Source organism: Actinocrispum sp. NPDC049592 (assembly GCF_040675465.1).
GTDB lineage: Bacteria > Actinomycetota > Actinomycetes > Mycobacteriales > Pseudonocardiaceae > Kibdelosporangium.
Genome location: NZ_JBFAPA010000019.1, coordinates 173,015 through 229,336, shown reverse-complemented (window position 1 = coordinate 229,336; position 56,322 = coordinate 173,015). Strand labels below are relative to the sequence as shown.

52 protein-coding genes (2 of these 52 only partly in view) are annotated in these 56,322 nt (G+C 70.2%); 22 read left to right on the top strand and 30 right to left on the bottom strand.

Annotated features, from left to right (window positions below):
* Both AB0J95_RS38780 and AB0J95_RS38775 read left to right on the top strand, forming a co-directional pair.
* A protein-coding gene (locus AB0J95_RS38780) for a BTAD domain-containing putative transcriptional regulator (RefSeq protein WP_364769674.1) crosses the window boundary here: on the top strand, positions 1-1,119 show its end. It extends 2,238 nt beyond the left edge of the window; only the last 1,119 of its 3,357 coding nucleotides appear in the window; its start codon lies off the left edge, out of view; the stop codon is at positions 1,117-1,119.
* Positions 1,120-1,186: 67 nt separating this feature from the next.
* Entirely contained in the window at positions 1,187-2,971 is a 1,785-nt protein-coding gene (locus AB0J95_RS38775; protein ID WP_364769672.1) for a BTAD domain-containing putative transcriptional regulator, read from the top strand.
* Here AB0J95_RS38775 and AB0J95_RS38770 read toward each other — a convergent pair.
* The 6 genes from AB0J95_RS38770 to AB0J95_RS38745 are packed head-to-tail and all read right to left on the bottom strand — an operon-like array spanning position 2,940 to position 9,186.
* Positions 2,940-3,521 (bottom strand): GAF domain-containing protein, encoded by a 582-nt coding sequence (locus tag AB0J95_RS38770; protein ID WP_364769670.1) that lies wholly within the window; start codon positions 3,519-3,521, stop codon positions 2,940-2,942. The two genes, AB0J95_RS38775 and AB0J95_RS38770, sit on opposite strands and share 32 nt — an antisense overlap.
* Positions 3,518-4,336, bottom strand: coding sequence for a S8 family serine peptidase (locus AB0J95_RS38765; protein WP_364769668.1), 819 nt, complete (start codon positions 4,334-4,336; stop codon positions 3,518-3,520). The genes AB0J95_RS38770 and AB0J95_RS38765 overlap by 4 nt, the downstream gene beginning before the upstream one ends.
* Complete coding sequence (locus AB0J95_RS38760) at positions 4,333-7,209, bottom strand: adenylate/guanylate cyclase domain-containing protein (protein WP_364769666.1); 2,877 nt, start codon at positions 7,207-7,209, stop codon at positions 4,333-4,335. Before AB0J95_RS38760 ends, AB0J95_RS38765 begins: the two co-directional genes overlap by 4 nt.
* A gap of 12 nt (positions 7,210-7,221) precedes the next feature.
* Positions 7,222-7,425, bottom strand: a complete 204-nt coding sequence (locus AB0J95_RS38755; protein ID WP_364769664.1) for an aroma-sacti cluster domain-containing protein — start codon at positions 7,423-7,425, stop codon at positions 7,222-7,224.
* Entirely contained in the window at positions 7,409-8,068 is a 660-nt protein-coding gene (locus tag AB0J95_RS38750; RefSeq protein WP_364769662.1) for an iron-containing redox enzyme family protein, read from the bottom strand. Before AB0J95_RS38750 ends, AB0J95_RS38755 begins: the two co-directional genes overlap by 17 nt.
* Positions 8,065-9,186 (bottom strand): radical SAM protein, encoded by a 1,122-nt coding sequence (locus AB0J95_RS38745; protein WP_364769660.1) that lies wholly within the window; start codon positions 9,184-9,186, stop codon positions 8,065-8,067. The genes AB0J95_RS38750 and AB0J95_RS38745 overlap by 4 nt, the downstream gene beginning before the upstream one ends.
* 236 nt (positions 9,187-9,422) lie before the next feature.
* On the opposite strand from AB0J95_RS38745, the gene AB0J95_RS38740 reads away from it, so the two are divergent.
* The 7 genes from AB0J95_RS38740 (at position 9,423) to AB0J95_RS38710 (ending at position 18,572) form a co-directional block, all read left to right on the top strand.
* Positions 9,423-9,608: a hypothetical protein gene (locus AB0J95_RS38740; RefSeq protein ID WP_364769658.1), complete on the top strand. Its 186-nt coding sequence runs from the start codon at positions 9,423-9,425 to the stop codon at positions 9,606-9,608.
* Positions 9,609-9,697: 89 nt separating this feature from the next.
* Positions 9,698-12,412: a class III lanthionine synthetase LanKC gene (gene lanKC / locus AB0J95_RS38735; RefSeq protein ID WP_364769656.1), complete on the top strand. Its 2,715-nt coding sequence runs from the start codon at positions 9,698-9,700 to the stop codon at positions 12,410-12,412.
* On the top strand, positions 12,409-13,614 hold the full coding sequence (locus AB0J95_RS38730; protein WP_364769654.1) for an MFS transporter: 1,206 nt from the start codon (positions 12,409-12,411) through the stop codon (positions 13,612-13,614). Before lanKC ends, AB0J95_RS38730 begins: the two co-directional genes overlap by 4 nt.
* The gene (locus AB0J95_RS38725) at positions 13,614-14,594 is read left to right on the top strand and encodes an MsnO8 family LLM class oxidoreductase (RefSeq protein ID WP_364769652.1); all 981 of its coding nucleotides are present in this window, start codon (positions 13,614-13,616) and stop codon (positions 14,592-14,594) included. The genes AB0J95_RS38730 and AB0J95_RS38725 overlap by 1 nt, the downstream gene beginning before the upstream one ends.
* 246 nt (positions 14,595-14,840) lie before the next feature.
* Entirely contained in the window at positions 14,841-16,118 is a 1,278-nt protein-coding gene (locus AB0J95_RS38720) for a hypothetical protein (protein WP_364769650.1), read from the top strand.
* Between the two features lie 46 nt (positions 16,119-16,164).
* Positions 16,165-17,367, top strand: coding sequence for a MoxR family ATPase (locus AB0J95_RS38715; protein WP_364769648.1), 1,203 nt, complete (start codon positions 16,165-16,167; stop codon positions 17,365-17,367).
* Complete coding sequence (locus tag AB0J95_RS38710) at positions 17,364-18,572, top strand: VWA-like domain-containing protein (RefSeq protein ID WP_364769646.1); 1,209 nt, start codon at positions 17,364-17,366, stop codon at positions 18,570-18,572. Before AB0J95_RS38715 ends, AB0J95_RS38710 begins: the two co-directional genes overlap by 4 nt.
* 2 nt (positions 18,573-18,574) lie before the next feature.
* Here the strand turns inward: AB0J95_RS38710 and AB0J95_RS38705 are convergent, their stop codons facing one another.
* From AB0J95_RS38705 to AB0J95_RS38695, 3 genes are all read right to left on the bottom strand, one after another.
* The gene (locus AB0J95_RS38705) at positions 18,575-19,393 is read right to left on the bottom strand and encodes an SAM-dependent methyltransferase (protein WP_364769644.1); all 819 of its coding nucleotides are present in this window, start codon (positions 19,391-19,393) and stop codon (positions 18,575-18,577) included.
* A 32-nt stretch (positions 19,394-19,425) separates the two neighbouring features.
* Complete coding sequence (locus AB0J95_RS38700; protein WP_364769642.1) at positions 19,426-20,052, bottom strand: hypothetical protein; 627 nt, start codon at positions 20,050-20,052, stop codon at positions 19,426-19,428.
* A 118-nt stretch (positions 20,053-20,170) separates the two neighbouring features.
* A complete protein-coding gene (locus AB0J95_RS38695) occupies positions 20,171-20,911 on the bottom strand; it encodes an SDR family oxidoreductase (RefSeq protein WP_364769640.1) in 741 nt (246 codons plus the stop codon).
* A 241-nt stretch (positions 20,912-21,152) separates the two neighbouring features.
* Here AB0J95_RS38695 and AB0J95_RS38690 point away from each other — a divergent pair, with 241 nt between their 5' ends.
* Positions 21,153-21,341, top strand: coding sequence for a hypothetical protein (locus AB0J95_RS38690; RefSeq protein ID WP_364769638.1), 189 nt, complete (start codon positions 21,153-21,155; stop codon positions 21,339-21,341).
* Positions 21,338-21,781: a YidB family protein gene (locus tag AB0J95_RS38685; protein ID WP_364769636.1), complete on the top strand. Its 444-nt coding sequence runs from the start codon at positions 21,338-21,340 to the stop codon at positions 21,779-21,781. Before AB0J95_RS38690 ends, AB0J95_RS38685 begins: the two co-directional genes overlap by 4 nt.
* Positions 21,782-21,872: 91 nt before the next feature.
* On the opposite strand, the gene AB0J95_RS38680 is transcribed toward AB0J95_RS38685, so the two are convergent.
* Both AB0J95_RS38680 and AB0J95_RS38675 read right to left on the bottom strand, forming a co-directional pair.
* Positions 21,873-22,685 carry a hypothetical protein gene (locus tag AB0J95_RS38680; RefSeq protein WP_364769634.1) on the bottom strand — a complete coding sequence of 271 codons (813 nt, stop codon included), beginning with the start codon at positions 22,683-22,685 and terminating at the stop codon, positions 21,873-21,875.
* A gap of 105 nt (positions 22,686-22,790) precedes the next feature.
* Positions 22,791-23,591, bottom strand: coding sequence for a sigma-70 family RNA polymerase sigma factor (locus AB0J95_RS38675; protein WP_364769632.1), 801 nt, complete (start codon positions 23,589-23,591; stop codon positions 22,791-22,793).
* Between the two features lie 219 nt (positions 23,592-23,810).
* Between AB0J95_RS38675 and AB0J95_RS38670 the strand changes: the two genes are divergently transcribed.
* From AB0J95_RS38670 to AB0J95_RS38660, 3 genes are all read left to right on the top strand, one after another.
* Complete coding sequence (locus AB0J95_RS38670) at positions 23,811-26,630, top strand: AAA family ATPase (RefSeq protein WP_364769630.1); 2,820 nt, start codon at positions 23,811-23,813, stop codon at positions 26,628-26,630.
* 82 nt (positions 26,631-26,712) lie between these two features.
* Complete coding sequence (locus AB0J95_RS38665; RefSeq protein WP_364769628.1) at positions 26,713-27,603, top strand: universal stress protein; 891 nt, start codon at positions 26,713-26,715, stop codon at positions 27,601-27,603.
* An 80-nt stretch (positions 27,604-27,683) separates the two neighbouring features.
* Positions 27,684-28,193 (top strand): YceI family protein, encoded by a 510-nt coding sequence (locus tag AB0J95_RS38660; RefSeq protein WP_364769626.1) that lies wholly within the window; start codon positions 27,684-27,686, stop codon positions 28,191-28,193.
* Between the two features lie 48 nt (positions 28,194-28,241).
* Here AB0J95_RS38660 and AB0J95_RS38655 read toward each other — a convergent pair whose 3' ends face one another.
* The 3 genes from AB0J95_RS38655 to AB0J95_RS38645 all read right to left on the bottom strand — a co-directional run bounded on the left by AB0J95_RS38655 (position 28,242) and on the right by AB0J95_RS38645 (position 32,843).
* Positions 28,242-28,931: an SDR family NAD(P)-dependent oxidoreductase gene (locus AB0J95_RS38655; RefSeq protein WP_364769624.1), complete on the bottom strand. Its 690-nt coding sequence runs from the start codon at positions 28,929-28,931 to the stop codon at positions 28,242-28,244.
* 113 nt (positions 28,932-29,044) lie between these two features.
* Positions 29,045-31,768: an AAA family ATPase gene (locus AB0J95_RS38650; RefSeq protein ID WP_364769622.1), complete on the bottom strand. Its 2,724-nt coding sequence runs from the start codon at positions 31,766-31,768 to the stop codon at positions 29,045-29,047.
* A gap of 202 nt (positions 31,769-31,970) precedes the next feature.
* Complete coding sequence (locus AB0J95_RS38645) at positions 31,971-32,843, bottom strand: alpha/beta hydrolase (RefSeq protein WP_364769620.1); 873 nt, start codon at positions 32,841-32,843, stop codon at positions 31,971-31,973.
* 175 nt (positions 32,844-33,018) lie between these two features.
* Here AB0J95_RS38645 and AB0J95_RS38640 point away from each other — a divergent pair, with 175 nt between their 5' ends.
* The 6 genes from AB0J95_RS38640 (at position 33,019) to AB0J95_RS38615 (ending at position 40,738) form a co-directional block, all read left to right on the top strand.
* A complete protein-coding gene (locus AB0J95_RS38640; RefSeq protein WP_364769618.1) occupies positions 33,019-34,476 on the top strand; it encodes a protein kinase in 1,458 nt (485 codons plus the stop codon).
* A 144-nt stretch (positions 34,477-34,620) separates the two neighbouring features.
* Positions 34,621-37,740 carry an efflux RND transporter permease subunit gene (locus tag AB0J95_RS38635; RefSeq protein ID WP_364769616.1) on the top strand — a complete coding sequence of 1,040 codons (3,120 nt, stop codon included), beginning with the start codon at positions 34,621-34,623 and terminating at the stop codon, positions 37,738-37,740.
* 63 nt (positions 37,741-37,803) lie between these two features.
* Positions 37,804-38,400 carry a helix-turn-helix domain-containing protein gene (locus AB0J95_RS38630; protein WP_364769614.1) on the top strand — a complete coding sequence of 199 codons (597 nt, stop codon included), beginning with the start codon at positions 37,804-37,806 and terminating at the stop codon, positions 38,398-38,400.
* 1 nt (position 38,401) lies between these two features.
* On the top strand, positions 38,402-39,148 hold the full coding sequence (locus AB0J95_RS38625; RefSeq protein WP_364769612.1) for an SRPBCC domain-containing protein: 747 nt from the start codon (positions 38,402-38,404) through the stop codon (positions 39,146-39,148).
* A gap of 30 nt (positions 39,149-39,178) precedes the next feature.
* A complete protein-coding gene (locus AB0J95_RS38620) occupies positions 39,179-39,763 on the top strand; it encodes a DinB family protein (protein WP_364769610.1) in 585 nt (194 codons plus the stop codon).
* A 204-nt stretch (positions 39,764-39,967) separates the two neighbouring features.
* Positions 39,968-40,738, top strand: a complete 771-nt coding sequence (locus AB0J95_RS38615; protein ID WP_364769608.1) for a PIG-L deacetylase family protein — start codon at positions 39,968-39,970, stop codon at positions 40,736-40,738.
* Between the two features lie 7 nt (positions 40,739-40,745).
* Here the strand turns inward: AB0J95_RS38615 and AB0J95_RS38610 are convergent, their stop codons facing one another.
* Positions 40,746-41,198, bottom strand: a complete 453-nt coding sequence (locus AB0J95_RS38610) for a hypothetical protein (RefSeq protein ID WP_364769606.1) — start codon at positions 41,196-41,198, stop codon at positions 40,746-40,748.
* 64 nt (positions 41,199-41,262) lie between these two features.
* Here AB0J95_RS38610 and AB0J95_RS38605 point away from each other — a divergent pair, with 64 nt between their 5' ends.
* A complete protein-coding gene (locus tag AB0J95_RS38605) occupies positions 41,263-42,258 on the top strand; it encodes an aldose 1-epimerase family protein (RefSeq protein ID WP_364769604.1) in 996 nt (331 codons plus the stop codon).
* Here AB0J95_RS38605 and AB0J95_RS38600 read toward each other — a convergent pair.
* The 13 genes from AB0J95_RS38600 to AB0J95_RS38540 all read right to left on the bottom strand — a co-directional run bounded on the left by AB0J95_RS38600 (position 42,247) and on the right by AB0J95_RS38540 (position 54,170).
* On the bottom strand, positions 42,247-43,617 hold the full coding sequence (locus tag AB0J95_RS38600; RefSeq protein ID WP_364769602.1) for a glucose/sorbosone family PQQ-dependent dehydrogenase: 1,371 nt from the start codon (positions 43,615-43,617) through the stop codon (positions 42,247-42,249). The two genes, AB0J95_RS38605 and AB0J95_RS38600, sit on opposite strands and share 12 nt — an antisense overlap.
* A gap of 78 nt (positions 43,618-43,695) precedes the next feature.
* A complete protein-coding gene (locus tag AB0J95_RS38595) occupies positions 43,696-44,337 on the bottom strand; it encodes a UbiX family flavin prenyltransferase (protein ID WP_364769600.1) in 642 nt (213 codons plus the stop codon).
* Entirely contained in the window at positions 44,334-45,707 is a 1,374-nt protein-coding gene (locus AB0J95_RS38590) for a UbiD family decarboxylase (RefSeq protein ID WP_364769598.1), read from the bottom strand. The genes AB0J95_RS38595 and AB0J95_RS38590 overlap by 4 nt, the downstream gene beginning before the upstream one ends.
* Positions 45,704-46,387: a hypothetical protein gene (locus AB0J95_RS38585; protein ID WP_364769596.1), complete on the bottom strand. Its 684-nt coding sequence runs from the start codon at positions 46,385-46,387 to the stop codon at positions 45,704-45,706. The genes AB0J95_RS38590 and AB0J95_RS38585 overlap by 4 nt, the downstream gene beginning before the upstream one ends.
* The gene (locus AB0J95_RS38580; protein ID WP_364769595.1) at positions 46,384-47,058 is read right to left on the bottom strand and encodes a hypothetical protein; all 675 of its coding nucleotides are present in this window, start codon (positions 47,056-47,058) and stop codon (positions 46,384-46,386) included. The genes AB0J95_RS38585 and AB0J95_RS38580 overlap by 4 nt, the downstream gene beginning before the upstream one ends.
* Positions 47,051-48,415 carry a TrpB-like pyridoxal phosphate-dependent enzyme gene (locus AB0J95_RS38575; RefSeq protein WP_364769594.1) on the bottom strand — a complete coding sequence of 455 codons (1,365 nt, stop codon included), beginning with the start codon at positions 48,413-48,415 and terminating at the stop codon, positions 47,051-47,053. The genes AB0J95_RS38580 and AB0J95_RS38575 overlap by 8 nt, the downstream gene beginning before the upstream one ends.
* On the bottom strand, positions 48,412-49,098 hold the full coding sequence (locus tag AB0J95_RS38570) for a transglutaminase-like domain-containing protein (RefSeq protein ID WP_364769592.1): 687 nt from the start codon (positions 49,096-49,098) through the stop codon (positions 48,412-48,414). Before AB0J95_RS38570 ends, AB0J95_RS38575 begins: the two co-directional genes overlap by 4 nt.
* Positions 49,095-50,237, bottom strand: a complete 1,143-nt coding sequence (locus AB0J95_RS38565) for an acyl-CoA dehydrogenase family protein (RefSeq protein ID WP_364769590.1) — start codon at positions 50,235-50,237, stop codon at positions 49,095-49,097. Before AB0J95_RS38565 ends, AB0J95_RS38570 begins: the two co-directional genes overlap by 4 nt.
* Before the next feature lie 13 nt (positions 50,238-50,250).
* On the bottom strand, positions 50,251-50,625 hold the full coding sequence (locus AB0J95_RS38560; protein WP_364769588.1) for an ectoine synthase: 375 nt from the start codon (positions 50,623-50,625) through the stop codon (positions 50,251-50,253).
* A complete protein-coding gene (trpA, locus tag AB0J95_RS38555) occupies positions 50,622-51,452 on the bottom strand; it encodes a tryptophan synthase subunit alpha (protein ID WP_364769586.1) in 831 nt (276 codons plus the stop codon). The genes AB0J95_RS38560 and trpA overlap by 4 nt, the downstream gene beginning before the upstream one ends.
* Positions 51,445-52,476 carry a hypothetical protein gene (locus AB0J95_RS38550; protein ID WP_364769584.1) on the bottom strand — a complete coding sequence of 344 codons (1,032 nt, stop codon included), beginning with the start codon at positions 52,474-52,476 and terminating at the stop codon, positions 51,445-51,447. The genes trpA and AB0J95_RS38550 overlap by 8 nt, the downstream gene beginning before the upstream one ends.
* A gap of 1 nt (position 52,477) precedes the next feature.
* Positions 52,478-52,738, bottom strand: coding sequence for a phosphopantetheine-binding protein (locus AB0J95_RS38545; RefSeq protein ID WP_364769582.1), 261 nt, complete (start codon positions 52,736-52,738; stop codon positions 52,478-52,480).
* A gap of 1 nt (position 52,739) precedes the next feature.
* Entirely contained in the window at positions 52,740-54,170 is a 1,431-nt protein-coding gene (locus AB0J95_RS38540) for an AMP-binding protein (protein ID WP_364769580.1), read from the bottom strand.
* Between the two features lie 324 nt (positions 54,171-54,494).
* On the opposite strand from AB0J95_RS38540, the gene AB0J95_RS38535 reads away from it, so the two are divergent.
* Positions 54,495-54,719: a LuxR C-terminal-related transcriptional regulator gene (locus AB0J95_RS38535; RefSeq protein ID WP_364769578.1), complete on the top strand. Its 225-nt coding sequence runs from the start codon at positions 54,495-54,497 to the stop codon at positions 54,717-54,719.
* 7 nt (positions 54,720-54,726) lie between these two features.
* On the opposite strand, the gene AB0J95_RS38530 is transcribed toward AB0J95_RS38535, so the two are convergent.
* A complete protein-coding gene (locus tag AB0J95_RS38530; protein ID WP_364769576.1) occupies positions 54,727-55,329 on the bottom strand; it encodes a response regulator transcription factor in 603 nt (200 codons plus the stop codon).
* Between the two features lie 78 nt (positions 55,330-55,407).
* On the bottom strand, positions 55,408-56,322 hold the 3' portion of the coding sequence (locus tag AB0J95_RS38525) for an AAA family ATPase (protein ID WP_364769574.1). 2,004 nt of this gene lie beyond the right edge of the window; only the last 915 of its 2,919 coding nucleotides appear in the window; the start codon falls outside the window, past its right edge; it ends in the stop codon at positions 55,408-55,410.

The following is a 56,322-nucleotide window of genomic DNA, read 5'->3' as shown; positions in this document are numbered from 1 at the left end:
TACAGCACCGAGGCGTTCTGGTCGATGCGCGAGTACCGGGCCGTCGAACACCCTGTGCTGGAAGCGTTGCACGAGGCGGTCCGGTTGCTGCCGCCGGAGGACTCGCCGCTGCGTTGTCTTTCCCTCGCGGCCATCGCGACCGAGCAGTACTTCGAGACCGGGCCGGACACCGGCGAACCGGACCAGCCGTCGGCCGAGGCGATCGCGATGGCGCGCCGGCTCGGCGATCCCGGCCTGCTGATGCGCGCGCTGCACCTGCGCCACCAAGCCATCCGGCACGCGGACACCCTGACCGAACGCCAGCAGATCGTGTCCGAGCAGGTCGCGCTGGCGCCCAGCGTCGGCCTGGACTGGACCCCGCGCGTGCTGTTGCGCCGGGCACTGACGTCGCTCGAGGCCGGTGACATGCCCGCCGCCCAGGCCGACGTCGACGCGTGTGCCGAGGCCAACCGGCGGATCCAGCTGCCCGAGGTCGACGTGCACCTGCGGTGGTGGACGGCGATGCGCGCCGGGCTGGCCGGGGACACGGAAGCCGCGGTCCGCCTGTCCCGGCAGGCCTACGAGCTGCACCGGCAGACGGTGTGGGGTTCGGCGGCCGCGCTGACCAGCCAGATCGTGTCGTGGCTGATCGACGAGGGCAAGTACGGTGAGGCACAGCAGATGTTGCGCGACCACAACGAACCGGGCAGCCCGTTCGGTCCCGAGCATCTCGGCCTTTTGCTTGCCCTGCAAGGTGATCTGGCCGCTGCCCGGGCCATCTGCCGACCCGCCGCGAAGGTGCCGGAACCACCGATGGACTGGTTGTGGCTGGTGCAAATGGTCCTGCGCACGTACGCCTGGGCGCTGTGCGGTGACGTGGCGTCCTGCCAGTACGCGTTGGACCGGCTGCTGCGGTACACCGGCCGCAGCGTCACCAGCGGCTCGGCGATCCTCTGCTGGGGCTCCATCGACCACTTCCTCGGCGAGGCCGCCTTTACCGCGGGCCGGACCGGGCTGGCGATCACGTTGCTGCGCAAGGCGGTCCGGCACAACAGCGAGATGGGCTGCGTGACCTGGCGGGACCGTTCGGCGGCCCGGCTCGCGGAGGTGGCAGCCCCGGTCGGGGATTACCCGACCTGATCCAATTCGGGTCCAATCACTTCACAACGCGCTGCGGCGATACTCGGCCGGACGAAGGGACGGCGAAGTGCATGGCTTACCCAGCGCGGTCGAAAGCCGCACGTTCGGCGAGTTCACGGTCCTGCTCGACGGAGTGCCCGCCGATGTCGGCGGGCCCAAGCAGCGGTTGCTGCTGGCCCACTTGCTGTGCCGGGCGAACTCGGTGGTCCCGGTCAAGGAGCTGATCGACGCGTTGTGGGCGGGCCGCCCCCCGCGTACGGCGTTGAAGAGTCTGCAGGTCTACGTGTCGAAGCTGCGCCGGGTGTTCGGCGCGCGGCTGGACTACGCGGGCCGCGGCTACCGGTTGTGCGCCGGGCCGGACGAGTGCGACCTGCTCCGGTTCGAGTTCCTGGCCCGGCAGGGTCGTCACCGGTTGCGCGACGGCGACCCGGAGGCGGCCGCCGTGGTGTACGGGCAGGCTGTCGCGCTGTGGCGCGAGCCGCTGGCCGAGTTCGGCGACGAGCCCGGCCTGGCCCCGGAGCTGGGCCGCTGGCAGCAGCTTTTCCTGGCCACGTTGGAGGACTGGGCCGAACTGGCGGTCGAGTCGGGCGACCACCAGACGGTGCTGGCCCGGCTGGCCCCGCACATCCGGCCGCACGTGCTCAGGGAACGGCTTGGGGCGGCCTGGATCCAGGCGCTCGCGGCGGCCGGGCGGGTGCCGGAGGCCTTGGCGCACTACGAGTTCGTCCGGCGGATGCTGGCCGACGAGCTGGGCGTCGACCCGGGGCCGGCGCTCGCCCGGGTGCACCGGCGATTGCTCACCGGCGTACCCCAGCCGTCGACCCGGCCGGACCGGAACGTCCCCGGCAACCAGCTTCCCCGCGACCTCCCCGACTTCATCGGCCGGACCACCGAGACCGCCCAGGTGCTGGCCAGCCTGACCATCCACAAAGGACACCGAATCATCGTGGCCCACGGCTGCGGCACGTCGGCATTCGCCATCCACGTCGGGCACCTGCTGTATGAGTCCTATTCGGACGGTCAGCTGCTGCTCGATCTGGCCGCGACGGACGGTACCGCCAAGCCCGATGCTCAGGTCTTCGCCGAACTGATGGACATGATCGGTCTGGACGGCACCGCGCAGGCGGCGGCCCGGTGGCGGTCGTGGATCACCCGGCGACGACTGCTGGTCATCCTGGACAACGCGACCCACGAGGACATCGTCCGGGCGCTGCTGCCCGGCGCCGGGTCGAGCGCGGTGATCGTCGCCGGGCGCAGCCGGTTGAGTGGACTGGAATCCGTGCAGCGCGTCCGGTTGGGGCCGCTGGGTGACGCCGAGAGCCGGGAGCTGCTCGGCCGGGTCATCGGGTCCAGCCGGATCCTCGCCGACCGTGACTCGGTCCGGCGGATCCTGGACAGCTGCGGCGGTTCACCGCTGGCTTTGCGGATCGCCGGAGCGAAACTGGCCGCACTGCGGCACATCACGCTGGCGGACTTCGCCGACCGGCTCGCCGATCCAAGGCGCGTGCTCGACGAGCTGGCGGTCGGCGAACTGACACTGCGCGAACGTCACGATGTGGCCTACCGGAGTCTGTCCGGCCTGCAACGCGCCGCCTACCGGCGTATCGCCGCCCTGCCACCGCCGCCGTTCGACCACGGCCAGCTCCTCGCCGCCATGACCGGTCTGTCTACATCGGACTACGTTGTGCTGGAATCGTTGCTGGAGTGCGGGCTGCTGTCCGCCCCGGAAGCGGAGGTCACCGCTTGCTACGCCAGCTACGACATGCCCGTGTTCACCTACTGGCACTGCCACGAAATGGCTGCCCAGGAGGACGGGAACGTCAGCCATTCCGGTTGCGCAGAAAGCCCTTGAACACGTCCACCAGCTGCGCGCCCAGCTCGCTCTCGTCCGCGCCGAACCGGGCGAGCAGGTCCTGCGGTCCTTGGCAGTGCGGGCATCCCTTGGCCACCCGCAGCGCGGTCGCCGCCTGGCCGGCGAACAGCGCCAGCAGGTCCAGGTCGCTGAGGCTGGACCGGGACTGCTCGGTCGGGTCGATCACCTCCAGCACGCCGAGGACCTGGCCGCCGGACAGCAGCGGCGCGGCCATCAGCGCCTGCGGCACGTAACGGGTGGACTCCGCGAACTCCCGCGCGAAGGTGCGGTTGTCGGTCAGGTCGTCGACGATCATCGCCTGCCCGGAGCTGAGCACCCAGCCCGCGATCCCTTGGCCGGCGGGCATCCTGGTGCCGATCAGGAAGTCCTCGCCCGCGCCGGAGACCGCCTCGAAGACCAGCTCACCGGCGGGTTCGTCGAACAGGAACACCGAGCTGGCCGCCGCGCCGAAGATCGCCTTGGCGACCTCGACGACCGACTGCAGCAGTGCGCGCGTGCCATTGGGCGCCGGCGAGATGTCCAACGTCATGTGAGACCTCGTTTCTCCGTGCGGACGTTCGCCGCGGCCAGATACAGCACGGTTTTCACCTGGAAGACGGTCAGCCCGGGGTGCTTGGCGAGGGTCAGCGCGCACAGGCCGCTGATCCGTGGCGTCGCGAAGCTGTTGCCGGTGGTCCGGACCGTGCCGCCGCCGGGCCACGCGACCACGACATCCCGGCCCTTCGCGAAGAACTCCACCGGCGGGGCCGGGTTGTACAGGTACAGCCCGGGATCGGCTTCCTGGTGGCTGCCAACGGAAAGCACCGAGCAGAACCGCCAGGGGTAGCTGACCACGGGCGTGTTGTGCGCCGATGCGACGATCACGGTTCCCCGGAAGTAGGCCTCGTCGGCGAGTTCGTGCAGCTCCTGCGCGAAACGGTTGTGCGTTGTCGAGAGGCTCATGTTGATCACGTCGAACCCTTGCTCGACCGCCCAGCGCAGACCGGCCAGCAGGAAACCGCCGCTGCCGGTGAACCGTTCGCCGAGCACCCGGACGCTGTGCAGCTCGCAGTCCGGGGCGACCTCGCGGATGATCCCGGCGCAGGCGGTGCCGTGACCGCAGGAGTCGCCCGGTTCGGTCTCCCGCACCTCGGGTCCGTTCGGGCCCTGGACGACTTCGTGGGAACTGGTGACCGGCCCGACCAGCGGGTGATCGCCCTCGATCCCGCTGTCCACAACGCACACCCGAACACCCGCGCCGGTCGAGTCGCCCCACGCCCACTCGGGCGACACCTCGTTGAGAGCGGTCGCGTCGACCTCGAGGTCGGCCGCCTCCTGGTCACGCAGACCCCAGCTGAGGTTCATCGGGCCGCCTTCCTGAGCTCGACGGCCGCGCGGGTGCCGACCACGTGTCCCTTGTCGCGGAACACTTCGGCCGCACGATCCGCGGCCTGGGCGGCGGCCGTGCCGTCACCGGCGGCCAGGCTGACCGTGGCGAGATCCAGCTGCGCGGTGGCCCGGATGATCGGCGAGTCGGTGCTCTCCGCGAGCGCCACCGCTCGTCGCGCCAGGTTCGTGTCACCGTCGGTCCGAGCGAGAATCCCGAAGTGATCGGCGGCTTCTGCCGGTGGGGCGCCGCCGGCGAGCACGAGCAGGTCGGCGCCGGGGCGTTTTCCTTGGCGCAGCAGCACTCTCGCCAGCTCGCGGGACGCGGTCGCGATCAGCCCGGGATCGCCGGTCGCCCGGCACAACTCGACCGCGCGGCCCAGCAGCCGTTCCGCCGACGCGAGCCGCCCGGCCAGCGCCTCCACTCCACCGCTGAACAACGGCCCGACGACTTCGGCTTCGGCGTATCCCAGCTCAGCCGCAAACCGGCCCGCGACGGCGAGGCACTCCTGCGCGGCTTCGTCCAAGCCCTGCAGTGCCAACAAATTCGCGAGCGGATAGGTGAGGGTCACGATCACGACGTCGTGATCGCCGCCGTGGACAGCGAGCAGTTCACGGCAGCACCGGACGGCTTCCTCGGCCGGAGTCGGACCGTGCCACAAGGACATGCCGATCGCGCCGAGGGTCATCGCGTGCTCTGGGGCGGCTTTGGCAGCCATGGCGTGCTTGAGTGCCTGCGCCAGCAGCTGTTCCGCGGCTCTGTGAGAGCCGAGGATCTGCTGTTGCTGTGCCAGCCGGATGTGCGCACGAGCCAGTCCCAGCTCGTCGGCGTTCGCCTCGAACACCGGCAGCACTTCCCGGGCCGCGCGGGCGGCGTGCATCCACCGTGGCCCGGCGGGCTGATCGTCCAGCGCGGCCAGCTGAAGCCTCGCGTGGGCGTGGGTGAGGTCGTCACCCTGCTCGGCCGCGGTCGCCAGCACCTCGCGCAGCAGTTGCCCACCCGCGCCGGTCGCCAGCAGGGTCTCACCGAGGACCTGGGCCGCTGCCGTCCACCAGGAGTCGTCCTTTGTGGAGTGCTCGAGGGCGCGGCTGCTCAGGTCCGCCGACCACGACAGGTCGGCACGGGCCAGTGCAAGCCGCCCGGCTTCGGCGAGAGTGCGGGCCGCCTGGCCGCGCAGCTGTCCGGTGTGCTCGTCGCGCATTCCCAGCCCGTGGCGGTGCAGGTACGCCTGTTCGAGGTGGTGGCCGGTCACCGCGAGGCCAGTGCTCTGCTCTGCGAGCCGCTCGTGCCAGTCCGCTCGCCGCCGTTTGCTGATGCCCTGGTAGGCGGCGTCACGCAGCAAACCGCTGCGGAACCGGTACTCCTGGTCACCCACCGGTTCCACCAGCCCCCGGCGCATCAGCTCCGCGACCGCGGCCGGCCCGCCGGTCCCGGCCAGTGCTGCCACATCGCGGAGGCCGAACTGGCGGCCGACCACGGCGGCGGCGTCCAGGACCAGCCGTCCGGGCGGATCCAGCGCGTCGATGCGGGCGGCCAGCACGGCGGTCACCGTGACGGGCAGCCGCTCCGGATCGGCGCCGTCGTCGAGCATGGCCACCAGTTGCTCGAGATACAGCGGATTGCCCTCGGCGCGCTCGATCACCCGGCCGAGCACGGAAGGCCCATGCGGCTGCAGCTCGACCAGCTCGGCCGCCAGCAGCGCCGACTCCTGCGCTGACAAGGGCCCCAGCTCGATCGTCCGGAATGGACAGTCACGGCCCGCGCACACCAGCAGGACGCGGGCCGCCCGCAGCGATTCGTGGAGCTTGCCCACACCGTCGAGCAGCATCGGGTCGGCCCACTGGGCGTCGTCCAGGACCAGCACCACCGGCCGGGCCGCGGATAGGTCGGCCAGCACGGCGGCGACCGCGGCATAGGTCCCGTCCACCGACCGGCCCGGCGTGCCGTCCAGCAGTAAACCGGACCGCAGCGCGCGGTAGGGCAGCCGGTCGCTGACCAGCCCGTGCCGGCTCGCCGTGCCGACGATCTGGCGCAGCGCCTGGGCCAGGGGAGCGAGGCTCGCCTGGTCCCGGTACGGATGGCACCGCCCGAAACCGGCCAGCACGTCGTCCGGCAGCGCGGACAGCCATCCCTCGATCAGCCGGGTCTTGCCGATCCCGGCCTCACCGGACAACGTCACCCACTGGCCGTGCCCGGCCAGGACGCTGGACCACCGCGCACTCAACAGGTCCAGCTCGTGGGCCCGGCCGACGAACGGCGAACCGGGCCACGGATGCGCACCGGGCGTGTCCGGCCGGATGCCCCGCAACCGGAACGCGGGCACCGGGTCGCGCTTTCCCTTCAGCGCCATCACGCCGGCTTCCTCGACCTCGGCGGCTTTGTCCAGCAGCGCCCGGGTGGCGGCCCCGATCAGGATCTCGCCGGGTTCGGCGTTCTGCTGCAGCCGGGCGGCCACGTTGACCACGTCCCCGGCCACCAGGTTCTCGTTCGCGCCTTGTGCCGACGTGGCAACGACTTCACCGGTGTTGACGCCGATCCGCACGGTCAACCGGCAGCCGAACAGGTCTTCCAGGTCGGCGTTGAGCCCGGCGAGCGAGCTGAGCATGCCGAGGGCGGCCTCGGCCCCGCGGCGAGCGTCGTCCTCATGCACGACAGGCACTCCGAACACGGCCATCACCGCGTCCCCGATGAACTTCTCGACCGTGCCGCCGTGCGCCTCGATCTGGCGGCGCGCGGTGTCGAAGTAGCGCATGACGACCGACCGCAGCGTCTCGGGCTCCAGCACCTCGGCCAGTTCGGTGGACCCGACCAGGTCGCAGAACAACACGGTCACCAACTTGCGCTGTTCCATCGTTCCCCCGCGTCAGAACAGTGCCGCGCCCGCGACGACGGAGTGCGCCCGCACCTCGGGTTCGACCGCGTCCAGCCGCCGCTTGATGTCCAGGATCAGCGCCAGCTCGGTCGCGGTCAGCCCGCTGAACACCGCGCGCTGCTCCTCGGTGAACCCACCGGTCGGAAACCCCGCGTCGGCCAGCGCGCGCAGGTTCGCGTCATCCTCTGTCGTCACAGCAGGTCCTCTCCGGTCGGGCCAGGGCGTCGAACAGGTCGATGAGTGCGCCCGCGGTGTGCAACGCGCTGACCCGGACCGCCCGGCGCTGCTCGGCGGACAGGTCCAGCTCGGCGAGCAGCGCGAGCACCTCCTCGCTGTGCCCGGGATCGGCGGTCGCGTGGTGGCGCAACGTGTGGAAGGCGCGGTCCGGCAGACCGGTCCGCTCGGCGAGCAGGCCGGGCAGCTCGGGGGCGGGCGAGTTCCCCTCCAGCACGGCGATGTAGCCCAGCAGCGCGACCGGGTGGACGTGGTTGATCCAGTAGTACTGGGGGCCGGTCAGGCGGGCGACCTGGACCGACGGCAGCTCGGCCCGGTTGAGCCCCATCGTGGCCATATCGTCGAGCAACCACTCGTCATGGCCCGCTTCTTCCTTGATGTGCAGGGGAAAGTACTCACCGAGCCGGGTGCACACCGGGTCGGGCCGGTCGCAGCGCAGCGCCGCCAGCTGCATCAGCGGCACCGAGGCGCGCAGGACCGCGTGCATCTGGATCAGGTACCGGCCATAGCGCTCCCGCAGGCCCGCCGGTTGCCACAACGCGGCCGCACTGCGCCGCAACGCCGGGACGACGAGATCCAGCACCGCTCGCAGATCGCCGCTCATCCTTGCCCGCCGACCAGATCGACCTCGCCGATCTCGATCTTGGCGACTCCGCCGGTCCCGCCGGCCTCGGCGACTGCGGTGGCGTCGCCGACCAGGTGGGCGTACTGGGGGATGCCGTGCCTGCGGACCAGCGCCTGCGGTCCACCGACTTGCCCTTGGCGGATGGCCGCGGCCTGCAACAGTTCCCCGGCCGGACCCCCACCCACCCGAGCCGCCCATTCCGCCGCGGCGGTCAGGTCGCTCAAGCGGTGGCAGGTGCCGCAGTAGCCCGTACCGCCCGCGCGACCGGCGATGTGTGACGGCCCCACGGTGCGGATCATTCGCAGCAGCGGCAAGGAGTTCGCCCGGTCGACGACGGCAGGCCACGTCGTGGTCGCGATCTCACCCAGCCGCAGGTGCTCGGGCCGGACCCGGCCGTCCACCACGTCCTGGTTGCAACAGGCCACGATGGCGCCTTCGACGGCGATCACCGGCCACGCGGCCATCGCGCACGGCGCAACCGCGGTGTCCGCGATCGGGGTCGCGCGGGCCCAGTTCGCCGCCCGGCCGATCGGCTTGATCTCGCTGACCAGCATCGGGACATCCGCGCCGAACGCGGTCGTAACCGAGGCGGTCACCTCGGCGAGGTACGGATCGTCGCGGCCGGTGCCCGCGATGTGCAGGCTGGTCGCGATGCCGTGCCGCAGCAGGGTTCGCAACACCTGGAACACGTCCGCGCGGGCGACCATCCGCTCGTGGAACACGTCGAGGCTGAGGGACAAGTGGTCCAGCTCCCGGGCGGCCTGCCAGATCGGGGCCGGAAACCGGCCGCCCCGCGCGAAGAAAGCGCCGGTCAGCGCCGCAGTGCGGACGCCAGCCAGTCGAGCGGTGCGCGCGACCGCAGCGACCAGGTCCGGGCGCAGCAGGGGTTCGCCGCCGGTCAGCATCAGCACGTCCGGCCGGCACGCTGGGGTGAACGTCTCGGCGAAACGCAGCAGCGACGCGCTGTCCAGCTCACGCCCGCGCGGTCCCGAGGACGAAGAACAGTGCGCGCAGTTCAGGGGGCACCGTTCGGTCAGCGTCACGAGTGCGCCCGCGCAGATGGTCTGGCGCAGTGCCATGATCCCGGCCAGCCGCATCGCCCACCTCCTCGCCTCCCGGCAAAGTCTTCAGCGCCCGCCTGGCATCCGGTTGTAGCTCGGTATATCCGCTCGTCAGACCGGTCGCGCGGGCGGCGGCCGGGCGGGGGAGCCGACTATTTCCCTTGCGGGACAACGCTTTAACCGGGCGTATACCGGCCTTTGACCGCGCTTTCTAGCGTGATTCCTTGCGTGACCGGGAAATCCCGGCACACCGACCGGAGGGAGACCTTCCCATGTCCGACGAGATCATCCCCGCGCAGAACGCCGACGACGAGGTTGAGACGCAGGGCGACGACGAGGTCCAGGCGCACAGCGCGGACCAGATCCTCGGGCTGCAGCGGCTGGAGAAGAAGCTGGGGATGGGCAACAACAACCCCGCGATGAGCTGCAGCTCCTGCTACGGCCTGAGCTGCGGCTGAGCCGGTGACCCGTGGCCTGGGGGCGCCATCCGGCCCCCCAGGCCACATCCGGACCGCACCGCAACCATGACTGGACGGGAGTGAACAGCATGCAGGTCGAATGGGAGACGGTGCTGTCCTACATGACGCACCATCCACGGTGGTTCGAGGGCTTCACCCAGCGCGCGCCGGGCGGCGACCTGCTCGCGGAGTACCGCGTGGCGATGCCAGCGACCTGGCGGTTGTGGCGGCGGGGCTACTGGATGATCGCCGAGCCGCCGGACACGCCGATGCCGGACCAGGGCTGGAAACTGCACGTGTCGGCCAATTCGTGGAGCGCGGCGCGGATCCTGCGGGCGGCGCTGCCGGTCCTGCGCGACGCGGGTGTCCGGTTCAAGTTCCTGATGGACCCGGCCGCGGTCGGCGAGGCGAACGGGAAGTCCTACTCCCGGGGGTCGAGCGGCAAGTTCATCACCGTGTACCCGGTGGGCGACGACGAGTTCCACGCCGTCGGAAAGGCGTTGACCGATGCGCTGAGCGAGTTTGACGGCCCATACCTGTTGTCTGACCGTCGTTATCCCGGATCGCGAGTCGTGTACTACCGGTACGGCGGTTTCCGGACCATCTTCCGGCTCCGGTCCAGCGGTGTCCGCGAACTGCTGATCAACACCCCGGACGGTTCGCAGGTACCGGACATGCGCAATCCCTACTGGTCGGTCCCGGACTGGGCCGTGGACCCGTTCGGACGTGAGACGCCGGAGACGGCCGAACCGGAAACAGAGACGGCACTGGCCGGCGGGCGGTTCGTGGTGGACAGCGCGCTGCTGATGAGCAACCGCGGCGGGATCTACCGCGGCATCGACAACGAGACCGGCGCGGACGTGGTGCTCCGTGAGGCGCGCCCCGGCGTCGAGGTCGGACCGTCCAGAATGGACGCCGTCAAGCTGTTGCGCCACGAGTACGACCTGCTGACCGAGCTCGCCGACACCGGCCTGTTCGTCCGGCCGGTCTCGTTCTTCAGCCAGTGGGAGCACTCGTTCCTCGTCGAGGAGTACATCGAGGGCACCCCGATCGGCCGGCTGAGCATCACCGAGAACCCGGTCTACGGCCTGGACCCCACCCCGGCCCGGCTCGCCGACTACTACTCCCGGTTCCAGCGGCTGTGGGTGCGGATCGCCGAGGCGATCGCGGTCTGCCACGAGCGCGGGATCGTGCTCGGCGACCTGTCGCCGACCAACATTATCGTGACTCCCGACGATGACATCCGGATCATCGATCTCGAATCCGCGTTCCACGAGGGTGTCGACGACGGCGCCGGGCTGAGCACGCCGGGCATGGTGACCCGGCGGGCGCTCCTCAGCCGCCGCGGCGACCGCCGAACCGACTACTACGCGCTCGGCGGCGTGATCCTGTCCTGCGTGTTGATGTGCCACCAGGCCGACGTCGTCGGCCAGCACATCCCCCGGCAGCTGTTCGCCGAGGTGTCCGCCGACCTCGGCCTGCCGGCCGGGCTGGTGTCGCTGATCGAGGACCTGTACGACGAGAACGCGTCGCTGCCCGACCCGGCGCGGCTGCGGGAACGCCTGGAGAGCCTGGACTTCCACAGCGCGTGGTCCGTCCCGCCGCCGCTGGCCGGGCCGATGATGCCGGATCCGGCGGTGAGCCAACGGCTGCACAAGCGAATCGAGACGACCCTCGACGGCGTGGCGGACTACCTGATCGGCACCGCGGACCCTCGACGCGACGACACGCTGTTCCCGGCGGATCTGCTGGTGTTCGAGACGAACCCGCTTTCGTTGGCACACGGCGCTTACGGCACTCTCTACGGGCTGCACGTCATCCGCGGCGAGGTGCCAGGTTCGCTGCTTGCCTGGGCGCTGCAGCGATCCCTCGCGCACACCGACATGCCGCCCGGTCTCTACTACGGCACCGCCGGGGTGGCTTGGGCACAGTCCATTTTGGGCCATCAGGATCTCGCCGTCGCGACGCTGCGGGGGAGTGCGGGGCATCCGTTGCTGTTCGCCGATCCGGGTGTGCTGACGGGTGCCGCTGGGCACGGCATGGCCTGTCTGCGCCTGTGGAAGGACACCGGGCTTCCCGAGTTCCTCGACCGGGCAACCGAAATCGGCGCTCACCTCGCCGAGACCGCTGTCCGAGAGGGCGATCGCGCGCACTGGCCGAGCACAGACGGGTCTGTTCCGGTCGGCTACGGGTATGGCGCTGCCGGGGTGGCCATGTTCCTGCTCGCTTCGCATGCTGTGACAGGGGATCCAGCTGTTCTGGAACTGGGCCGTGCCGCGCTGGAGTTCGACCTTTCCTGTGGCGAGTACACCCGCAGTGGCCTGCTCACGTTCCCGGCGGTAATGGCCACAGAGGACAGTCCGACCGAGGTTCTTCGGCACTACTGGGACGAAGGCACGGCGGGCATCCTGACCACGGCCCTGCGCTACCACCAGGTCACCGGCGACCTGCGGGACCGGATCGACCAGCTGCTGCCGGACGTGCGCCGCAAGTACGTTGTCTTCCCACAGCTTTTCCATGGCGCCAGCGGGATCGGCAATGCCCTGCTGGACGCGTACGAGTTCCTCGGCGACGAGGAGCTGCTGGGTGAGGCGGAACGGATGGCCGCCACGGTGCTGTGCAACGTCACCGAACGCCCCGAAGGCCTGGTCTTCCCGGGTGAACAGACGTTGCGGGAGAGCGGGGACCTCGCCACCGGGTCGGCCGGTGTCGCCCTGTTCCTCGACCGGTTCCGGCGCACCGCACCGGGCGCCCGCACGAACCTGAACTTCGTCCTCGACGATCTGCTGCCGGACAACCGATGACCCAGACCGCCGAGCAGACGGTTCCGCTGCGCCGCAACCGGGAGTTCCGGTTGCTGTGGATCGGGCAGGCGTTGTCGGACTTCGGTTCGGCGATGACGGGCCTGGCCTTGCCTCTCGTGTTGTTCGCGGCCGGGTACGAACCGTCTGCCGCGGGACTGGTCGGCACGGTGGTCCTGGTGGTGGGGCTGGTGGCGCGAGTGCCCGCGGGCTACCTGGCGGATCGCTACGACCAGCGTGGTCTCATGCTGGCTTGTGATATCGCCAGGCTGGTCGCGGCCGCTGTGGTGGCTTTCGTTGTGGCCGCGGGGTCACTGCCGTTGACGCTCGCGATCGGCACGGTGATCGTGTCCGGGGTCGCGCTGGAGGTGTTCCGGCCGAGCCAGAACAAGGTGGTCCGTCGGATCGTGCCGGTCGACCAGCTCGGGCACGCGGTGTCGGTCAACCAGGCGCGGATGTACGCGTCGAGTATCGCGGCTCCGGCGGCGGCCGGGTTCCTGCTCGCCTTGTCGCCGTCGGTTCCTTTCGCGGTCGACGCGGTCACCTTCGGGTTGTCCGCTTTGTGTGTGGCGATGTTGTCCCGGTCTCCGGCTCCGGCTGTTGTTGCTGCGCGCGAGCGGTTTCTGCCTCAGGTTCTCGCTGGGTGGCGGTACCTGGTCAAGGACCGTTTCCTGCGCATGTCCTCGGTGTTGTTCGCGTTGCTGAACTTCACGTTCTCGGCGCTGAGCTACGCGTTGATCCTCGGTGTGGCCAGCGAACCGGCCGCGGTGGGGGTGGCGATGAGCTCGGCCGCGGTGGCGGGGCTGGTCGGGTCGCTGCTCGTACCGTATGCGACCCGGTGGCTGTCGTTGCGGGTGTTGCTCGCGGCCGGACCGGTGATCAGCTCCGCGTTGCTCGTCGTGGCATGGTCCGGTGGCGGCGTGATCCCTTTCGTGGCCGCGTTTTCGGCGATGTGCTTGCTCACTCCGGTGATCGGCGCGGTGATCATGACGATGATGGCCAAGGTCGTACCGGAGGAGATCTACGGCCGGGTGACCGCCGCGGGCGGGTTCGTCGCGCAGATCCTGCAACCGTTGGGGCCGTTGGCAGCGGGCCTGTTGCTGACTCAGCTGACGTTCGGCGCGACCGCGGGGGTGTTCGCGATCGCCCTCGGCGCCCTGGCCGTGCTCGCGGCCACGCTGCCGATTCACGAAGGGAGACCGTGATGCTGGAACTGTCGGTGCTGGACCTCGCGGTGATCGGCCCGGACGGCTCGGCTTCGCAGGCGCTGCGTGACGTCGTGGCGGTGGCGCGGACGGCGGAGGAGTACGGCTACCACCGGTTCTGGGTGGCCGAGCACCATGCGGCGCCCAACACCGCGGGCAGTTCCCCGGCGGTGTTGTTGGCCTACATCGCTGGCCGCACAAGGACTTTGCGGATCGGGTCCGGCGGGGTCATGCTGCCCAACCACTCGCCGCTCGTTGTTGCCGAGCAGTTCACGACCTTGCAGGCGTTGCACGACGGTCGGGTGGACCTCGGCGTGGGTAGGTCTGCGGGCGGCAATACGGCGAGCAGCGTGCTGCATCGGGCGCTGCACCGTCATCCTCAGGCGATGGCTGAGTTCCCGCATCTCATTGACGAGGTGATCGGGTTCCTGCACCACTCCTGGCCTGCTGGACACCGGTTCGAGACTCTTGAGATGTCGCCCAGGATCCCGACCCCGCCCGGCTTGTTCGTGTTGGGTGCCAGCGAGAACGGTGCTCGCATCGCCGCGGAGCGTGGGCTGCCGTTCGTCTACGGCCACCATCTCGGCCGCGGCAAGGCCCGCCCGGCCGCGATCGACGTGTACCGCAGGGAGTTCCGGGGTGAACACCCCTACCTGATCGCCTCGGCCAACATCCTGTGCGCGGAGACCGACGAACTGGCCGCACGCCAAGCCATGGCCATCGCCCTCGCCGAAATCCAGCGGCACGACCCCACCGCCACCGAACCCCGCCAGCGCTACCTCGCCGCCCAGGCCCTCGCCGACTCCCACCTCATCCACGGCGACCCCACCACCACCCTCACAGCGATCCACCACCTCGCCGACAGCCTCACCGCCGACGAGATCATGCTCGTCCCCTACAACCGCACCGGCCCCGCCCGCGCCACCACCCTCCGACTCCTCGCCCAATCCCGCCTCGCCACCACCACCCACCCAACCTGACCCCAAACTCGCGTGTCCCACGTTCACCGCCCCCGTGTCCCACGTTCGAGCACCCCGAGTTCCACACTGCCCCAAGCGAGTGGGGGAACTCGGGGTCGGCCGACGGGGAACTCGGGGTCCGTCAACGGGGGACACGGGGGCGGTGAATGTGGGACACGGGGGTGGGGTGGGCGATCATGCTAAGGTGGCCGTGATGGATACCTACTCGTGTGGATCGGGGGTTTCGTTCGCCAAAGGTGAGTGCTGATGCACCCTTTGACCGCGAATGAGACCTTTCGCCTTCGTTTCTGGTCGCGCGTGCGCGAGTTCGCCGTGCCGCCGACGATGATCGAGTCAGCGACAGCCCGCCGGATGGCCGGGGACTGGGCTGGCGCTTGCGCCGCCGCGCACTTCGACGTGGACCTGGACCTGCGGGCCGTGGGTCGCGCCCATGGCCGCGAGTTCGCCGCGCGGGTCCGCGCCGATCTGCGCCAGCTGGCTCCTGACCTGCTGCGCTGGCATTTTCCGCGGATCGCGCCGGATGGCCTGCTGCGTCCGGACCTCACCGTGTCCCTGGCTCGATACCGGGCTGACAAAGAGGCGATACACCTCGTGGCGCGGACACCTCCGGTGTGGGCAGACGCGGGCCAGCGGATCAGCCTCGCGCTGTGGGAACCGTCCCAGTCCCGGCCCCATCCCGACCGCCGGTTCCGCCTCGATCTGCACCGCCACTTGTGGGACGCGCCCAGGGCCGGTGAGCTGGCGGAACGGGCCAGGGAAGGGCCCTCGGCCGTTGAGATCCCGGGCTGCGCCACGCATCGGTGGATGGCCGAGGCGGCGCTGTTGCTGCAGGCGGACGGGTGCGCGGGCAGCACCGTCGCCGTACGGCTCAGTTCCCGGCGCCGGCTGATGCTGGATGTGGACACGCGGAAGATCACGGTGGCTCCCGCGAGAGGGCGGCCGCTACTGCCGGACGCGGCGACGTGGTTGCTTCCTGATGTGGAGCTGCTGCGCGCAGGGCTGATCGACGCCGATCGGCTGCACCCGCTTGTCGCGGCGGCGCTCTGCCCCGGCCATCGACCGGCTGGTGTGGCACGAAGTCCAGGCAGCGCAGAGGAACGCCTCGTGGAGTGTCGTGGCGCCATGCACCGGATCGGCGTGGTGAACGGGGTGCTCGTCCCGCTGGACCACGACGCCGACGAGATCCGCCGCGAGGAGCTGCTCATCGCGTTGGGCGGTACCGGACCGCCGTGCCTGCAAGCGATCGACACGGCACATCGGGCTCCGGAGAACCTTGCGGACGTTCGCGCTCGGCTGGATCACGGCGACACCGCCGGTGCCCTCGCCGTGGTCGAACGGCTGCTCGGCGCGGACGCGCTGCTGCGCAGCGGCGCATTGCGTGACGAGTTGGAGACAGCGTTGCGCCGCAAGGTGTCTCACGGCATGTACCGCGCCGGAATCGGCGGCTACAGCCCTCCTCCGTCCACTCGGGACAAACGCCGCCCGGACTCCCGCGCCCATCCGCGCCACGCCACCCGTATCTGACTCGCCTGGCCGTCGCACGGCCCCGACCTGACCAAAGGTGATCAACATGCCTGCTGCCATGGATGCCCGGCCGCTGAACATCGCCGCCGACCTGCTTGCCCTGCTGCGCAACACGAACACCGAACCACGTGCCGACAACCAGCTGGAAGCCTTGACACTGGCCGTATCCGCCGACCTGCCGGTGCTGCTGTGGGGCGAACCGGGGATCGGCAAGACCGCAGCGCTGAACCAGCTTGCCGACGCTCTCGAACTGCCGCTGACAACGGTGATCGCGAGCGTGCACGAGCCGTCCGACTTCTCCGGTCTGCCGGTGGTCGGCGATGATCCCGCGGAGCAAGGAGTTCCGATGGCTCCGCCGGATTGGGCCGTACGCCTGGTCCGCACCGGTCACGGACTGTTGTTCCTGGACGAACTGTCCACCGCGCCGCCCGCCGTCCAGGCCGCGTTGCTACGTGTTGTGCTCGAACGTCGGGTCGGTGCGTTGAGGCTTCCGCCGGGTGTCCGGATCGTGGCCGCCGCCAATCCGCGGTCCTCCGCGGCCGATGGCTGGGAGCTCAGCCCGCCACTGGCCAACCGGTTCGTCCATCTACAGTGGACATACGACCACGAGGTCGTGGTCCGCGGACTGGGTGGGACGTGGCCCAAGGCCGCGCTGCCAGACCTGGACCCGGAGCGGCTGCGGGACGCCGTGGCGTTCGCTCGCCGGGCGGTGTGCGAGCTGCTCACCGTTCGTCCGGCGCTTGTGCATCAATTGCCAAAGAACGAAGTACGCCGAGGCGGGCCATGGGCGTCGCCCCGCAGTTGGGAAATGGCGCTGCGGCTGATCGCTTTCGCCACCGCCGCGGGCGCTTCCCGGGATGTGCTGTCGATGCTGGTGCGGGGCGCGGTGGGCGACGGGCCGGGCCTGGAGTTGCTGGCTTTCCTGGATCGGATGGATCTGCCGGACCCCGAGGTGCTGCTCGCGGATCCGGCCGCAGCCGTCCTGCCCGAGCGCGGCGACCTGCGCCAGACGGTGCTCGATGGCGTGGTGGAGGCCGTGCGCAAGCGGCCCGAGCAGTCCCGCTGGGACGCCGCGTGGGCACTGCTGGTTCAGGCGCTGGAGACCGGCGCTCCAGACCTGGTGGTCGTACCGGCGTCGACGCTCGCGGCGTTGCGCCGCGACGACTGGCAGGTTCCGGCGGCGATCGAACGGCTGGCGGGCGTGGTTTCGTTGTCACAGCGAGCGAACCGGGTGGGTGCCCGCGGATGATGGACGAGGAGAAGCTTTTCGCCGCCCGGTTGCACGCGGCCCGGTGCCGGCCGTACCTGGCGACCGCGTTGTTCGCATTGTCCATTGTAGAGTCGAGGCACGTGCCGACAATGGCTGTGGACCGCTATTGGCGTTGCTACGTCTCGGCTGCGTTCGTGGACCGCACTCCGGTGGAGGAGCTGGCCGGGGTGTGGGTCCATGAGGTCTCGCACCTGCTGCGTGATCATCACGGGCGCGGCGACCGGTTCGCGGCGAAGCACGACCTGACCGGGCCGGGGGAGCGGCTGCGGATGAACATCGCCGCGGACTTCGAGATCAACGACGATGTGTTCGGCGATGGCTTGGTCCGGCCCGAGGACGCCGCGCACCCGGAGATGCTCCGCTTGCGGGAAGGGCAGTTGATGGAGGAGTACCTGCTGCAGTTCCGGCTTGGCCCGTACACCAACGGGTTTGCCTGGCTGGACTGCGGCAGCGGCGCCGACGGGCTGGACCGCGACTGGGATCTGGGCCCCGACGGCGCGCACGGGCTCACCGCGCAGGAACGGGATGCCGTCCGGTTCCGGGTCGCCGAGGGCATCAACGCCGCTCCGGGGGACGTTCCGCAGGGCTGGCGGCGCTGGGCCGAGCAGGCCTTCCATCCACCGCAGCCGTGGCGGGAACTGCTGGGCGCGGCGGTCCGTACGGCGATCTCCAGCGCGGGCGTGGGCGAGGACTACACCTACGGCCGCCCCTCGCGCCGGTCGGCCGGTCTGCCCGGCGTCATCATGCCGAGCCTCCGGCGCCGTCCGCCCAGCGTCTGCGTGATCGTCGACACCTCCGGATCCGTGAGCGACGCCGAACTGGGCAGCGCGATCCTGGAGATCGCCGCGATCGCCTGCGCGGTGGGCGGCCGGCGCGACCTCGTCTCGGTGATGTCCTGCGACGCTGCCGCCCACACCGTCGACAAACTGTGCCGTGCCGAGGGAATCGCCCTGATCGGCGGTGGCGGCACCGACCTGCGCACCGGCTTCGCCAAAGCCCTGCGCACCACCCATCCACCCGACGTCATCGTGGCCCTCACCGACGGCCAAACCCCCTGGCCCCCAAGCAAACCACCCTGCCGGACCGTCATCGGCCTGTTCCCCCGGCGTCACCAACCAGCCGAAGACCACCACTACAAACCGGACACCCCACCCGCATGGGCGCGGGTGGTCTCCATCGGCTGATCTCAGGGTTTGCGGGCGACGGCGCCGACCAGCAGGTGCTGGATGGGGGACAGGGGGCGCAGGCGGGGGCCGTCCGGCCACCAGTCGGCGAGCGGGACCAGGCCGGGGTCGACGGGGTCGAGACCGGCCAGCATGGTGTTGATCCGGTCGATCGTCCGGAACCAGCCGCTGGCCATTCCGCTGCTGAGGTAGATCTCCTGCACGCGGGCGGCCAGGCCGGCCAGCTCGTGGCCCTCGCCCGGGTCGAGCAGGTGTGCGAACGCGACGTAGGAGCCCGGGGCGCAGGCGTCGATGAGCCGGCGCAGGATGCCGCACGGGTCGTACTCGTCGCCGACGTGCATGAGGGTCCCGACGTGGCAGATGGCCACCGGGCGCTGGAAGTCGATGTGCTTGCGGACCGTGGGGTCGCTGACGACGTCCTCGGTGGTCCAGTCGAGCTCCGTGATGTGGGTCTGCTCGTTGCCCGCGAGCAGCATGCGGCCGTGCGCGAGGACCAGCGGGTCGATGCCGACGTAGAGCACCGAGGCCTCGCTGTTGAGCCGCTGGACCACCTCGTGCATGCTCTCGTCGACCGGCAGGCACGGCCCGAAGTCGAGGAACTGGTCGATCCCGGCCTCGCCGGCCAGGAACCTGGTCGCCCGCAACAGGAACTGCTCGTTGTCCCGGGCCAGCGCCGCGAACTCCGGTGCGATCGCGGTGAACTGGTCGCGCACCTCGCGGTCGGCCTCGTAGTTGTCCTTGCCGCCGAGCAGGGCGTTGTAGACACGGGCGATCTGCGTGCCCGAGTCGTCGCGGGCCGAAGGTTCGTCGTTCTGCGTCATACATCACCACCTCGCGGGGTCATCCGCACACCTTATTGCGTCGGCCGGGCGCGCGGTGCGAATACCCGGATGACCGCGGGCAGCAGGACCGCGTTCCACGTCCCGCGTGGTACCTGGATGCGTGGTTTGGTCTTCTCGCCGTGGTAGGCCATGATCCGGTGGTAACCGTACTTGATCTCGGTGCCGGCCACCTGGTCCCACTCGATCGACTTCTTGAACAGCGTGCCCTTGTGCAGACCCTGCCGGTCGATCCGCACCCCGCCCAGCTCGGTCGCGCCGCCATGCTCGACGGCCGAGATCGCCTGGCTCACGATCCGGGTGGCGACCCGCTCGAGCAATATGTCGACCGCCTGCGACCACAGTTCCCGGTTGCGGTCGCGCTTCTCGTGGTCGATCCTGCCGCGCAGGAACCCGGTGGTGCCGGAGATCATCTGGAAGCCGGCCTTCTGCCGGTCCGGGGTGCCGACCGTGATCGAGAACGTCGTGTGCTGGTAGGCGCCGTTGGTGTAGTGGTCGATCGCGGAGTAGTCGACCTTGTCGATGTTCGGCCAGGCAATGGTTCTGTCGGTGAACACCATGGCCTGGTCGGTCATCACCAGACGGGCCGACTTCTGCGGTTTGTCGGGGCGGGCCAGCACATCGAGCAGCACCTGTGTCATGGAAGGTCTTCTCCCCGGGTCGTGGTGCCATCGACCCTAGGGCCGCCTCCGGCGCCGTCCCGCGCCTCAAAGGGCAGTCTCGGGTCGACGGCCACCGCAATCCGGCGTCCCGCGGAAATCAGCGGGGAAGCAGCTGCTGGCCGCCGTCGACGTCATAAGTGGCGCCGGTGAGGGCGGTGTTGGCCATCAGGTGGACGGCGAGGGCGGCGACATCGGTCGGTTGAACGACACGGCGGATGGGCAGGGTGGCGCTCAGCTGCTCGCGGCGGGCATCGAGCTGGTCGCCGAGCAGCTCCGCGGACAGCGGGGTGTCGACGAACCCGGCGGCGATCAGGTTCACGCGGATCGGCGCGAGTTCGAGGGCGAGACCGGCGGTCAGCGCGGGCGACCCGGCGGTCAGCGCCGATGTCAGTGCGAGCCCGACGGTGGGCCGGCGCGCGCCGGTGCCGCTCATGAACACCAGTGACCCACCAGGCCGCACCACCCCGGGCGCGACCTGGGCGATCCGCAGCGGCAGCCACAAATGCCCCTCGATGACCCGACGGGCCTCCGCGAAGTCGATCTCGGCGAGTGGCGCGTAGTACGGCCGTCCCGCGGTGACCATGATGTGGTCCACCGGGCCACGCAGATCGGCGAAGAACCGCCGGAGCCGGTCGAAGTCGGTGGCGTCGAAGGCCGCGGTGCTGCGCGCGCCGATCTCCTGCGCGGCCCGGTCGAGGCGTTCTGTGTCGCGGCCGGTGAGGATGACATCGGCGCCTTCGGCCCGTGCACGCCGGGCCGTCTCGAGGCCGATACCGGCGCTGCCACCGATCACGACCACGGTCTGCCCTCGTAGCTCCGGTTCACGTGGGGTCGTCATTCCTCAAGGCTTACCACTGTCCGTTTCCGGGGCGCAGTCGATCCAGGCCCGGCACACTCATCCGTGTGGTGTTTGTCCGCGGGTGCGGCCTGGACGTCGTCGAGCACCTTGCGGGCGCCGTCTGGCCCCAGCTCGTACCGGAACGGGGGCTCGGCGAAGACCAGTTGTCACGCGCCGCGCGGGTGCACGGTCCTAGTTGGTGTCAGTACGAGCCGTCCTGTTCCCACGAAACGAGACCGCCATGACCGTTATCTCGAAAGCCCTGGCGCTCCAAGCCATCCGCCGCGCCTACGGACCCGACTTCGCCGAGTCCCTGGCGGAGCACCTGCCCGACCGGATCGACACGCACGACGCTGGGGACCTGGCCCGGATGGCCGACCTCGGGCTGACCGCCGACGGCATTTTCGACGCGCTGGGCGCCGAGCTGTGAACGACATCGGCAAACTGGAGATGCTGCTCGACGACCCGCAGGTGCGGGAGCTGATCCTCGGCCTGGGATACGTCGAGTCCGCGCCACGGGCGGTCGAGTCCGGAGCGCCACGGCTGCACGCCGTCGTGCTGCACCTCGCCGAGACGACAAGCACCGAGCAGTACGCCAGCTGGCTGTCCGACGAGGTGCCGAACAGGACGATGACCGCCGACCAGGTCCGCAAGACCATCGGCGACACCGCCATCGACGACCTCGCCCAGCTGATGAGCGCCAGCTCGAGCACCATCACCTGGCAGCTCGCCGTGATCCTGCCCGACTTCGTGGACGCGGTCAGCCCTGGTGGCCAGGTGGTCGACGTGAACCGGCTCGCCCGCGAGATCCTCGACGCCAGCGCCGAGGACGACCGGGAGGCCGGCGGCTTCGGCTCCCGCGTGCACTGACAGACGTTCGATCGCGAGCTGTGGGCTGACAACAATGGTCGCTGTCAGTCCACGGCTGTCAGTTCGCTCGGTGGGTCGAGGTTTGAAAATCTCATTGATGAACTCGTGTGTGCAACTCCCTCAATACGGCAGCATTTTGCCATGCGACCTGGTAATACCTACTTTCACTGGCGTCCAAGTAAGCACCGGCTTTGACTGGTATCTTAGTGTTGGAATGGCTCATCAAGACGCAGAATTCCTTGGTCATGCTGGCGAAGAAATCGCCGTCGCGTATGGGATCGGCTATGTCCAGTGGAGCTTTGGGTAGGTCTATCCATCCTTCGCTCAGTATCAAACCCGCGCGGGGGATCGTATGCTTTGGAAGCAGGATTCCGTCACCGGTGCGGAAATCGAGCTTGCACTCCCACACCGTGACAGACCCGCCGTGCAGCCAGAATACGAACACCTGATAGCGTTCGGCCCGGACCAGTTCGTCATCCCCGGTCCGAGCCAGCGGCGGGCGTTCGCCGTCATCTGCAAGGTCGACCGCGACAGTGCACAGGAGACATTCACCGTTATTCAACGAGCCCGCATTCTGGCCCACGCTGTGTGCGGCACCCTGTACGACGGCGATGAGATCATTCCGAAGCAGCGTGTCCATATCGCTGTCTGCAGGCCGGCGGTCCGCCCTGTACTGCTGAAAATTGTGCCAACCTGAGAAGCCGCAAGCAGCACCTGTTGCGAGCAGTAGAAACGTCCAGAAGCCGGTAGCGACCACGACGGCCAAAACAACCAGGACAGCACCGGCAAAGAGGCCACCGGGAGCCAGCGCTGGCAGGTCTGGGGGTGGCGCGGAACTGAAGTACCTCTGGACCAGCCGCGGACGGTCATCGTCTTTGGCACGTTGGGCGGCGTCGGGCATCATCGCTGACCTCCGTGACGGGCCCTTCAGCGTGACACGGGTCGGCGGGGCCGTTTGTGTCACAAGACGCATTGAGCGGTGTGCTGGGCCCGCTGAGTGGCCTTGTGCCTACGAACCGGCGATCGCCGTTGCTGCCGTATGTGACGACGCCCGCGGTGTCCTCGGATACTGGCGACCCACATCTGCCCAATCCTCGTGGCGCGGTTTGTTTCCTTGCCCGGCAACGACATCGTCGGCGAGTATCCGTTCGAGGCGCGCCATGGCGCCGGACTGGGCGGCGCTGGCGAACGCGCTCATCAGGCGGTCGTGGACCGCGCGGTGCACGGGCGCTTGCCTTCGTTCGGCGAGGTGCGCGCGGGCCCGCCGGGCCAGCTGGCGTGAATTGGCCTCACTGAGTTCGAGCGCTTCGGCGATGTCGCGGAACGGGTACTCGAACGCCTCGCGCAGCACGAAGACCGCGCGTTCGGTAGGCGACAACCGTTGCTGCAGAAGCAGAAGCGCGCGCTCGATCTCCTGTGCGCGTTCGGTCGCGCCTGCGGGGTCGTCCGGAGCGATGATCTCCGCCGACGGCCAGCGGCCCGCGGGCGACTCACGGCGGACCCGGGCCGTGCGGGCCACGTTGAGCGCGACCCGGCTGGTGACCTTGACCAGGAACAGGGTCCGGTCGCGGACCACCGTGCGGTCGGCGCGTTGCCAGCGCAGCCAGACGTCCTGCACGACGTCCTCGGCGTCGGTGACCCGGCCGAGCATCCGGTACGCGATCCCGAACAGGCGCGGGCGGATGCGTTGGAAATCCGCCACTTCCTCTTCGGCCGCCGTGGGAGGTGGTGGTTCCAACGGGGTCCGTGGTGGCGGAACGACCATGGTGGGTGGGGGAGCGGCGGGGGTGTCGGTGTTCGTCGAGCGCATGAGGACCGTCCTTTCGTCGTGGCCTCGACTGCTGCCTGACTCGGCGATCGAAGGGCGTGCTGGTGAAAGCCGGTGATGACACCGTCGTCCGGCGCGGGTCCGGGGCGCGCCCTTGGCAGACCCTGGTGACCCACGTGGGGACACCGGGCTAGGGACACGTGCCCGCCACCAGGGGTGCGGATCGCGCAACACGTGATCGCCACGGCCGGGTGGTGCATCATGGGGTGGCCCGCGCTGATCGCAGTGGGCTCCTGGGACCGCGCGGTGGTGGTGATGTCGGGCAGTGATCGTCGGCGCGGGCTGCGGGGCAGGCGTGGCGAATGTGCGGCGCTGGACCGGTTGCTGACGGACACCAGGTCGGGCCGCAGCCAGGTGCTCGTGCTGCGCGGCGAGGCCGGGATCGGCAAGTCCGCCCTGGTGGACTACCTGGTCGGGACCGCGACGGGCTGCCAGATCGCGCGTACCGGCGGCGTCGAGTCGGAGATGGAGCTGGCGTTCGCCGGGGTCCACCAGCTGTGCGCGCCGGTCATGGGGTACCTCGATCGCCTGCCCGCACCGCAGCGGGACGCGCTGGCCGTCGCGTTCGGGATGAGCACGGGCAGCGCGCCGGACCGGTTCCTGGTCGGCCTGGCGGTGCTCAACCTGCTGGCCGAGGGAACCGAGGACGGGCCCCTGGTCTGTGTGGTGGACGACGCCCAATGGCTCGACCGGGTGTCCGCGCAGACGCTGGCCTTCGTCGCGCGCCGGCTGCTCGCCGAACGGGTGGCGCTGGTGTTCGCGGTGCGCGAGTCCGCGCTCGGCCCGGGTGACGACCAGCTGGCCGGGTTGCCGGAGCTGGTGGTGCACGGCCTGCGTGACGCGGACGCACGGGCGCTGGTGGACTCGGCGGTCCTGGGCCGCGTCGACGAACGCGTCAAGGACCGGATCGTGGCCGAGGCCCGCGGCAACCCGTTGGCGCTGCTGGAGCTGCCGCGCGGGCTGACCGGGACGGAGCTGGCGGGCGGGTTCGCCCGCCCGGATGTGCGGCCGCTGGCCAGCCAGATCGAGGAGAGCTTCCTGCGCCGGATCGCGTCGCTTCCGGCGGCGGCCCAACGGCTTCTGCTGGTGGCCGCCGCGGAACCGGTGGGCGACGTGCCGTTGCTGAGGCAGGCGGCCGCGCTGCTCGGCATCGGGACGCAAGCCGAGGCGGCCGCCGAGACCGCCGGGCTGATCGAGTTCGACGCGCTGGTGCGGTTCCGGCATCCGCTGGTGCGTTCGGCGGCCTACCGCGCGGCGGACCCCGCGGACCGCCGGGACGTGCACCGTGCGCTCGCGGAGGCGACCGATCCCGGATCCGACCCGGACCGCCGCGCCTGGCATCGCGCCCACGCCGCGGTCGAACCGGACGAGGCCGTGGCAAGTGAACTGGAACGGTCCGCCGACCGGGCCCAGGCCCGCGGCGGTGTCGCCGCGGCCGCGGCGTTCCTGACCCGGGCGGCCGGGCTGACGCCGGATCCCGCCACGCGGGCCACGCGGGCGGTGGCGGCGGCCCAGGCCACGTTCGAGGCCGGCGCCTACGACACGGCGCTGGAACTGCTCGCCGCCGCAGAGATGGCCACGTTGGACGAACTACAGCGCGGGCGGCTGGCGCGGCTGCGCGCTCAGATCGTCTTCGCGCGCAGGCGTGGCGGCGATGCCGTGCCGTTGCTGCTCGACGCGGCCGGACGGCTGGCAGGCCAGGACGACGGACAGGCACGCGAGGCGTATCTCGAAGCACTCGGCTCGGCGATCTTCGCCGGCCGCCTCCTTGGTGCCGGCGGGGTGCGGCAGGTGGCCGAGGCCGCCCGCGCGGCACTGCGGGCGCCGCAGCCACCATCCCCGGCGGACGCCCTGCTGGACGGCCTCGCGGCCCGGTACGCCGAGGGCTATGTCGAGGGTGCGGCGCTGCTGAAGCAGGCCCTCTCGCTGTTCCGGCGGGATGCCGGGCGCGACAACGACGACATCATGCGCTGGCTCTGGCTGGCGTGGCCGGTCGCCGCCGACATGTGGGACGACGAGACCTGGTATGAACTGAGCACCCATGCCGTCCATGCGGCTCGTGAGACCGGTGCACTCAACTTCCTGCCCCTGGCGCTGACCTACCGCGCCGCTGTGCATGTGCACGCCGGCGAGTTCGACCTGGCCTCGACCTTGGTCGAGGAGTCCGACGCGATCACCAAGGCGACCGGCAACTCGCCCCTGGCGTATGCCTCGCTGCTGCTGGTCGCCTGGCGTGGCGAAGACGCCAGGGCGGTGGACGAGATCGAGGCCATGTACCTGTGGGCGACCACTTGGGGAGAAGGCCGGGCGATCGGGTCGGGCAACTACCTGATCGCCCTGCTGCACAACAGCCGCGGTCAGTACCAGGCCGCCCTGGCCAGTGCTCAACGGGCATGCGAGCACGACGACCTGGCGGGCTTCGGGTTCTCCCTGGTCGAGCTGATCGAGGCGGGTGCCCGCGGTGATGCCCCACAGCAGGCGGCGGCCGCCCTGGAACTCCTCGAACAACAGGCCACCGCCAGCGGCACGGACTGGGCCCGCGGTGTGCTGGCCCGGTCGAGAGCGTTGCTCAGCCAGGGCCAGGCCGCCGACCTGCTGTACCGCGAGGCCATCGAACGCCTCGCCCGCAGCCGGGTCGCCGTGTACCTCGCGCGCACCCACCTGGTGTACGGCGAGTGGCTGCGCCGCGAGAACCGGCGTCTCGAAGCGCGCGAGCAGCTGCGTACCGCCTACGAGATGCTGAACAGGTTCGGCGCCACCGCCTTCGCCGACCGTGCGCGGCGGGAACTGCTGGCCACCGGCGAGTCGGTCCGGCAGCGGGCGGTCGAGGTCCGGGAGGTGCTCACCGCGCAGGAGGCCCAGATCGCCCGGCTCGCCGGGGACGGCCGGACGAACGCCGAGATCGGCGCGGAGCTGTTCGTCAGCGCGCGCACGGTCGAATGGCACCTGCGCAAGGTGTTCACCAAGCTCGAGGTCAACTCCCGCAAGGAGCTGCGCGGAGCGCTGACCGGCACCCACTGAGCCGGGCCGGTGTCACAAATCCGGGGTCCTGCCAGGTCCTAGTTGCAGCACATCTGCACGGGATTTGGGACAGGAGCGGGACATGGGACAGCCACGAGGGAAGGGCCTGCCGGTCGTCGTGGGCATCGACGGGTCGTCGTCGGCGCTCGAAGCCGCCCGGTGGGCAGCCCGCGAAGCGGCGCGCCGCGGCACCTCGGTGGACCTGGTCAGCGCCTTCGGCTTCGCCGCGACAAGGCACATCGGCGACCCGGGCGTGGGTGGAGACTTCCGCGAGGCACTGATGGGCCGCAGCCGCGACGATCTCGCGGCGGCCGCCGGCGCGGCCGCACAGGCCGCCCCGGACATAGCCATCTCCCAGCGGGTGGCCGACGGATTCCCGGTACCGGCGCTGGCCGCCGAGTCGGCCGGGGCGGCACTGGTGGTCATCGGTGACCGCGGCCTCGGCGGGTTCACGTCGCTGCTGGTCGGCTCGGTCGCGATCGGTCTGGTCGCCCGAGCGCACTGCCCGGTCGTGGTCGTGCGCGGTGATCACCGGTCCGACGCCGGCCCGGTTGTGGTCGGTATCGACGGCTCGGAGATCAGCGATGCGGCGCTGGCGTTCGCCGTGCAGGCCGCGGATGCGCGGAAGGTGCCGTTGATCGCCGTGCACGCCTGGATCGACACCCCGATCCAGAGCGCCTTGGCGCCCCTGGTGGACGTGGACGCCGTCGACGCCGGTGAACGCGAGGTGCTCGACGAGCGGCTGGCCGCGTGGGTGGCGAAGTATCCCGGCCTCACGGTGCGGCGCGTGGTCGTCCGGGACAAGCCCGCGCACGCGTTGATCCAACAGACGACACACACCACCGCTCAGCTGCTCGTCGTCGGGTCACACGGCCGGGGAAGCGCCGCCGGCCTCCTGCTCGGCTCGGTCGGCAACGCGGTGCTGCACCACTCACCCTGCCCGGTCGCCGTCGTCCGCCCCGAGGAGTGGTGATCGCTACACGCCCAGCTGGGGGAGATCACCTTCGACACATGGCTTGCCCAGCAGTGACCACCACGACCAGAGGAGATCCGATGACCACGGCAACCACGACCCCGATCCGCGGTTACCTCGCGGGCACCTGGGACATCGATCCGGTCCACTCCGAAGTCGCCTTCACCGTCCGGCACATGATGGTGAGCAAGGTCCGCGGCCGGTTCCGCAGCTTCTCCGGCACGATCGTGACCGGCGCCGACGTGACCGACTCGACCGTCATCGCGTCCATCGAGGCCGCCTCGGTCGACACCGGCAACGTGCTGCGCGACCGGCACGTGCGCTCGGCCGACTTCTTCGACGCCGACCACTATCCACTGTGGACATTCCGGTCCACGGCCGTCCGGGCCGGCGGACACGGCCTGGTGGTGGACGGCGACCTGACGATCAAGGGCGTCACCCGGTCGGTCCCGCTGAAGCTCGAGGTGAACGGCATCGGGCCGGACGACAGCGGCGGCACCCGCGCCGGTGTTTCCGCGTCGGCCACATCAACCGCAACGACTTCGGCGTCGACATCAAGCTGCCGCTCGACGGCGGTGGCGTCGTCGTGAGCGACGAGGTGCGGATCACCCTGGAGATCGAGGCGGTGCTGCGCCCGGTCACACCTGATCGGCCCGGACGACCATCTCGGTGACGGCCACCCGCCGGTCCCGTGTGACGGCATAGGCGATCGCGTCAGCGATGTCCTGCGGCGGCACGGGCTCGGTACCGGGCTGGACCACGCCGACCCGGATGTGTTCGGCGCGCAGTTCCTGGCGCAGCGACTCGGTGAACCCGGTGAGGCCGAACCTGGTCAGCGTGTGCACGCTGCCGCCCGGCTGGGCGACGCGCCCGGCGGTCGAGCCGATGTTCACCAGGTCGGCCACCCGCCGCGGCGAGGTCGCGGCCGCGTCGATCAGGTACGGCACCGCAGCGTGCGTGACGTGCAGGAGCGCGGACACGTTGAGCGAGATCATCTGGTCCCAGTCCGCGATCGGGGCGTGCAGCGCGGTGCCGAGCACCATCACACCGGCGTTGTTGACCAGGATGTCCAGGCGGCCGAGCCGGTCGTGCGTGTCCTCCACCGCCTGACGGGCCAGCCGGGGCGAGGTGATGTCGGCCGGCACCGCGATGGCGTGGCCGCCGAGCGTCCTGACGTCGTTCGCGACCCGGTCGAGGCGGTTCTGCTGCCGGGCGACCAGGGCGACCGCCGCACCCTCCCGGGCGAGGCGCTGTGCGGTCGCGGCGCCGATCTCACTGGTGGCGCCGGTGATGAGCGCGACGGCCCCGTCCAGCGGGCGACCGGACATGGCTGCCTCATTTCCCTGGCGACGGGATCGATGTGTTCAGACTCGTCCGTCCGGTGCCGCGACGACCCAGGGGCTGTCCCTGGTCCCCGGGGACCAGGGATACCCAGGGGCGGTCACCTGGTGCGCAGCAAGGCGTCCCGCAGCTGCCGGCGGGAGGTGATGGACAGCTTGGTGAAGATGTTGCGCAGGTGCCACTCGACCGTGCGCGGGCTGAGGTAGAGCCGCGCGCCCACCTCCGCGTTGGACAGGCCGTCACGGACGAGCAGCGCGATCTGCTTCTCCTGCGGGGTGAGCTCGTCGCCCGAGGACCGGTCCGGAGTGCGCTTCTGCAGTTTCTCCCCGCTGGCCAGCAGCTCACGGCGGGCACGTTCGGCGAACCCGGCCATGCCGATCGAGTCGAGCATGTCGTAGGCGATGCGCAGGTGCTGCCGTGCGTCGACGCGCCGGGACTGCCGGCGCAGCCATTCGCCGTAGAGCAGGTGGGCCCGGGCCAGTTCGGGCCGCAACCGCGTCCGGCCGAGCCGCTCGATGGCCTCACGGTAGAGGTCCTCCGCGACGGCCTCGTCGCTCAGCAGCGCCCGGCACCGGGCGAGGGTGCCCTGCGCCCAGTCGGTGTCGTAGGCGTGCGCGCTGTCCGTCAGGCGTTCGAATGCGCCGCGGGCGATCCTGTCGTCCTCCACGCGCACGGCCGCCTCGATCAGCTCCGGCTCGACCCGCGCCGACACGATCAGCCGAGCGACCCGGGTACCGGCCTGGGCCGCCGACAGCGCTTCCTCGTACCGCGCCAGGCCGTTGTAGAGAACCGAGGCAGCCCAGTGCGCGGCCGGCGCGCCATCCGTTCCCGCCTGCTCGTTCGCGGCCGCGATCAGCTCAGCCGCCTCGACTTCCTTGCCCTGCATGGCTTTGACGATGAGCGCGGTGTACGAGGCGATGTGCGTGCCAGTGGTGGCCGCGACGGCGCCGGACTCCTCGACGATCCCGGCCGCCGCGGCGAAGTCCCCGGTCAACGAGGTCGCGGAGCCCAGCAGGTCGAGGTAGATCGGCAGCTCGGCCAGGACGCCCGCGGTGCTGGTCACCCGGGCCGCCCTGGCAGCCGTGTCGCGCATGATCTGCTCGTCCCAGACCGCGGGGCTCACCTCGCCGGCGGCCCAGCCCCACCTCAGCAGGTCCGGCTCGGGCAGCTCCACCAGTGCGGCCATCGCGCCACGCAAGGCGGTGGCCGCGGCGCCCCAGCCTTCGGTGACCAGCTTCGAACAGCCCGCGAGGACGAGGTCGATCGGCCGCGAACCACGCCGCGGCGCGGGAAGATCCCGGATCGCCCGGGAGATCGTCAGCAGGCAATCGCCGTCCGCGCCCCGGACCGCGGCGCCCCACGCGAGCAGGTAGGTCTCCCGGGCCAGGTCCAGGTCGAACGGCTCCAGCCGCCGCGCGGCAGCCAGCAGCATGGCGGGCGCCTCGTCATCACGGCCCGACACATAGGCGATGCGGCTGCGGACCAGCTCCGCCCGGGCCCGCAGGAACTCGCTGGGCGCGTCGAGGTCCGCGATGTCGGCGAGTCTGCGCGCGGTGGCGAGGTCACCCGCGCGGGCGCTGGCATCCCCCGCTGCGACAGCACGTTCGGCCCGCCGCGAGGTGTCGATGGTCAACGCGACCGACCGCTGCAGGAACGCGGCCGCGGCGGCCAGCCCGCCACGGGCCTGCGCGCGGTCCGCGGACCGCTCGAGCTCCGCGGCCACGATCTCGTCCGGTCCGGCGGTGGCGGACGCCAGGTGCCAGGCACGGCGGTCCGGGTCGGCCTCCCGATCGGTCACCTCGGCCAGCGCCAGGTGCACCGCCCGGCGGTCTTCCTCACCGGCCGCCCGGTACACCGCCGACCGCACCAGCGGGTGCCGGAAGACCACGCGGACGTCCAGCGACAGCAGCCGGTCCGCGTCGCCTTCCAGTGCCGCCGCCGGTGTTACACCGAGCAGTTCCGCCGCGCGCCACACCAGGGTCGGGTCGCCGACGGGCTCCGCGGCGGCGACCAGCAGGAGCAGCCGGCTGTGCGCGGGCAGCTTCTCGATCCGCGCCAGGAAGCCCTGTTCGGCCCGGCTGGGCACACTGCCGGCCTTCAGCAGCCCGAACCCGCCCGCCAGCTCGGTGACCGTCAGCTCGCGGGGCAGTTCCAGCAGGGCACGCGGGTTGCCCCGGGCCTCTGCCACGATCCGGTCGCGGATGTGCTGGTCGAGGCGGGCGTGGGTGGCCGAGTCCAGCAGGGCGTGGGCATCGGCGTTGCCCAGCCCGGTGAGCTCCAGCTCGGGCAGGCCGAGCAGGTCCTGAACCCGTTGGCGGCCGGCGAAGACGAGACCGACCGGTTGCGCGGGCAGCCTGCGGGCCACGAAACCCAGGACCTGCGCCGAGGCCCGGTCCATCCAGTGGGCGTCGTCGACCAGGCACAGCACCGGAGCCTCCCGTGCGGCCCCGGCGAGCAGGCCGAGAACCCCGAGCCCGACCGGGAAGCGGGCCGGCGGATCGCCTGCCCGCAGCCCGAACACCGTGCTGAGCGCGTCCCGGTGCAGGTCCGGCAGTTCGGCCAGCCGGTCCAGCAGCGGCGCGCACAACTGGTGCAGGGTCGCGAACGGCAGCTCCATCTCGGCCTCGGCACCGGTCGCGCGCAGCACGAGCAGATCCGCCGCCGAACCCGCCAGATACTCCAGCAGCGCGGACTTTCCCATGCCCGGCGGCCCGTGGACCACCAGCACGCGGCTTTCCCCGGCGCGGACGGCCGCGACCGCCTGATCGAGCAGCGCACCTTCCGATCCGCGTCCGACCAGTCCGCCATGCCCTCGAAACGCCACCGTTGCCCGCCTTCGCCACGATCGAACCGTGGTGGTCAACCCGGGACCCGCGAAGAGGGAGACGGCTGTGGTGAAGGCCGATCCGTTCCTCGTCCGCCCGGCGAGCACGGAGCTGGGGCAGCCCCCTACCCATCGTGCACATTAGCGCAGGTAGGCAAGGCTTGTGCCGGACCGCGCGGCGCGGTCCGGCAGGTTCACCGGCTCAACTCGCCGGCACGGCCGCCTTCGCGGCCTGGTCGATGAACCGCGAGACGGTCCTGGGGTCCGACATCAGACCGAGGTGGCCGGCGTTGTACTCGGTGATCGTGGCGTGGGCCTTCTTGGCCATGCCCAGCTGCACGGCGTACGGGATGATCTTGTCCTTGGTGCCGACGAGGCTCCAGGACGGGATGGTCCGCCAGGCCGGCACCCCGGAGGTCTCGGCGAGCCCGCCGAAAGCGGCCGGGCGCTGGGTGGCCGCCACGAGTGCCTTGTCAGCGGCGGTCAACCCGTCGGCGAACGACGTGAAGACCGTCGTCCTCTTGAGGTACAGGTCGGTGGTCGGCGTGGGCGGCAGGGTGGCGGGCACGAAGGTGAACACCGTCGCCGGATCCGCCGAGAGCGCGGAGTCCGGTCCCGCGAGCGCCAGCGGGCTCTCGCCCTCGTCGGGCGCGAAGGCGTTGACGTACACGAGGGCCTTGACGTTCGGCAGCCCGGTGGCCGCGTTGGTGATCACGGCCCCGCCGTACGAGTGACCGACGAGCACGATCGGCCCCGTCACCGTCTGCAGGAAGGCCCGCACGTTCGCGGCATCGCCGGACAGCGACCGCAGGTTGTTGGGAATGGCCGCGACCGTGTAGCCCTCGTGCTGGAGCCGCTCGATGACGGCGGTCCAGCTCGAGCCGTCCGCCCAGGCGCCGTGCACCAGCACGATGGTGGGCTTCGGCTTCCCCGGCCGGTTCTCCTTGGCGGCGACGGCGCCCTGCGCCGGGCTGACGCTCAACGCGACGAAGGCGGCGGCCAGCACGAGGATCGCCATGGCGCTGGGCCGGCGGGTCCTGGTGCGCAGAACGAAGGAACTGAAGGGACTGGTCATGGTCTGGTCCTGTTCTGGTTGACGGTCCACACCTGCGTAAGACCCGGCGACCAGTCCGCCGCGTGACACCGCTTCCCGCGGGCACCATCGGCCACTCCGCATCCGGGGCCACCTACTATGGCCCCGGGCCGGACGGCCGACTGGGCCATTCGGTCGAGGGAGGGAACGGGGGCACGTGGTGTGGCAGTTCGGTCCGTACCGGATGGAGGGGCTGATCGCGAGCGGCGGGATGGGCGAGGTCCATCGCGCGTATGACACCCGGCACGACCGGGTGGTCGCGGTCAAGCTGCTCGCCGACCGCGCCGCGACCGACGAGGAGTTCCGCGAGCGGTTCAAGCGGGAGTCCCAGGCGGCGGCCCGGTTACGGGAGCCGCACGTCATCCCGATCCACGCCTACGGCGAGATCGACGGCCGGCTGTACCTCGACATGCGGCTGGTCGAGGGCAAGGACCTCAGCAAGACGCTCGCCGCGCAGGGCCCGATGCGGCCGTCGGACGCGGCCGACCTGATCGGCCAGATCGCCGGCGCGCTCGACGCGGCACACGCCGAAGGCCTGGTGCACCGCGATGTCAAACCGTCGAACGTCGTGGTGGGCACCGGCGGGTTCGCCTACCTCATCGACTTCGGCATCGCCCGGCACACCGGCGCGTCCGGCGACATCACCGGGACCGGGGACACCGTGGGCACGCTCGCGTACATGGCGCCGGAGCGGTTCGGCTCCGCGCCGGTGGACCACCGGGTGGACGTCTACTCCCTGGCGTGTGTGTTCTTCCAGTGCCTCACCGGGTCCAAGCCGTTCACCGCGCAGAACGCGCTCGGCCTGATGTACGCCCACCTCAACCACGAGCCGCCGAAACCCAGTGCGGTCCGGCCCGAGCTGGGCGACGCGTTCGACGACGTCATCGCCAAGGGCATGGCCAAGAACCCGGACGAGCGGTTCGCCAGCGCGGGTGAGCTGGCCACGGCGGCGCGGCGCGCGCTGAACGTCCCGCCCACCAAGCGAATGGCTCCCGTCCACGTCGAACCCGTTGCGCCGCAACCCATCGCAGCCATAGCGCCGCCACACACCGGCACCCATCCGTCGCCACACACTGGCGCGCTTGCGTCGCCACACACTGCAGCGGCTGCGCCGGCGCGCACAGGTGGCCGCAGGCGGTGGTTCATCGCGGCCGGGGTCGTGGGCGTCGCCGGGCTGGTGGCGGTGGGCGCGCTCGTTCTGCCCAGGCTCGGCGGTCCCACACCGAGGACTTCCGCCGGCTCGGGCACCACGGCGAATGTCACCGCGGCTCCGGTCGCCGACCTTGGCCTCGAAACCCCGCTGAGCACGCCCGCGTGCAACGGCGGCTACATCGTGATCGTCGGCTCGGCGGTCACCCCGGCGCACTACGCCACGGCGGTCCAGCAGTTCCTCAAGGACAACCCCGGTTCGAAGTACCTGCACGCGCCATCCACCGGCTGCGCCTCGCTGCGGACCCGGCTGAACGGCGCCGACATCTACTCGGTGTTCTACGGTCCCTTCCAGACCAAGGAAAAGGCCTGCGGTAAGCGGGCCGCCACGGGCGGTGACTCGTTCGTCCGGCGCCTCGACAACACCTCCGCGCCCGACCGCGCCATCAGCTGCCAGCCCGGGTAGTGCCACCGGGGCCGCTCATCCTTTGGATCCACCCGGAATCCACCCTCGGTTCGATACGTTCGCCGAAACGACGTGGAAGGCTTCCGCCATACTGCTGGCGCTGGCGTCAGTCCTGGTGTCCGTTGCTCGAGGAGTCGTTGGTCCATGTCCATGCTCGCCAGGCTGAGCCTGCGCAACAGAAGCCTGATCGGGCTTCTCGCGATCGTGGTGCTCGGGTTCGGTGTGTTCGCACTGCCGAAGATCAAGCAGCAGCTGTTCCCGTCCCTGCAGTTCCCGCAGGCGCAGGTCATCACCGCGTACCCGGGCGCGGCGCCGTCGGCGGTCGACCAGCAGGTCACCGAGCCGCTCGAAGGCGCGCTGCAGGGCCTGAAAGGGCTCAAGGACCTGAGCTCCAGGTCCGAGGACGGCGTGTCCCGGATCACCGCGCAGTTCCAGTTCGGCACCGACATCGACGACTCCGTGTCGCGCATCCAGCAGGTGGTCAACCAGGTCCAGCCCCGGCTGCCGCAGAACTCCAGCCCGCAGATCTCGGCCGGGTCCACCGACGACCTGCCGGTCATGCTGCTCGCCGCGGGCGCGTCCGGTGACCCGCAGAAGCTCGCCCCGGCGCTGAACGACCAGGTCGCGCCCGAGCTGCGCAAGATCGACGGCGTCCGCACGGTGACCATCACCGGCGTGCAGCAGCCGCGGGTGACGATCACGCTCGACTACGCCAAGCTCGCCGCCGCGGGCGTCGATCCCGCGTCGATCGCGACGACGTTGCAGACCGCGGGAATGGCCGTTCCCGCCGGATCGCTGGCGTCGGGGGACAGGACGCTGAACGTCCAGGTCGGTGGCGGACAGACCACTGTGGACACTCTCCGCAACCTCTATCTCACACCAACGCCCCGCCCCGGTGTTCCGGCGAAACCGGTGGCCCTCGGCGAGGTCGCGGATGTCAGCACCGGGTTCGCGCCGCCGACGTCGATCACGCGCACCAACGGCAAGCCCAGCCTCGGCGTGAGCATCACCATGGTGGACAACGGAAACGCCGTCGCCATCTCGAAGGCGGTCCGCGACCGGCTGCCCGGCCTGTCGGCCAAGACCGGCGCGGACATGAACGTGGTGTTCGACCAGGGCACGCCGGTCGCGGACGCGATCAGCGGCCTGACCACCGAGGGCCTGCTCGGCCTGCTGTTCGCGGTGATCGTGATCCTGCTGTTCCTGATGTCGTTGCGCTCCACGCTGGTGACCGCGGTGTCGATCCCGATGTCGGTCGTGGTCGCGCTGATCGCGTTGTGGACCGGCGACCTGTCGCTCAACCTGCTCACCCTCGGCGCGCTGACCATCGCGATCGGCCGGGTGGTGGACGACTCGATCGTGGTGCTGGAGAACATCAAACGCCATCTCGGGTACGGCGAGGGCAAGCATCGCGCGGTGCTCGACGGCGTCCGCGAGGTGGCCGGTGCGGTGACCTCGTCCACCCTGACCACGGTCGCGGTGTTCCTGCCGATCGCGTTCGTGGGCGGGCTCGTCGGTGAGCTGTTCTCGCCGTTCGCGGTGACCATCACGGTGGCGCTGCTGGCGTCGCTGCTCGTCTCGCTGACCGTCGTGCCGGTGCTGGCGTACTGGTTCCTCAAGGCGCCCGCGACCCCGGCGGACGCTCTGGAGGCCGAGCGGGCGCGGGAGGCGGCCGTCGCCAAGGAACGCCGCAACATCCTGCAGCGCGCCTACCTGCCGGTGATCCACTTCGCCACCCGGCGGCGGCTGGTCGTGGTCCTGCTGGCGCTGGTCATCCTCGGTGGCACGTTCGGCCTGGCGGCCCGGTTGAACACGAACTTCATCGACAACGCGGGCGGCACCTCGTTGCAGATGTCCCAGAAGCTGCCCGCCGGGTCGAGCGTGGACGCCCGGCAGAAGGCGGCGGTCGCGGTCGAGCAGGCGCTGGCGGCCGAACCGGCCGTGCGGACCTACCAGGTCAGCGTCGGCGGCGCCGGGGTGTTCGGCTTCGTCGCTGGTTCGACGACCAACATCTCGATCACGGTCGCGAAGGGCACCGACCTCAACGGGTTGTCGGATCGGTTGCGCGACAAGCTGACCGGGCGCCCGGAGCTGGGTGAGATCAAGATCGGCGCGGCCGCGTCCGGCTTCAACTCCGACCAGATCTCGGTCACCGTGACCGCGCCGGACGAGGCGGCCCTCAAACCCGCGGCCGACCAGGTGCGGCAGGCGCTCACCGGGGTCTCGGGGCTGACCGAGGTGACCAGCGACCTGTCCACCGGCGCGCCACGCATCCAGGTCGAGGTGGACGCGGCCGCCGCGGCGGCACGAGGACTGTCGGCCACCGCGATCGGCCAGATCACCAGCCAGGCCATCGCCGGACGGACCGTCACGCAGCTGCCGGTGAACGGGCAGCGCACCGACATCGTGCTGCGCGCCGGAACCACACCGGCCACAGTGGACGATGTCAGGGCGCTGCCCATCCCGTCCGCCACCGGGGTCGTCCGGCTCGACCAGGTCGCCAAGGTGACCACAGTGGACGGTCCGGCCTCGGTGCACCGGACCGGCGGCGAGATCAGCACCACCGTCACGGCCAAGAACACCGGCTCGAACCTGACCAGGACCACCGCGGACATCAAGGCGAAGCTGGACGCGCTGAAGTTCACCGGTGGGGCGTCCTACCGCCTCGGCGGCGTCAGCCAGGACCAGCAGGAGGCGTTCGGGAACCTTTTCCTCGCGCTGCTGGCCGCGGTCGCGATCGTGTTCCTGATCATGGTGGCCACCTTCCGCAGTCTCATCCAGCCGCTGATCCTGCTGGTGTCCATCCCGTTCGCGGCGACCGGCGCGATCACCATGCTGCTGGTCACCGGCACCGCGCTCGGGCTGCCCGCGCTGATCGGCATGCTGATGCTGGTGGGCATCGTGGTGACCAACGCGATCGTGCTGATCGACCTGATCAACCAGTACCGGGCCGAGGGCATGAGCGTCGCCGACGCGGTGGCCGAGGGCGGGCGGCGGCGCCTGCGGCCGATCCTGATGACCGCCGCCGCGACGATCTTCGCGCTGATCCCGATGGCCCTGGGCATCACGGGGGAGGGCGGGTTCATCGGCAAGCCGCTGGCCATCACGGTGATCGGCGGCCTGATCAGCTCGACGGTGCTGACCCTCATCCTGGTCCCGACCCTGTACACGATGGTCGAGTCCGGCAAGGAGCGCCGCCGCGCCCGCCGCGAGGCCCGGCACGCCAGGACCCCCGAGTCCCTGGATCCCACCCCCACGGGCTGATCCCAGCCACCCGACAAACCTGTTTGTCTTGACATCGATGGTTGTCGGTGTGAGGGTGGGCGCATGTTGGACGTGGCTGTGATCGAGGACCCGGCGGCGGCCGTGGTGTGTCTGGATCCGGTGCGGGCCAGGTTGCTGGCCGAGCTGGCCGAGCCGGGGTCGGCGACGATGCTGGCCGGGCGGGTCGGGCTGGCCCGGCAGAAGGTCAACTACCACCTGCGCGAGCTGGAGCGGCACGGCCTGGTCGAGCTGGTCGAGGAGCGCAGGAAGGGCAACGTCACCGAGCGGGTGCTGCGGGCGACCGCGTTGTCCTATGTGATCTCGCCTGCCGTGCTGGCCGCTGTCCAGCCCGATCCGGCGCGTTCGCCGGACCGGTTGTCGGCCCGGTGGCTGCTCGCGTTGGGCGCCAAGCTGGTGCGGGATGTCGGCGCGCTGATCGAGGGCGCTGCCAAGGCCCGCAAGCAGCTGGCGACGTTCGGGCTGGACGCGCAGGTGCGGTTCGCCAGTGCGGCCGACCGGGCGGCCTTCGCGGAGGAGCTGACCAGCACGATCGCGGCGCTGGTCAGCCGGTATCACGACGAGCAGGCGCCCGGCGGCCGCGACCACCGGGTCGTGCTGGCGATGCACCCGAGCGTCAAGACCGGGCCGGAAGACGCCTGAGATGACCATGCACGAGTTCGAGATCCGCGACGAGCTCGCCCTGGCCGCCACCCCCGAGCAGGTGTGGGACGCCATCGCCACCGGCCCGGGGCTCGACTCGTGGTTCATGGGGCGCAGCCGGATCGAACCGGGGCAGGGCGGCACGAACCGGCTGGAGATGCCCGGATACACCCAGGAGTCGACGATCACCGCGTGGGAACCGGGCCGGCGCCTGGCGTTCCGCGGCGACGACCCGGACGGCACGTTCGCGGCGTTCGAGTTCCTGATCGAGGGGCGCGACGGCGGCAGCTCGGTGCTGCGCTGCGTGCACAACGGCACGCTCGTCGACGACTGGGAGGACCAGTACGACGGGATGAAGGTCGGCGACGCGATGCACCTGCGTAAGCTGGCCACCTACCTGGCGCACTTCCCGGGCCGCACGTCGAGGTTCAACCTGTTCCTGTTCGGCCCGCAGGTCGCGGACGACACCAAGGTCTGGTCCAAGTTCGCCGACGCCCTGTCGGTCGGTGAGATCACCGATGGCGCGCCGACCCGGCTGAACGTCCCCGGACTCGCGGCCACGGGCGGAACCGTCGATTTCCTGAGCGCGCCGCACTGCGTCGGCGTCCACACAGCGGACGGCATCCTGATGCTGATGAAGGGGTACCGCGACACGCTCGTCCTGGAGTACCACGGCTTCTCCGGTGACGAGGACCCGGCGGAGATCGAGGCCGCGTACCGGTCGTGGCTGAGCACCGCCTTCGCGTGATTGTCGGTGCCGGATGAGAGGCTGTCCGGCATGACTGGATCGGACCCGAAAGCGGATCTTCACCGTTACCTGCAGCGCGCCCGCGACGCCCTGCTGTGGAAGCTCGACGGGCTGTCGGAGTACGACATCCGCCGCCCGCTGACCCCGACCGGCACCAACCTGCTGGGCCTGGTCAAACACGTGGCCGGCTGCGAGCAGGGGTACTTCGGCGACACCTTCGGGCGGCCGTCCGGCGAGCCGCTGCCCTGGCTGGACGACGACGCGGAGCACAACGCCGACATGTGGGCGACCCCCGACGAGTCCCGCGAGGACATCATCGCGCTGTACCACCGGACATGGGCGCACTCCGACGCCACGATCAACACCCTCCCGCTCGATGCGATCGGCCACGTCCCGCACTGGCCGGAGGACCGCAGCGAGGTCACCCTCCACGCCATCCTCGTCCACATGGTCGCCGAGACCCAACGCCACGCCGGACACGCCGACATCGTCCGGGAAATGATCGACGGAACCGTGGGAATGCTGCAGGGCAACGACAACATGCCGCCAGAAGACCAGAAGTGGTGGGAGGACTACCGAGACCGCCTCGAGAAGGTGGCACAGGACGCCAGCTAGACCCACACCGACACCAGCCTCGTCCGCTACATCGCCATCTGGGTATGCCGCGACGAACTCACCGACTCCCGCACTCACCAGAACTTCTTCGACCCATACGCCTGACCGCCTGCCTTCGTGGCGCCGATGAAGTCACAGTTCCGCTGTTGTCCGTGGGGGTTCGTCGGCAGGTCAAGGGGGCGGGAGGGCCCTCGACGGTGCAGGATGACGACCATGACACTGCCTGCACTGCCCGAGGAGTCCTTCCAGCGTGTGCTCTGCGTCGTGGCGCACCCCGACGACATGGAGTACGGCACGTCAGCGGCCGTCGCCCGCTGGACGGCGCGGGGGATTGAGGTCGGGTATCTGCTGCTCACCCGGGGTGAGGCCGGGATGCCGAACCCGCCGGAGGAGACGGCCCGGTTGCGCAGCGCCGAGCAACAGGCCGCGTGCGCCGCTGTGGGCGTCAAGCACCTGACCATCCTGGAACATCCCGACGGCGTGCTGGTGTACGGCCTCGACCTTCGGCGGGATATCTGCCGGGAGATCCGGCGGTTCAAGCCGGATGTCGTCCTGGGCAGCGGGTATGAGGTGGACACGCCGTTCGGGTTCGACCAGGCCGACCACCGGGCGGTGGGGCTCTCGACGCTGGACGCGATCCGCGACGCGGGCAACCGGTGGGTGTTCCCGGAGCAGGTCGACGACGAAGGCCTCGAGCCGCACTCCCCGCGCTGGTACATCGTGCCCGGGCTGGCCGGTGGAGGCGCGACCCATGGCGTCGACGTCACGGGTGAACCGCTGCGCCGTGGCGTGGCTTCGCTGGAGGCACACGCCGAGTACCTGGCCGCGCTGCCGAACCACCCCGCGCCCGCGGACTTCATCCCGATGTTCGCGGCGATGAGCGGCAAGGAGATGGGGGTCGAGCACGCCGTGCTGTTCCGCGCCCGCGACCTGCAGGCACCCCCGGAGTTCCCCACCGGCACCGCGGAAGACTGACGACAGCTCAGGGCAGCTGTTCGGCGACCTTTTCCAGGCCGTCCCTGATCAGCCGCCCGTACTCGTCGTCGCCGAGCGCGCCGATCGTGTCCCGCGCATGCTGGAGGTGTTCACGCGCACGGTCGAGGTCGCCCAGCTTGCGGTAGCACTCGCTCAAGTTCAGGTGCAGCGAGGGATACAGCCCGGCGACCGAGACCGGCACACCCGCCTCGGCGATGCGCGCATCGGTGATGAGCTCGACAGCGGCCAGCGCGCGCTGGTCCCACAGCAGCTCCTGGTGCACGTCGTCCTGGACGTCGGCCATCGAGTGCGCGAGCGTGCACCGCTGCAGCGGGTCTCCTTGCTCGCCGCCGATCTCCGCCCAGATCTCCTCGAACTGGCGGCGCGCGGCCTCGCGTTCACCGCTGTGGCCGAGCTGCACGGCCTGACCGATCCGCAGGAGCGTTGGATCCGTGATCACCTAGGTTCCCTTCGCTGTGAAAAATCCAAGCCAGCCAAGCGTTCTGCGCTGGAATGATGGTGTCATGACACTTTCACGTCGTGGCGCACTGGTTGGGGCAGCCGGGTCGGCGGCCGCCATGGCTCTTCCGTCAAGCGCTCAGGCGCAACAGTCTTCCACCACAGTCCTGCCCAGCGGGCGTCAGCTCACGATTTCCGCTGGGCGGCACAAGGTTGTCGTCGCAGAGGTGGGGCCGACGCTGCGGTCATGGCGGGTGGACGACCGCGAGATCCTGCTCACGCACGACGCCACCGAACTCGGCGACAGCTTCATCGGCAAGACCTTGCTGCCGTGGGCGAACCGGATCGACGCCGCCACATACACTTTCGGCGGCGTCGAGTACCAGACACCGGCCAGCGAGAACTGGAGCGGCCACGCCATTCACGGCCTGGTCGCATGGGTCGCGTGGACTGTGGTCAGGCACGACCGCGACCGGCTGGTCCTGGGCTACACGCTCTACCCGCAGTACGGATACCCGTTCACAATCGCGTTCCAGCTCGAGTACGTGGTCAGAACCCAAGGCCTGCAAGTAACTCTGACGGCCAAAAACGCCGGCCGGCAGCAGGCGCCGCTGGGATCCGGCTATCACCCGTACTTCCGGGTGCAGCCGAACGTCGACGCGGCCAGACTCACCATGCCCGCGGAAACCTACTTGACCACCAACGACGTGCTGATCCCGATCGGGCGGGTCCCGGTCGCGGGCACCCAGTACGACTTCCAGGCGCACAAACAGATCGGCACGACCAAACTGGACGTGTGCTACACCGATCTGCGCCGGGTGGACGGTGTCGCCACCGCGATCGTGGAAACCGATGGCGGGCACCAGATCGAGATCTGGGCCGACGACAGGCACAAGTTCATGCAGGTCTACACCGATGACGGCGCGCCGGGCCGTCCCCCGCGCGCCGGCATCAGCGTCGAACCCATGACCGCCGCGCCCAACGCCTTCAACAGCGGCGACGGCCTGATCGTGCTGGACCCCGGCCAGGCGCACCGGAGCAGCTGGGGGCTACGAGCCTAGCTTGAACTCGAGGATGGAACCGGGGTTGGCCAGCTCGTTGGTGGGCGTCCCGGTTTCGTCCTTGGTGCTGCCCGAACTGTCGGTGGCGACGTAGAACGTCTTGCCGTCCGGGCTGATCGCGGTGTCCCGGTACCGGTTCGTGCTGCGCCACAACGGTTCGACGGAGGTCACGCACTTGCCGTCCGGGCTGAGCACCAGCCGGTAGACCGTGCCGTCCTTCAGGGCGGGCATGAGCAGCGAGTTGCGATAGCCGCCGCGGGGGACGTAGTCGAGGCCGGCCGGTGCCACGGTCGGCCAGCACAGGTACCACTGTTCGTCCTCAGCGCACTTCGGGTCCTTGAAGTTGTGGTCGCTGGGCACGGTGTGGAACGTCCTGATCGGAGGGACGAAGTCCCGGTTGCTCCAGGCGGATTCCCTCGTGACCGGGACGGATGGCGGGATCTCGAAGTCGGAGAACTCGAGGTCCTGGCAATCCGGCGCGGCAGCCCAGTTTGCGTAGACGTAGGCGTTGTCGTCCCGGTATCCGGCGACGTTCGGCCAGCCGTAGTTCTTGCCGCGGCTGATGATGTCGATCTCGTCGTCGGTCTTCGGTCCCTGCTCGCTCGAGTAGAGGATCCCGTTGGTACCGAAGACAAGTCCTTGCGCGTTGCGGTGGCCGTAAGTCAGGACATGGCTGCGCACACCATCGATGACAGGATTGTCCGCGGGGATCGAGCCGTCCTGGTTCAGCCGAAGGACTTTGCCGCGGTACGCCGTCCAGTCCTTGTCCCGCACCTCCGCGGCCGTCGGCAGCCGCTGCGCGAGGTTCGGTTCGCACATCTCCTCGAACTGCCCGGCGCCCTGATCCCCGATCGTGTAGTAGAGCTTGGCGTCCGGCCCGAACACCAGCCGCGCCGACTGATGGTCGACACCACCCGGCAGACCCGTGATCACATCGACCTGCTGCCCGAGCTGTTCGGTGTGGCTGTCGTAGGTGTAGCGCACGATCTTCGTACGCAAGGCTTCCGCGGTGCCCGGATCCGAGTCGTAGGTGTACGCGACGAAGACATGGTCGCGGCCGTGCAGCAACCCCGGATGCAGCGCCATCCCCAGCACACCGTTCTGCCGCCAGTCGGTGTGCACGGCATCCGGGATCGTCACCGCCGTCTTCTTCGCCCCCGTCCTCGGGTCGATCCGCACCACCCGCAGACCGGTTTTCTCGGTGGCCCAGATGAACCCGTCCGGTCCCCAGGTGATCTCGTACGGGTCGGCGAGCCCACTCGTGAGCACCCTCCCGGTGGCCGCGGGACCGGTCTCCGCCGCCGCGGACACCGGCGACGCGGCGACTATCAGCGACAACGCCAAAACAAGGCGTTTCACCAGTTCTGCCCTCCAGTGTTCAAAAGTGAACGCAGTACCCCGCCACCCTATTGACGCCGGATGGGCACTCGCCACTACTCACGAACCGGTGTTGAGCAGGCGGGGGACCGGCGACAGGACGGAAGTCTGCTCGGTGTCCTGGGTGGGGGTTCGGCGGGCGGTCTGGGGGCCGGTCCAGCGGGGGACGTCGGGGAGGTCGAGGCCGAACTGGTCGAGGACGCGGGCGGCGATGTGGGTGATGAGCTCGTCGATGGTGCTGGGGCGGGTGTAGAAGGCGGGGGTGGGCGGGGCGATGACGGCGCCCATGCGGGTGAGGGCGAGCATGTTGTCCAGGTGGATCTCCGAGAGGGGCAGCTCGCGGGGGACGAGGACGAGCTTGCGGCGCTCCTTGAGGGTGACGTCGGCGGCGCGGGGGATCAGGCCCTCGCCGTAGCCGCTGCGGATGGCGGCGAGCGTCTTCATGCTGCACGGGGCGATGATCATGCCGTCGGTGCGGAACGAGCCGCTGGAGATCGCCGCGGCCGCGTCGCCGTGGCCGTACACGTGGTCGGCGAGCCGGTGCACGTCGGCGGCGCGCAGGTCGGTCTCCAGCTCGAGGGTGGCCCTGCCCCACTTGCTGATCACCAGGTGGGTCTCCACCTCCAGCTCCCGCAGCGCCCGCAGGATCCGCACCCCGATCACCGAGCCGGTGGCCCCGGTGATGCCCACCACGATCCTCATCGGAAGCTCCGCATCGTCCTGTCGCGCAACCGGTACGGCACGGTCGCGTCGACGAAGGTCCGGCCGGTCCCGCCGTCGCCGCGCCAGCCGGGTCCCTGCGAGGGGTCCATCGTGAGCCGGCGGGGGCTGGGCAGGGTCCCGCAGTCGACGCCGAGGTTGGCCCGGGTGGTGACCGCCCACCACACATCCTCGGCGGACCGGATGTCCACGTCCGGGTCGGTGAAGACGATCAGCTTCACGAACGTGTGCCGCTCGAAGATCCGCCGGGCGATGTGCCGCAGCCGGCCGTCCGCACGCGCGGAATCCTTGCGAACGGCCACATTGAGCAGCAGCATGCCGCCACCGGCCGCCGCGAAGTGCAGGTCGGCGATCATCCGCCAGTCCTCGTCGTCGCCGGTCAGCGCGACCGACAGGGCACCGGCCAGGCCGAGGATCACCGACTGCTCGCGGCCCGGCCCGATCACCGCCTGGTACATGGGGTTTCGGCGGGTGGTCACAGCGGTGACGGTGAGCACCGGCAGGTCCGGCAGCGCCGAGCCGTCATAGCCGAGGAACTCGGGCAGCGACACGCCCAGCGAGCCGTTCAGCGTCTCGTCGGCGACGGTGCCGTCGAGGTACCCCTCGAGCACGATCTCCGACTCCGCCAGCACATCCACCGGCTGGCTGACGCCAGCGGCGATACCCACCGGCCCGCCCGCCAACGCGCCCGCGACGTCGAGTTTCCCGACCCCCGCAGGCAGAACGGCGGTGCTGAGCGCCGAGGCGAGTACCGCGGCCGGTGGAGCGCCGATGCTGACCGACACCGGCAGTCTCCCGGCGGACTCGTGCATCGCGCGCAACGCCCGGCCGGGAACCATCCACAGCGCGATGTGCGTCTCGTCGAGCACCAGCATCCGGTGTACCGACAACGCGGTCCGATCGGCCTCGCGCGCATGCACCATGCCCAACGTCAAGTACGGCCCCGCATCGCGGGCCGTGGTTTGCAGCGCGGGCAACGTACGCAGATCCACTCTCCGGCGGACCACCTGCTGACACGGCGGATTCGCCACCCGTTCCGGCGACACCACATTGGACAGCAGCTTGGCCACAGAGTCCACTGTGGATGAATCGGGCAGCCCGGGAAGCCAGCCATGGACACGTTCCTCGCTGCCGTACAGGCCAAGCAGCACCGGCATCCGGGAACCGTCGACGGGATAGCGGACCACCGGCTCCGGACGTTGCGCGGAAGTCGCTGGCACGCCAGCGAACCGCGCGGCGAAGTCAGCGGCGATGTCGTGCGTGGACCAGGCGCCAGTCTCCGCCAGACAGGCGTCGGGGGTGCGGCGCCGAACTGCGGCGACGGCTCCACGCACCGAGAGACCCGGCCTCATCGCGCCGCCACCGTGAGCTGAGCCAGCCAAGCGCTGGGGCTGTCCGCGCGGAGCAACCCGGTACCCACGAGCAGGCCCGCGTACCCCGCGCCGAGCAGGCGAGAACCGATCTCGGGGGTGTCGATGCCGCTGGCGCTGACCGGGCACGGACAGCCGGTGGCAAGGACCTCCGGCAGCAGCCGCAGGCTCCGCCCGATGTCCCCGGCACCGCGTTCCCGGTCCCGGATCTCCTTGTTGTTCACCGCGATCACGCACCGATCGGCCGGCTCGACCGCGGCGAGCTCACGTTCACCGGTCACCTCGACGAACGGGGTGAGCCCGGCACTCAGCGCGTGCTCGATCAGATCGCGCAGCACAGCGGCGGGCAGCAGCGCCGCGGTGAGCAAAACAGCCGCGGCCCCCGCCTCCGCGGCCGCCGTGACCTGCCCTCGCTGCGTGATGAAGTCCTTGTGCAGCACCGGAAGCGTGGTCTGCGAAGTGACCTCGGCGAGCAGCCGCGCGCTACCGCCGAACCACTTCCCGGTGACCACCGACAGGCAGCATGCCCCCGCTTCGTGATATGCCTCGACCAGTTCCGCGACGCTGCGACCGCGGGTCAGCCCGGTGCCCGCGCCGTCGGTCAGCTTGATCTCCGCGATCACCGGCGTTCGGGCGGCCAGGACCGCCTCGGTGAACCTCATCGCGCCCCCTCCAGTGTCCATTCGCGGCAGATGGCGGCGACTCGTTCGCCGTCGATCCGGCCGTTTTCGTCGCGCGCGCCGGAGTCCACGTCCACTCCGGCGAACCGCGGGTGCCGGCGAACCGCGTCGAACTGTGCCGCGTTGTCCGCCGAAAGCCCACCGGCCAACAGAAACGGGCGGTTCAGCCGGTCGGCGACGGCCAGTGCGGCAAATGGGTCGATCGGCCGGGCCGTGCTGCCGATCCGCCCGTCGTCGGTGACCGAGTCCAGCAGGAACATCGACACGCCAACCCGTTCGTAGGCCGGGATCAGCGCAAGTTCCTGGCAGGTCTGCCCATGTACATGCAGCACCTTGATCACGTTCAGGCCCGGGTGACGCGCGAGCAGGCCGCGCACCACCCCGGGCGGCTGGTACCCATGCAGCTGGACCCAACGGATCCCCGCCGCCGCAACGGTTTCACCGATGGCGACGGGGTCCGCGCCGAACGTGACCAGCACCGGCGCGGGCCCGCCGGTCGCGCCGGCGAGCGCGACCAGGCGGTCCCGGTCGAGGTCCGCGTGCCCGCCACGGACCCCGTGCCACAGCCCGACGAGGTCGGCCCCGGCGAGCAGGGCCAGGTCCTCGGTCCGGGTGGCGCCGCAGATCTTCACCACGGCAGGGCGGTCAGGCACTGACCAGACCGGGCAGGCCGGCGAGGGCAGCCTGCAGCTGCGACTCGTCGTACTGCTCGTCCCGCAGGGCGCCGGTCAGGTGCTGCTCGTAGGCCGACAGGTCGAAGTGGCCGTGCCCGGACAGTCCGAAGAGGATGGTCTCCGAGCGGCCCTCCTCCTTGCAGCGCAACGCTTCGTTGATCGCGACGGTGATCGCGTGCGTCGACTCCGGGGCCGGGATGATGCCCTCGGCGCGGGCGAACTGGATGCCCGCGGCGAAGCAGTTCGACTGCTCGACAGCGGTCGCCTCGATGAGGTCCTCCCGCAGCGCGGCGCTCACCAGCGGCGCCATGCCGTGGTAGCGCAGCCCGCCCGCGTGGAACGACGGCGGCACGAAGCTGTGGCCGAGCGTGTGCATCTTCAGCAGCGGGGTGAGGCCCGCGGTGTCGCCGAAGTCGTAGGCGAACGTGCCCTTGGTGAGGGTCGGGCAGGCGGCCGGCTCGGCGGCGATCACCCGCACCCCGCGTCCCTCGCGGATCCGCTGGCCGAGGAACGGGAAGGTCAGGCCGCCGAAGTTGCTGCCACCGCCGGTGCAGCCGACCACGACGTCCGGGTAGTCGTCGGCCATGGCGAACTGCTTGATCGCCTCCTGCCCGATCACGGTCTGGTGCAGCAGAACGTGGTTGAGCACGCTGCCACCGGCGTAGTTGATGTCCGGGTTGTTCATGGCCACCTCGAGCGCCTCGGAGGTGGCGATGCCGAGGCTGCCGGGGCAGTCCGGGTCGTCGGCGAGAATGGCCCGGCCCGCCGCGGTCTCGGTGCTCGGGCTGGGCACGCAGCGGGCGCCGTAGGTCTCCATCAGCAACCGGCGGTACGGCTTCTGGTGGTAGCTGACCTTCACCATGTAGACCTGGACCTCGATGTCGAACAGCGCACCCGCCAGCGCGAGCGAGGAACCCCACTGCCCGGCGCCGGTCTCCGTGGCCAGCTTGGTGATCCCGGCCTGCTTGTTGTAGAAGGCCTGCGGGATGGCGGTGTTCGGCTTGTGGCTGCCGGCCGGGCTGATGCCCTCGTACTTGTAGTAGATCCGCGCGGGGGTGTCCAGGGCGCGCTCCAGGCGCCGGGCGCGGAACAGCGGCGAGGGCCGCCACTGCGCGTAGATCTGCCGTACCGCCTCGGGGATCTCGATCTCCCGCTCGGTGCTCAGCTCCTGCTCGGCCAGCTCGGCCGGCATGATCCCGAGCAGCGCCTCCCTGGGCAGCGGCTCGCCGGTGCCGGGGTGCAGCAAAGGTTCCACAGTGGACAGATCGGCGGCGAGGTTGTACCAGGTGCGCGGGATGTCCTGCTCGTCGAGCTGGTACTTGATCTGGTCGGTCATGCGTCTCTCCTGGAGTCGGCGTGGTCGAGGACGAGCGAGCCGGACGCGAAGCGGTCGGTGCCGGCGAACAGCCGGGGGTGCGCCCGGCGCAGCCCCGCGATGACGAGGTCGTACGGCAGGTCCGGGAACTCGCCGTGGGTGTGCAGGAACTCCATGTGCCGCCGGCCGTTGAGGTCGTACGGGTGGTACACGCTGTCGCCGGACCCGTCGAACTCCAGCGGCGCGATCTTGAACAGCCGGCAGAGGGTGCGGTTGAACACCGGGGTCACCCGCATCCACTTCTGTCCCAAGTGGACAGAAGTGAGGCAGTGGTAGTGGAACACGTCGCCGCCCACCAGGTCCCGCAGCCGGGGCGAGGTCAGGTGGTTGCGCACGTCGGTGAGCACCAGGCGGGCCGGGATGCCGCACGCACGCAGGGCCGCGGCGTAGACCACGGACTTGTGCAGGCACATCCCGGATCCGGCGCGCAGCACCTGGCTGGCCCGCAGTCCTCGCCGGGACAGGTCGGCGCCGTAGACCTCATAGCGGATCTCGTCGCGTACCGCGTAGTAGAGCGCGACCGCGCGCCGGTCCGGTGCCGCGTCCGGGTCCGGCGCGACCCGCTCGACGAACGCGGTCACCTCGGGCGCGGTGTGGTCGAGGAACTCCGTTGGCGCCAACGTGAGCGCCGTGGTGGCTGTCATGACACTCCCAGCATGGAGCTGATCCGGTTGCGCTGGATCTCCGAGGTTCCCGAGTAGATGGTCCCGGCGACCGCGTTGCGCAGGTCCTTCTCCAGGCCGTACTCGGCCAGGTAGCCGTAGCCGCCGAAGATCTGCACCGCGGCCATGGCGGAGGCCACGTTCTGCTCGCTGGCCACCAGCTTGGCGATGGCCAGCTCGGTGGTCACGACCCGCCCCTCGGCCACGCCCGTTGCCGTGTCGTACAACCACTTCCGGGTCGTCTCGACGCCGACCTTCATGTCCGCCAGCTTGTGCGCGACCCCCTGGTAGGTGCCGATGGGGGAGCCGAACTGGGTCCGGGTGCGGGCGTAGTCCACACACCGTTCCAGCCGGTGCTGCATCTCACCCAGGTTGATCACGAACGAGCAGAGGATCTCCCACTTCATCACGTGGTCCAGGACGAGAAAGCCGCCCCCGGACCGGCCGATGACCTGGGAGGCGGGGATTCGGCAGTCGTCGAAGAACAACTCGGTGAGCGGTGAGGTGCGCAGCCCCATCTTCGGAATCGGTTTGCCGATGGTCAGACCCGGCGTGCCGCGCTCAACGAGGAACGCGGTGATGCCGAGCGGGCCGCCGTCCGGATGCGTCCGGGCGTACACGGTGAACAGGTCGGCGACCGCGCCGTTGCTGACGAACGCCTTGCTGCCGTTGAGCACGTAGTGATCTCCGTCGCGGGTCGCCTTGGCGCGCATGGAAAGCGCGTCGGACCCGCCGTCCGGCTCGGTGATCGCATGGGCACCGATCCGGTCACCGGAGCAGATCCCCGGCAGGTAACGGTTGCGCAGCTGCTCGGAACCGAACCGCTGCACCGGGATCCCGGTGCTGACGATGTGGGTGGACGCGCAGAAGTTCAGCCCGCCGTCCCGGCAGCCGTAGCCGAGCCCCTCCAACAGGTACATCGTGGTCAGCAGGTCCTGGCCGAGGCCGCCCCACCGCTGGTCGAACGGCAGCCGCAGCAGGCCGCACTCCTGGATGAGTTTCCATTTGTCCCAAGGGAAGGCGCTCTCGGCATCCTGTTCGACGTGTCCGGCGGACAGCGCGTCGTACCACTCGGCGAGGCCGGCCCGCAGGGCGCGTGCCTCTTCGTTCCACTCGATCACGGTGGTTCCCGTCTCAGTAGTGCGAGAACTCCGCGGAGTCCAGGTCGTGTACCTCGTCGCCCTGCAGCGCGGGGGAGAACACGCACACCAGGCGCATGTCCTCGTCCGGTGCGGCGACGAGGAAGTGGGCGTCGTGGCGGTCCAGCGCGTAGAGCGTGCCGGGCACGATCGGGTGCGTGTCCCCGTTGACGTCGACGACCTCGCCGCTGCCGGAGATGCAGTAGCAGGCCTCGAGGTGGTTTCGGTACTCCAGCCGGGACTTGGTGCCTGCGCGCACGATCGTGTCGGTCATCGTGTAGCCCATGCCGTCCGAGGCCAGCAGGAACCGGCGGCTCAACCCGTTGCCCCATTCAACGGTCTTGGCCTGCTCGAGGTTGCGGACGATCATCGTGTTCCTCCCTGTTGTGTCAGCTGCCCGGTGGTGACCGGTCGCAGCGAGCGCGCGAACCGCGCGAGTTCCTCCGCGGGGTCCAGGTTCTCGACCAGGGCCTGCTCCACCCGCTCGACCGTGGCGCTGCCGATCACCGCGGCGTCCGCGCCGATCTCGCCGAGCGCCAGCAGGTCCGCCCGGTCCCGGACCCCGAAACCGACCGCGACCGGTGCGGCCGCTTGGGTTTTCAGCTCCCCCAGAACGGGCGCCAGGTGGTCGAACCCGCCGGACGCGCGCACGCCGGTCCGGCCGTAACGCGCGACGAGATAGACGTAAGCCGTGCCGTGCCGGGCCGCCTCGGCGCGCACCTCCGGGCTCGACGTGGCATAGCAGGTGGTGACCAGCGGCAGACCCCGGGCCGCCGCACCGTCCACAAGCGACGGCCGCAACCGAGGTGGCAGACCGTGCACCAGCAGTCCATCAGCCGCCGAATCCGCCACCCTGGCAAGGAAATCGGGCAACGGTTGCGGCCGCACCGAGTGACTCCAGTCGACGAGCAGCGCGATGCGCAGGTGGCGAAGCTCGTGGCGGACACCGCGGATGAAGCCGAGGACGGCATCGAGGTCCACGCCGGTCGCCAGCGCCCGGTCCGCGGACTCCCGGATGACCGGTCCATCCGTGACCGAGTCCGGGAACGGCACGGCCAATTCCAGGCAGTCCACGCGCTGTTCGTCGAGCGCGCGCACGACGTCGGCGAGATGCTCCAGCGGTGGGTCACCGGCGTTGAGGAACAACGCCAGGCCCGGCCGGCCGGACCGGCGTCCGAAGAACCCGCGCTCAGCCATGCCGCTCACCGGCCGCGACCGTGGAATCGTTGCGCAGCCGCTCGACGAGCCCGGCCGCCGCACCGCTGTCCACGGCCTCGTGCGCCGCGCTCACCGCCGAAGTCCAGCCGTCCTGCCGACCGGAGAGCAGCGCGAGCGCGGCGGCATTGAGACATACCGTCTTCACCGCTGTGCGCGGTGCGTTTCCGTCCAGCAGCGAGAGAAAGTTCTCGGCCACGTGCTCGTCGTCGACGGGGCTCAGGTCGTCGAGTTCCTGGCCGGTGGCCGGACCGTCCGGCTCGACGGTGAAGTCCTCGCCGGTGGCGCTGTCGTGGACCGTGTTGGCCGTGAAGCTGAGCAGCTCGTCGGCGCCCAGGTCGTTGCTGCACAACCAGATCCGGCTCTCCGTCCGGCGCATGGCCAGCAGGCGCAGCTGGGGCAGGTGCGTCCGGTTGGACACACCGGTGAGCTGAGCCGACACCGGCACCGCGGCGAGGAACGGGCCGATCGCGTTGACGAACCGCCCGATGGTGCGCAGGCTCATCGGCAGCACCGCACGGGCCAGCGCGGTGAGCTCCACCGGATAGACGAACTGCCCGGCGAAACTCACGCCGTGCCGCTGAAGCTGGTCACCCACTTCGTCGTACGAGCGGGCCGGCCGGACGCCGAGCCGGTCGAGCAGGTCGACCGAGCCGATCCGGCTGGACATGCCGCGCGAACCGGTCTTGACCACCGGCACCCCCATCGCGGCGGCGACGAACGCGGCCGCGGTGGAGATGTTCACCGTCTTGGGCCCGCCGCCGGTGCCGACCACGTTGACCGCACCGGGAAAGCGCGGCACCGGACCGGGCCGCCGCTCCGCCAGCGTGGCCACGAAAGCGTCCACAGTGGAGGGATGCGGCATGCGGGCGGACAGCGCGGTGAGCACGGCGACGGCCTCGCCCGCACCGGCCTCGCGCCGCAGCACCCGGTCCCAGAAGGACCGGAACTCCTCGGCGCCGGCCGGTGCGGTCCCGTCCAGCAGCGCGGCTACGAGCTCGGACATGTCAGATCGAGCGCGCGGGGGTGGCTACCCGGACGATGAAGTCGCTGATGGCCGCGATCGACCGGAACGCGTCCGGTTCCAGCTCGATGTCGTCCACGGCGAGGCCGAACCGGTTCTCCAGCCAGGCGATCACCTTGAGCAGGCCGAGGCTGTCGATCACGCCCCCGGCGAGCAGGTCGTAGTCGGCGGCCAGCGACTCGGGGGATACGTCGGGCAGGAACTCCTCGACGACGAACCGTCTGATGGTGTCGATGTGGTCCATGTCAGCCTTTCTGGGTGTTGGCGCGGATGAGCAGCTGTCGGTCGGGTTTGCCGGTCGACGTGCGCGGCAGTGGTTCGTCGGTGATGCGGATGGTCGACGGGATCGCCGTGCGGGGCAGGCTGCCGGCGCAGAACTCCTTCAGCAGCAAGCTGTTCACCGCGCCCCCGGCTTCTCCCTGGGCGCGGCGCAGCTCGGCGTGCAGCCGGTGCCCGCCGATGGGGTCGGGTACCGCGACCACCGCCACCTCGGCGATCCCGTCGTGTCCGGCCAGGACCCGCTCGACCTCCTGCAGGTTGGTCCGCACGCCGCGCACCTTGACGTGGAAGTCGTTGCGTCCCAGCAACATCAGGCTTCCATCGGGCTCGCGGCGGACCAGGTCGCCGGTCCGGAAGTAGGTGTGGTCACCGGCGCCGGCCGGGTGCGCGGTGAACCGGTCATTGGGTGTGGGCGGCGCGTAGCCGGTGGTCTGGAATGGCGTGTGCACGAACAGTTCCCCGTCGCCGGGGCCGGTGAGCACCGCGCCGCCGGCATCGACCACGAGCGCGTCCACGCCCGGCAGCGGTTCGCCGAGCGGCACAGATCCTTGTGGCAGCGCGGCGGGGTCGAGTTCGTGGATGAGGCTGTCGTTGGTTTCCGTGCAGCCATACAGGTTGTACAGCCGCGCCCGGGGAAACAGCCCTGGGATGGCGGCCAGGCACCGCTCGGCGATGCTGTCCCCGGTGATCACCACGTGCTCGACCCGCGGGAACGCCTTGTCTGTCGCACCGGCGATCAGCTGGTAGAACATGGGTACGGCCTGCACAACCGTCACGCCGTGCTCGGCGAGCAGGGAACGCAGGTAGCCGGAGCTGGTGGCGCGGTCGGGATCGACCAGGACCACGCAGCCACCATGCTTGAGGGTCGCCCAGACGTCGAGCAGGCACAGGTCGAAGTTGAGCGGGCTGAAGTTGAGCACCGCGCTGTCCGGGCCCAGCCCGAACGCCTCGCCGGCCCAGTCGGTGAACCGGTCGACCGCTCCCTCGGTCAACGGGACCACTTTGGGCAGTCCGGTCGATCCGGAAGTGGTGAGCATGAAGGTGATCGCCTCGGGCCGGGAGCGCGGCGACGTCAGCACGGACGCCTGCCCGATGGGGTCATCGGCGGTCAGCACCGCCTGGCAGCCGGCCACCTCGAACAGCCGCTCGAGGGTGCGCTCGGCGAGGTCCACCGACGGCAGCAGGAACGGCCGGTGCTCCAGCAGGCAGGCCAGGATCAGCGCGATGGCGGCAGGCGACTTGGGCGCCAGCACGCCGACCGGAGCGCCCTCGGCGAGGCCGAGGGACGCGATCCGCGCCCTGGCGTCGCCGGCCATGCGCAGCAGCTCGCCGTAACCGACCGTGTCGCCGCGCCAGGCCAATGCGGGCGCGGCAGGCCGGCGCCGTGCATTGGTCACGATGTTTTCCACGAGGGATCGGGCAGACATAACCGCCTCTGAAACGTTTCTTTGAAGTCGCCTTGAACAAGCGAACCGGATCTCATTCCGGGAGAACAGCTTGTCGCGTCAACGCGCGGGAAGGAAGAGAACGAACGGCGGCCATTGACACAAACCTGGTTGCGTCGTCTTCTGCGTGTTCTTCTCCCGGAGTGTTCTCGCCGCGGATCGATCGCGTTGCGTGCTCATCCTCACACGCAGCGAATTTGGGGGCAAACCCCGACCATGCGCGGCCGGCCGGCGAATACTGTGTAACCTGCAGGAGGGGAGAAGGGGAACTTTCACATGGACGCCGTCAGCTCCACCCGTCAGCCGGTCACCGGGCTGACCGCACGGGAACGAAAAATACTCGTCCTGATCGCCAGCGGTCATGGAAACGCCGAAATTGCCAGGGCGATCGGCTGCTCCCAGCACACGGTGAAGAATACGATCTACGACCTGATGAGCCGGCTCCGATTACGGAACCGGGTGCATGCGGCGGCTTACGCGGTGCGCGAAGGTCTCGTGTGAAACACGTTCAGATAAGTCCCTCTTTCAGTGCGAATGCGACGGCATGTGCGCGATTGCGCAGCCGTAGCCGGTGCACGACATTGTGCACTATTTCCGTCACCGTGCGTACCGAATAGGTCAGCTGCCGGGCGATCTCGGCGGTGTCCTGGCCGTCGGCCAGCAGCCGCAGAACGGCCTGTTCCCGGCTGGTCAGCAGCGTTGCCGGCCCTTCCTCGGCGGGGGATCCGTTCCCCAGCTGGAACACCTCGCCGAGGAGGTCCGGCGGCATCGTGGCCACCCCGGTCGATGCCGCCCGGATCGTCGAGATCAGATGCGGCACGGTCGCCGTGCGCCGCCGCAACACCCCGCACACGCCCGCGTCGACCGCTCTGCGCAGCCCGGCCGGGTTCACCGAACCGGCCAGAAGCACTACGCCAAGCCATTTCTCGTCTTTGGCCCCCGCCAACAGGTCGACCGCGTTGTCGTCGACCGAGTCGACCGCGACCAGCAGCACCGCTGGGAGGTCCGCGACGTCGAGCTCCACCGCATGGCTCTCCCGCAGCACCGCGGTCACCCCGGCGGCCAGAAACTGGTCCGACGCAACGACTTTCACCGGCACCGAGCCGTCCATCGAGCGCTCCCCTCTCGGTCCTGCCCCCCAGCATCGTGTCCGTGGGCAGCCGCACAGGGCGCGACGCCACCGGGTTGTCTACTGTCGCATGACCGTGGAGGCGAACTCGCTCAACGACATGCGGTCGGGCTGAGCGGTCTTCGCGATCAGGCTCGCCACGTGCTTCTCCACCGTACGCGGCGAAATGCGCAGCCGCCCGGCGATCGCCTTGTTGCCCAGCCGGTCGGCCAGCAGCTCGAACACCTCGAACTCGCGGACCGTGACCGTCAAGCGGCGCAACGGGTCCGGTACCCGGTCCACGCCGGAACGCCGCTGCTGCACCGAAGCGCCGACCTGGCGCAGCAGCCCGCGGCAGGCGCTGGCCACGGCGGGCACGTCGGCGTGGTGGAAGTACTCCTCGGCCTGCCGCAGCCACGTCTCCGGCTCACCCCAGCCGTCGGCATGCGCCGCCTCGGCGACGAGCCGAAGCCCGAGGTGCCTCGCCATGGCGTAGGGCGCAGCGGCGTCCTGGGCATCGGCCACCGCGGCCAGCGCCGCCTCCTCCTGGCCGGAGCGGCCGTGCAACACGGCTTTGGCGAGCGACACGAACTGCCGGTTCCACCGCATGGTGCCGGCCGGGGCGGCACACGTCTGCTCGTACTGCGGCCAGCCCGCCGTGCCACGCAGAACCTTCAGCAACAAGTCCAAACCATGGCGGCCGACCAGGCTGTAGGTGGTGGGTTTGGTGTCCTCGCTGGCGAGTGCGCGGGCCAGCTCGATGGCCGCCCGGTCGCGATCCTCCTCCAGCAGCGCGCAGAACGCCCGCGCCATGCCCAGAACCATGGGCTGCTCCTGGGATCTGTCCCCGGCCATCCGGCGGAACTCCAGCAGCGCCTGCTCCATCTGCGGCCGCTTGCCCTGATGGGCGGCCAAGGCTGCCCTGGAGAGCAGGAGATGGCGCGCGACATCGTCGATCCGCAGCCGGTGCGCCGACGCCCAGCACCGGTCGTGCAT

What these genes read in the sequence shown, in the direction of transcription:
- AB0J95_RS38770 (WP_364769670.1), bottom strand. Translation starts at nt 3,521, where the DNA reads ATGACGTTGGACATCTCGCCGGCGCCCAATGGCACGCGCGCACTGCTG.
- AB0J95_RS38715 (WP_364769648.1), top strand. Translation starts at nt 16,165, where the DNA reads ATGCCTGCTGCCATGGATGCCCGGCCGCTGAACATCGCCGCCGACCTG.
- AB0J95_RS38630 (WP_364769614.1), top strand. Translation starts at nt 37,804, where the DNA reads ATGTTGGACGTGGCTGTGATCGAGGACCCGGCGGCGGCCGTGGTGTGT.
- AB0J95_RS38670 (WP_364769630.1), top strand. Translation starts at nt 23,811, where the DNA reads ATGGGGTGGCCCGCGCTGATCGCAGTGGGCTCCTGGGACCGCGCGGTG.
- AB0J95_RS38605 (WP_364769604.1), top strand. Translation starts at nt 41,263, where the DNA reads ATGACACTTTCACGTCGTGGCGCACTGGTTGGGGCAGCCGGGTCGGCG.
- AB0J95_RS38665 (WP_364769628.1), top strand. Translation starts at nt 26,713, where the DNA reads ATGGGACAGCCACGAGGGAAGGGCCTGCCGGTCGTCGTGGGCATCGAC.
- AB0J95_RS38680 (WP_364769634.1), bottom strand. Translation starts at nt 22,685, where the DNA reads ATGATGCCCGACGCCGCCCAACGTGCCAAAGACGATGACCGTCCGCGG.
- AB0J95_RS38530 (WP_364769576.1), bottom strand. Translation starts at nt 55,329, where the DNA reads ATGGACGGCTCGGTGCCGGTGAAAGTCGTTGCGTCGGACCAGTTTCTG.
- AB0J95_RS38725 (WP_364769652.1), top strand. Translation starts at nt 13,614, where the DNA reads ATGCTGGAACTGTCGGTGCTGGACCTCGCGGTGATCGGCCCGGACGGC.
- AB0J95_RS38760 (WP_364769666.1), bottom strand. Translation starts at nt 7,209, where the DNA reads ATGGAACAGCGCAAGTTGGTGACCGTGTTGTTCTGCGACCTGGTCGGG.
- AB0J95_RS38730 (WP_364769654.1), top strand. Translation starts at nt 12,409, where the DNA reads ATGACCCAGACCGCCGAGCAGACGGTTCCGCTGCGCCGCAACCGGGAG.
- AB0J95_RS38645 (WP_364769620.1), bottom strand. Translation starts at nt 32,843, where the DNA reads ATGACCAGTCCCTTCAGTTCCTTCGTTCTGCGCACCAGGACCCGCCGG.
- AB0J95_RS38660 (WP_364769626.1), top strand. Translation starts at nt 27,684, where the DNA reads ATGACCACGGCAACCACGACCCCGATCCGCGGTTACCTCGCGGGCACC.
- AB0J95_RS38625 (WP_364769612.1), top strand. Translation starts at nt 38,402, where the DNA reads ATGACCATGCACGAGTTCGAGATCCGCGACGAGCTCGCCCTGGCCGCC.
- AB0J95_RS38545 (WP_364769582.1), bottom strand. Translation starts at nt 52,738, where the DNA reads ATGGACCACATCGACACCATCAGACGGTTCGTCGTCGAGGAGTTCCTG.
- AB0J95_RS38560 (WP_364769588.1), bottom strand. Translation starts at nt 50,625, where the DNA reads ATGATCGTCCGCAACCTCGAGCAGGCCAAGACCGTTGAATGGGGCAAC.
- AB0J95_RS38590 (WP_364769598.1), bottom strand. Translation starts at nt 45,707, where the DNA reads ATGAGGCCGGGTCTCTCGGTGCGTGGAGCCGTCGCCGCAGTTCGGCGC.
- AB0J95_RS38705 (WP_364769644.1), bottom strand. Translation starts at nt 19,393, where the DNA reads ATGACGCAGAACGACGAACCTTCGGCCCGCGACGACTCGGGCACGCAG.
- AB0J95_RS38655 (WP_364769624.1), bottom strand. Translation starts at nt 28,931, where the DNA reads ATGTCCGGTCGCCCGCTGGACGGGGCCGTCGCGCTCATCACCGGCGCC.
- AB0J95_RS38750 (WP_364769662.1), bottom strand. Translation starts at nt 8,068, where the DNA reads ATGAGCGGCGATCTGCGAGCGGTGCTGGATCTCGTCGTCCCGGCGTTG.
- AB0J95_RS38575 (WP_364769594.1), bottom strand. Translation starts at nt 48,415, where the DNA reads ATGACCGACCAGATCAAGTACCAGCTCGACGAGCAGGACATCCCGCGC.
- AB0J95_RS38690 (WP_364769638.1), top strand. Translation starts at nt 21,153, where the DNA reads ATGACCGTTATCTCGAAAGCCCTGGCGCTCCAAGCCATCCGCCGCGCC.
- AB0J95_RS38570 (WP_364769592.1), bottom strand. Translation starts at nt 49,098, where the DNA reads ATGACAGCCACCACGGCGCTCACGTTGGCGCCAACGGAGTTCCTCGAC.
- AB0J95_RS38675 (WP_364769632.1), bottom strand. Translation starts at nt 23,591, where the DNA reads ATGCGCTCGACGAACACCGACACCCCCGCCGCTCCCCCACCCACCATG.
- AB0J95_RS38595 (WP_364769600.1), bottom strand. Translation starts at nt 44,337, where the DNA reads ATGAGGATCGTGGTGGGCATCACCGGGGCCACCGGCTCGGTGATCGGG.
- AB0J95_RS38550 (WP_364769584.1), bottom strand. Translation starts at nt 52,476, where the DNA reads ATGTCCGAGCTCGTAGCCGCGCTGCTGGACGGGACCGCACCGGCCGGC.
- AB0J95_RS38620 (WP_364769610.1), top strand. Translation starts at nt 39,179, where the DNA reads ATGACTGGATCGGACCCGAAAGCGGATCTTCACCGTTACCTGCAGCGC.
- AB0J95_RS38745 (WP_364769660.1), bottom strand. Translation starts at nt 9,186, where the DNA reads ATGCGGCTGGCCGGGATCATGGCACTGCGCCAGACCATCTGCGCGGGC.
- AB0J95_RS38635 (WP_364769616.1), top strand. Translation starts at nt 34,621, where the DNA reads ATGTCCATGCTCGCCAGGCTGAGCCTGCGCAACAGAAGCCTGATCGGG.
- lanKC (WP_364769656.1), top strand. Translation starts at nt 9,698, where the DNA reads ATGCAGGTCGAATGGGAGACGGTGCTGTCCTACATGACGCACCATCCA.
- AB0J95_RS38740 (WP_364769658.1), top strand. Translation starts at nt 9,423, where the DNA reads ATGTCCGACGAGATCATCCCCGCGCAGAACGCCGACGACGAGGTTGAG.
- AB0J95_RS38535 (WP_364769578.1), top strand. Translation starts at nt 54,495, where the DNA reads ATGGACGCCGTCAGCTCCACCCGTCAGCCGGTCACCGGGCTGACCGCA.
- AB0J95_RS38700 (WP_364769642.1), bottom strand. Translation starts at nt 20,052, where the DNA reads ATGACACAGGTGCTGCTCGATGTGCTGGCCCGCCCCGACAAACCGCAG.
- trpA (WP_364769586.1), bottom strand. Translation starts at nt 51,452, where the DNA reads ATGGCTGAGCGCGGGTTCTTCGGACGCCGGTCCGGCCGGCCGGGCCTG.
- AB0J95_RS38615 (WP_364769608.1), top strand. Translation starts at nt 39,968, where the DNA reads ATGACGACCATGACACTGCCTGCACTGCCCGAGGAGTCCTTCCAGCGT.
- AB0J95_RS38585 (WP_364769596.1), bottom strand. Translation starts at nt 46,387, where the DNA reads ATGAGGTTCACCGAGGCGGTCCTGGCCGCCCGAACGCCGGTGATCGCG.
- AB0J95_RS38710 (WP_364769646.1), top strand. Translation starts at nt 17,364, where the DNA reads ATGATGGACGAGGAGAAGCTTTTCGCCGCCCGGTTGCACGCGGCCCGG.
- AB0J95_RS38695 (WP_364769640.1), bottom strand. Translation starts at nt 20,911, where the DNA reads ATGACGACCCCACGTGAACCGGAGCTACGAGGGCAGACCGTGGTCGTG.
- AB0J95_RS38765 (WP_364769668.1), bottom strand. Translation starts at nt 4,336, where the DNA reads ATGAACCTCAGCTGGGGTCTGCGTGACCAGGAGGCGGCCGACCTCGAG.
- AB0J95_RS38720 (WP_364769650.1), top strand. Translation starts at nt 14,841, where the DNA reads ATGCACCCTTTGACCGCGAATGAGACCTTTCGCCTTCGTTTCTGGTCG.